This window comes from Sulfuritalea sp., from assembly GCF_031426875.1.
Lineage (GTDB): Bacteria > Pseudomonadota > Gammaproteobacteria > Burkholderiales > Rhodocyclaceae > Sulfuritalea.
In genome coordinates this window covers 1-57,671 of the sequence record NZ_JASJPC010000027.1, presented here as the reverse complement: position 1 = coordinate 57,671, position 57,671 = coordinate 1, and the positions used below count along the sequence as shown (strand labels likewise).

Below are 57,671 nucleotides of genomic sequence, written 5' to 3'. Positions count from 1 at the left end.
CCGTGGGATCAAGCGGCAGCTCGCCGGGCAGGGTCATCAGCAGCGGATGCCAATCAAGCCAGTGCGCCAGGCCATACAGGAACACCACGCCCATGAAGGCCGGCAGCACGATCACTTCGCGCGACAGCCAGGAGGTCCGCCACTTGGTCGCGGTGCGCCAGGCACGCTCGGGATGGCCCAGATGGAAGAAGGAGGCGATGAGGCCGGCAACCAGCAGCACTAGCGCCAGAAGGCTGCCCTGACCGTAGAAGGCATGGGCATCCGGCTGCGGCAGCAACTTGAAGGCAGCATAGGTCTGCGCGGTGAACAGGGCGAGAAACAGCCCCTGGGCGGCGCCGATCAGGGTGGTCAGGAATATGACTGAGAAAGCCGGATGCATTTTGTGTTCGCTTACCAGGTGGTGACGTCGTCGAGCGTCGGCTCGCTCATGGCCGGCTTGGGCAACTGGCGATCGACCTTGAGCGGATTGTCGGCGCGCTCGAGCTCGTCATCGTGGATCTTGATGCGGGTCTTGCGCCGCGGCAGATAGTGATTGGCGGGGTGCGTGCCCCACTCCGGCATCAGCGGATAGCCACCGCTTTCGCGGATCGCGATCGACACCGCCGATTCGGGATCGTGAACATCGCCGAAAAGGCGTGCCGAGGTGGGGCAGGCCATGACGCAGGACGGCTTGCGATCGGCCTCGACCATGGAGGTGTCGTAAATGCGATCGACGCACAGGGTGCATTTCTTCATCACCCGCTGCTGCTCGTCGAGTTCGCGCGCACCGTAGGGGCAGGCCCAGGAGCAATACTTGCAGCCGATGCACTTGTCGTAGTCGACGAGAACGATGCCGTCTTCCTTGCGCTTGTAGGAAGCCCCGGTCGGGCATACCGGCACACAGGGCGGATCCTCGCAATGCAGGCAGGATTTGGGGAAATGCACCGTCTCGGTGTTGGGAAATTCGCCGACCTCGAAGGTCTGCACACGGTTGAAGAAGGTTCCCGTCGGATCGGCGCCGTAAGGATTCTGATCGACCATCGGCCCGGCGCTACCAGCGGTATTCCATTCCTTGCAGGAGGTCACGCAGGCCTGACAGCCGACGCAGACGTTGAGGTCGATGACCAACGCAAGCTGGGTCATAGCGAGCACTCCAGACTGGCCAACTGCGTCATTTCGGCTTGACTCCGAGGAACGCAAGGATGCTGCTGCGCGTCTTCATTCCCGGGTAGGGCTTCATGGTCGCGAACTGCGGCGAGGTTTGTTCGGGTTCGCCGGCCTCGGCCTTGCTGATTTTCACCCGCACGTCGTACCACGCCGCTTGTCCGGTAATCGGGTCGGAGTTCGAAATGCGCGTGGAACCGGCACTGGGCAGTTCTTCAGAAATCAGATGGTTGAGCAGGAAACCCTTCTGCGATTCATTGGCATCGGGCATCAGGTTCCACGCCCCCGCCGCCTTGCCGATCGCATTCCAGGTCCACACGGTACCGGGCTCCACCGCTTCCGAGTGACGCGCCATGCAGCGCACCTTGCCCCACTGCGATTCGACCCAGATCCAGTCGCCGTCGGCGATGCCCTGCTGACGCGCGGTCAAGGTATTGACGTAGAGGTAGTTGTGGGTGTGGATCTGCCGCAACCAGGCATTCTGCGAATCCCAGGAGTGATACATCGCCATTGGCCGTTGCGTCACGGCGGCCAGAGGGTACTTGTGCTTGTCGGTGACCTGCGCTTCGAGCGAATCGTAGTAGAAGGGCAGCGGATCGAAATAGGTTTCGATGCGCTTCTTCAAATGCTCCGGCGGCTTGCGCGTCAGACCCTTGCCCTGTGCGGCAGTGCGGAAGCGCTGCAGGACTTCGGAATACAGGTGGATCAGGATCGGCTCGCCATAACGCGTGATGCGGTTGCGTTGCGACCATTCGAGGTAGCCCTTGTTCCAGTTGCGCATGTACTGGTAGGACTTGGGCAGCTCATAGTGGAACACGCAGTTGTTCTTCTGATACATCTCCCACTGGTTCGGGTTCGGCTCGCCGCGCAGGGACTTCTCGCCGCCCTTGCCGCGCCAACCGGCGAGAAAGCCGATGCCGGAGCCCGGCTCGGTCTCGTAGTTGACGATGAAATCGGGGTAGTCGCGAAACTTCCGCTCACCGGCCGGCGTGACGAAAGCCGGCAGCTTCAGGCGCGTGCCCAGTTCGATCAGCACTTCCTGGAAGGGCTTGCAGTCCCCCGAAACCGGCACCACAGGAATCCGCACGGAGTCGACCGGGCCGTCGAACTCGGAAATCGGCCGGTCGAGCATGGACATCACATCATGGCGTTCCAAGTAAGTCGTGTCCGGCAGGATCAGGTCGGCATAGGCCGTCATCTCGGAGTGGAAGGCGTCGCAGACGACGAGGAAGGGAATCTTGAATTCCCCATTCTCATCCTTGTCATTGAGCATCTGCCTGACCTCGGCAGTGTTCATGGTCGAATTCCACGACATGTTGGCCATGAAAATCAGCAGCGTGTCGATGCGGTAGGGGTCGCCGCGCCAGGCATTGGTGATGGCGTTGTGCATCAGGCCGTGCACCGAGAGCGGATATTCCCAGGAAAAAGCCTTGTCGAGGCGCACCGGACTGCCATCGTCATTGACGAACAGGTCATCGGGATCGGAGGGCCAGCCCAAAGGCATGCCATCAAGCGGACGATTGGGCTGCACGCCGCGCGGATCATTGGGCGTGCGTGCGCAGGGCGGAATCGGGCGCGGGAACGGAGCCTTGTGGCGGAAGCCGCCGGGCCGGTCGATGGTGCCCAGGAGCGACATCAGGATCGCCAGCGCGCGTATGGTCTGGAAGCCGTTGCTGTGCGCCGCCAAGCCGCGCATGGCGTGAAAGGCCACGGGGTTGCCGGTCACCGTGTCGTGTTCGTTGCCCCAGGAGTCGGTCCAGGCGATCGGCAGTTCTATCTTCTGGTCGCGCGCGGTGACGCCCATCTCATGCGCCAACTGACGAATGACCTCGGCCGCAATGCCGGTGATCTGGCTCGCCCATTCCGGCGTGTAGTCCTTGACCCTTTCCTGCAGCAACTGGAAGGCCGGCTTCACCCGCGTGCCATCCCTCAAGGTGAATTCGCCGAGCAGGTAGGGATCGGCGTCTGCTTCGTGCGTCACCACCGCGCGGTTGGTGTTGCGGTCCCACCAGAGCTTGTCCTGCGGCTCGTAGCAGGCTTCCTCGGTGGGCACTTCGGTGCGCACGAAAAAGCCGAACTCGTCGTTGCTCTCGCTGACATTCACCAGTTGCCCGGCGTTGCTGTACTTGACCAGAAAATCCCGGTCGTAGAGTCCGGTGGCAATGATCTCGTGAATGATTGCCAGCAGCAGTGCGCCATCCGTGCCGGGGCGGATCGGCACCCATTCATCGGCAATCGCCGAGTAGCCGGTGCGCACCGGGTTGATCGAAATGAAGCGACCGCCATCGCGCTTGAATTTGGACAGCGCGATTTTCAATGGATTCGAATGGTGATCCTCGGCCGTGCCGATCATCACGAACAGCTTGGCACGATCGAGGTCGGGCCCGCCGAATTCCCAGAACGAGCCGCCTATCGTGTAGATCATGCCGGCTGCCATGTTCACCGAACAGAAGCCGCCGTGCGCGGCGTAGTTGGGCGTGCCGAACTGGCGCGCGAACATGCCGGTCAGCGCCTGCATCTGGTCGCGGCCGGTGAACAGGGCAAACTTCTTGGGATCGGTCGCGCGAATTTTGCCCAGACGCTCGGCCAGGGTGGCGAAGGCCTCGTCCCACTCGATCTCTTCGAAATCGCCGGCACCGCGCTCGGCCCCGGCCTTGCGTTTCAGGGGCTTCAGCAGGCGTGCCGGGGAATACTGCTTCATGATGCCCGAGGAACCTTTGGCGCAGATCACGCCCTTGTTCAGCGGGTGATCCGGATTGCCGTCGATGTAGCGCACCACGCCCTCGCGCAGATGCACCCGGATGCCGCAGCGGCAGGCGCACATGTAGCAGGTCGTGGTCTTGACTTCCTGGAGCGGAGAAATTGTTGCCGTGGCGTCTTGCATTAAGGGAAGTCGTCGCGAGTCCGGGAAAGCTACATTAGAAGGTCTCGATATTCTGACGATAAGGCCGGTTCGGGCACAAGGGGATAATTTCTATTTTTCGATAAGCAACAATGATTGCCCGGGTTCAGCCGCTCGCTGTAGAGTAGCCGGCCCGCGTTGATGCGTGCAGAACCCCGCCCGAAGGCGAAAAGCCATGAATATTCCAGACTTCACCGATAGCGAATTCCAGCTGGTCAACCAGATCCTGTTGGAACGTTACAGCCGCCTGGTTCCGTTGCAGGCGGCCGACGTCGAGCTGCAGCTCGATCCGGCAAGCGAGACGCTGACGACCTGCCCCTCGCTTTACTGGAACGAGCTGGGTGCCGAATTCATCGTCAGCAAGCTGGCGGACCAGCGTTTCCGCTGTCAATTCTTCTATTCGGCCGATGAACAGTTCGGCACCGGTCGCGACTTCTATGACAATCTTGGCGATTGCGTGACCAATCTGCTGCAGATTCAGGCCGACCACCACGCCACGCGTTCGTCGTCCTTGACCGAAACGCTCGGCAACAAGACCCCGCCGCAGGACGAGGACTACCACGGCCCGGTCATCATATGACGCTAGAAAGAGCACGCCAGCTGCTCGGTACTCAGATCAGTTTCGGCGGCGGCTACAACCGCAACGGCGCGCGCCTGATCCTGGCCGAGGTGGCCAGGGAGCACGGCCAGGAGGCCGCAGATGCGCTGATCCGCGAGCTGGGTCTCGAACAACTTTTCGGCTTTACGCCGGGCCAACCCCTATGAAGATCTGCATCCTCTCGGACAGCCACGACCGCGGACCGATGATGGCGGCGGCAGTCGCCACAGCCAAAGCCGAAGGTGCAGAGGCAGTCATCCACTGCGGCGACATCATCGGCGGCAACACCCTGAAGGCATCGCTCAAGCACGGCCTGCCGATCCATGCCGTGCACGGCAACAATCTCGGCGACCCGGTATCCATCGCGCGCATCGCCTGCCATTCGGAAGGCCAGTTGCACTATCACGGACAGGATGCAGCCATCGAACTCGGCGGACGGCGCATCTTCCTGACCCATTACCCCCACATCGGTCATGGCATGGCCTGCACCGGCGACTATGATCTGGTCTGCTGTGGCCACAGCCACGAAACGGAAATTCGCCAACAGGCCAATATCAAGGGCGGCCTGACCTGGTTGGTCAATCCGGGTACGGTAGCGGGTCTCGGGGCACCGACCGCAACCTGGATATTCGGCGACCTGGCGACGCTCAAATTCGAGATTCGTGAACTGGCTCCGGAGTCCGCGACGAAGCAATAGATCGATCCCTGCCGGGGCCGCTGCCGCTGCAACTTGTCGCATTCAGCTTTTCTATTGGAACATTGGAAGATTGCACAGGTCGTAACCGCTGCAGTCGATAAAATTCGCGGCACTCAAGAACATTAATCCCGGGAGCTCGATGTGACGGCTTCAATAGCAACCAACCAGACGATCTTGGTCGTCGGCGGCGGCATCAGCGGCATGACGGCGGCCCTCGAAGCCGCGGAGTGCGGCAAGCAGGTGATCCTGGTCGAAAAGGCTCCCGTTCTGGGCGGCCGCACGGCAAGGCTGTACCGCTACTTTCCAAAGATGTGCCATCCGACCTGCGGGCTGGAAATCAACCTGCGGCGCCTCAAGCAGAACCGCAACGTGCGCCTGATGACCATGACCGAAGTCACCGCCGTCTCCGGCAGCCGTGGCGACTACACGGTGACGCTGAAGGTGGCGCCGCGCTTCGTCAATGAAAACTGCACCGCCTGCGGCAAATGCGGCGAGGCCGTCTCCGCCGAAGTGCCGAACCCGTGGAACTACGGCCTGGACAAGATGAAGGCGGCCTACCTGCCGCACAACATGGCCTATCCGCAACGCTATGTGATCGACCCCTCGATCGTCGGCACGCCCGAGGGCGAGAAGGCCAAGGCGGCCTGCCCGGTCGGTGCCGTCGATCTCGAGATGAAGGAGGAAATCGTCACGCTGCAAGTCGGTGCCGTGATCTGGGCCACCGGCTGGCGCCCATACGACGCCAACAAGATCCAGCCTTATGGCTACGACCGCTTCCCCAACGTGATCACCAGCCTTGAATTCGAGCGCCTGGCCGATCCGCAAGGCCCCACCGGCGGCAAGATACTGCGCCCTGGCGACGGCAAGGAGGCGAAGAACATCGCCTTCATCCAGTGCGCCGGATCGCGCGACGAAAACCACCTGCGTCACTGTTCGCGCATCTGCTGCATGGCGTCGCTCAAGCAGACCCAGTACGTGCGCGAAGCTTATGGCGATGCAGGCAAGTCGACCATCTACTACATCGACATCCGCGCCATCGACCGCTTCGAGGATTTCTACCAGATGGTGCAGAAGGACGCTACCGTCAGTTTCGTCAAGAGCAAGGTGGCGAAGATCGTCGAGAACCAGGAAAACGGCAACCCGATCCTGCACGGCGTCGATACCGAGGGTTACCACCGCTACGCCACCGAGCATGACCTGGTGGTGCTGGCCGTGGGCATGGAACCCGAGATCACCGGTGTGAAACTGCCCGACGACATCATCCTCGATTCCTCGAACTTCATCGAGGGCAGCAAGGACGGCGGCATGTTCGGCGCCGGCTCAGCAGCCAGCCCGCTCGATGTCAATCGTTCGGTGCAAAGCGCGACGGCCGCATCGCTGCACGCGATCCAGATCGTTAACAAAACAGCCAGAGCGGAGGCATAGAAATGGCTGACAACAAATACGCCGCATATATCTGTTCCGGCTGTGGCATCGGCGATGCCATGAAGGTGCCGCAACTCGAGGCCATTGCCAAGAAGGAAGGCAAGATGGCCATCGTCAAGAGTCATCCCTTCCTGTGCAATGCCGAAGGCGTGCAGATGATCAAGGACGACATCGCCAACGAGGCCGTGACGCATGTCTGCATCGGCGCCTGTTCCCGTCGCTCCAAGACCGAGGCCTTCCAGTTCGACGGTGTCGCCATGTCACGCGCCAATCTGCGCGAAGGCGTGCTGTGGGTGGTCACCGCCGGCAAGGACCATGATGAAGTGCGCCAGGAAATGGCCGCCGACTACATCCGCATGGGCTGCGCCGAACTCAAGAAAATGACCCCGCCGGCAGGCAACGCCAAGGAAAGCTCGAGCAAGCGCATCCTGGTCGTCGGCGGCGGCATGTCGGGCATGACCGCGGCTCTGGAAATTGCGGCGACCGGCTACGAGGCGGTGCTGGTCGAAAAGACCGGAGCGCTGGGCGGCATGGCGGCGCAGCTATGGAAGCGCCAGCCCTTCAAGGAACCCTATTCGCAAGCGGAGGAGACCGGCGTGGCCGAAATGGCCGCGGAGATTGCCGGCAACCCGAAGATCAAGCTGCACCTGAACTCGACCATCGCCGAAACTTCAGGCGCGCCCGGTCGGTTCAAGATCCAGATCGCCCAGGAATCGGGAACCGTGTCGGAGGAAATCGTCGGCGCCATCGTGCAGGCGACGGGCTTCACCACCTACGACATGGCCAAGCTGCCTGAACTGGGTGGCGGTCAGCCCAACGTGGTCGACCAGGCCGGGCTCGAAGCCCTGGCCATGGCCGCCAAGGGCGGTGCGATCAAGCGCGCCGACGGCAAGGAAGTGAAATCGGTGGTCTTCGTCCAGTGCGCCGGCCAGCGCGATGCGACCGGCACGCACCTGTCCTACTGCTCCGGCCACTGCTGCGGCACCAGCATCAAGCAGGCGAACTATTTCAAGGACCAGAACCCCGACATCGACACCGTGGTCATGTACCAGGATCTGCGCGTGCCGGGCATGGGCGAGGATTTCTACCGCAGTGCGCAGGAAAAGGGCGTGATCTTCACCAAGGGCAAGGCCAGCAAGGTCACTGGCGGCGACAGCTGCAGCGTGACCTTCAAGGACCTGATCCTCGACGAAGAAAACACCATCGCCGCCGACCTGGTGGTGCTGGCGACCGGCCAGGTGCCGAACGCCGGCGTCGACCTCGAAGCCTGGAACCCCGTGGTGACCGCTGCCGATGGTGGCGACGCGGCGGCCAAGGCCGCGCGCGACGAGATGAAGACGATTTCGATCCTCAATCTCAACTACCGCCAGGGCCCGGACCTGCCGCAGTTCAAGCATGGCTTCGCCGACTCGCACTTCATCTGCTTCCCCTACGAGACACGCCGCACCGGCATTTATGCCGCCGGCCCGGTGCGCAGGCCGATGGACATCCTGCAGGCCACCGACGACGCCACCGGCGCCGCGCTGAAGGCGATCCAGGCCGTCGAGAACGCTTCCCTCGGCCGCGCCGCGCATCCGCGCTCGGGCGACCTGTCCTTCCCCACCGCACGCCTCGAAGGCTGCACCCAGTGCAAGCGCTGCACGGTGGAGTGCCCCTTCGGCGCGATCGATGAGGACGAAAGGCGTTTCCCGGTCTTCAACGAGGAGCGCTGCCGCCGCTGCGGCACCTGCATGGGCGCCTGCCCGGTGCGCGTGATCTCCTTCGAAAACTACTCCTGCGACACCGTCGGCAGCCAGGTCAAGGCGGTCGAGGTGCCCGACGAGGACGAAGAGAAGCCGCGCATCCTGGTGCTGGCCTGCGAGAACGACGCCTACCCTGCGCTCGACATGGCGGGCATGGCGCGGCTGACCCACTCGGCCTTCGTTCGCGTCATTCCGGTGCGCTGCCTCGGTTCGGTGAATACCATCTGGATCACCGACGCACTGAACGCCGGCTATGACGGCGTGATGATGATGGGCTGCAAGAAAGGCGACGACTACCAGTGCCACTTCGTCAAGGGCTCGGAACTCGCGCACTACCGCATGAGCAAGATCGGCGACACGCTGACCCAGCTCGGCCTCGAACCCGAACGGGTGCAGACGCAGGAAGTCGCGATCACCGACAACGCCCGCGTGGTCAAGCTGATCAACGACTACGTCGCCGAACTCGAGAAGCTCGGCCCCTCGCCCATGAAGGGCTTCGGCTGAGCCAGGAAATGGAGACGCGATCAATGACAAACAACGCAACTGCGGCCAATCAAGCCGCGAATTCGGGCGCACTGGAACGCTACCGCAACAACTTCCTCAAGGAAGTCGAAGCCAACGTCGAAGAAGGCCACATGGTCAAGATGTGCATGCAGTGCGGCGTCTGCGCCGGCTCCTGCCCCTTCGGCCCCGACTGGGAACATTCGCCGCAGAAGATCTTCATGATGATCCGCGCCGGCAAGCGCGACGAAGTGCTCGGCTCCGACTCCATGTTCATGTGCACCTCCTGCTACAACTGCATGGTGCGCTGCCCGCGCCAGTTGCCGATCACCCACATCATGCACGGCCTGGCCAACTACGCGCATCGCCTCGGCATCGCGCCCAAAGGCCAGCCGACGCGCGAGTTCGCCACCCTGTTCTGGAACAACGCGATCAAGAAGGGTCGCGTCAATGAACTGACCCTGACCCTGCGCCACTACTTCCGGGGCGGGCTGGTTTCCGGCATCAAGGAAGCGCTGGGCATGCAGAGCATCGGCCTCGGCCTGTTCCTGGCCAAGCGCCTCAATCCCATGGAAATCTTCGGTGGTCACGCGATCAAGGATCTCAAGGGATTCCACGCCATCATCGCCAAGGCCAAGGAAATCGAGGATCGCAAGAAGGGCTTCAGCGCCTGAGGAGGCAAGACAAATGGCAAAGAAAGAATACGCGTTCTATCCCGGCTGCTCCTCGCAGCTCAAGGCCTCGGCCTCGAACTACCTGGTCTCGACCAACGCCATGTGCAAGGCGCTCGACGTCAAGCTGACCGAGATTCCCGACTGGAATTGCTGCGGCGCCTCGGTGGGCTACTGCGAAGGCGGCGAATTGCCGCGCATCGCGATCAATGCACGCAACTTCGCCCAGGCCGAAACCCATCTGCCGGGGCAGGACATCGTCGCCACTTGCGCCGCCTGCTGGCTGGGCGCCCGTGAATCCAAGGAACGCCTCGATGGCTCGGCGCAACTGATGAAAGAGACCAACGAGGCTCTGGCCGCCGCGGGACTGCACTACAGCGGCGGCGCGAATGTGCGCCACATGGTCGAAGTGCTGATCGAAGACTTCGGCTACGAAGGCCTCAAGCAACCGATGAAGAAGTCGCTGGAAGGCATCAAGTTCGCCGGCTATGTCGGCTGCCAGACCAACCGGCCGTTCGGCATAGACGGGGAATCCTTCGAGAACCCGCTGTACCTCGACAAGATGGTCGAGACCTTCGGCGGCGAAGCGCTCAAGACCTACGACCAGAAGGTCACCTGTTGCGGTGGCGCGCTGGCGTTCTCCGAGCCGGAGAAAAGCCAGAAGCAGATTCGCGACATCGTCGAATCGGCCTACGACCACGGCGCCGAAATGATCGTGACGCCCTGCCCGCTGTGCCAGGCCAACGTCGAGGTCTATCAGTCGGAAATCAACAAGAAGCAGGGCACCAAGTTCAACATGCCGGTGCTCTACTACTCGCAGTTGATGACCGTCGCCTATGGCGGCTCGGCCAAGGATGCGGGCCTCAACGGTCAGCTGATCCGCGCAGAAAAGCTGGAAAAGATCGCCGGCAAGTAAGCCACAAAGAGTTGGCGCTGACACCACGGCGACGAATCGCCGTGGTGTCAGCGCCAACTTTCATCTTGAGTCAGTCGAAGCCTTCGTCACCTTCGGATTCGGCTTCCATGGCGCGCTTCTTGGCCGCCTCACGCTCTTCGATCAGGCGTTTTTCCTGGACCTTGGCCAGACGCTCCTGGGCTGCCTCGGCATTCAGCGCGATACTCTCTTCGCCGAACAATACCTGACGCAGGAAGCGGAAGGCGAATTGCAGCAGCGCGACGTCATCGGCGAGCAGGACATCCTTTTCCGCTTGCGGCAGATCGAACAGCTTGGCAAAGGACTCCGCACTGACGAATTCACGGAAGCGGTCGATGTCGTAGCAGGCCATGAAAAACAGCTGGCGGCTGCGCAGGGTCGGCTTGCCGATCGACGGGCCGGAGGACTGCTTCTTCAGTACCAGCTGGCGCCAGCCGCGCGCCAACTCGTCATACTCTTCGAGCCCCTGTTCCTTGCGATAGTCGGCGATGGCGATACGGCGATTGACCTCGTGGCCCTTGCAGTGGTCTTCCTTGACGATGGCGTAGGAGTCGCGGTCGACGTATTCGTCCTGCTTGCGCATCGAGAGCAGTGCTACCGGGTAGTAGCGGCAGGCGGTCGGCCGGTCCTCATAGATGCCACAGCCCTCCGGCTTCATGAATCGACAGGCGGTGCCGCCCTCCACCGGGCGCAACTTGACTCCGGCAATACTGTCCTTGTCCATTTCATAGGGCACCGTGTAGTTCTTGAGGAACTCGGTGGAGCTGATGCCGAGGCGGGTCTTCATCCGCACTACGTCATAGGGCGTCAGGGAAATGTCGATGTTGGAGCAGCAGGCATTCCAGCAGCCGATGCCCTTGTGGCAGGAGAACTGAATGACGTACTTCTCGTCCACCATGGTGGGGAGGACGGGACTTTGCGGAAAGGGAATATTGGGCTGGGACATTTCAGGGATCAGAGGTCAGGGATCAGAAAAAGAACAGGCCGGGAGCCTTGCGGCTTCCGGCCTGTATGTTACAGCCTAGCCGCGCTTAGTGCGGAGCCGCGGCCTTGAACAGCTTCGACTTGTCGACCAGATCGACGTGCTTGCGCTTGAAGCAGGTCCACTTCTTGGAGTGCTTGTCGTAGATCGAATTGACGAAGCAATGCCAGTTCTCTTCATCGACGAAGTTCTTGTCGGTGCGATAGTAGAAGCCCGGGTAGCGGCTCTCTTCGCGGAACTGGATGTGCTTCATGTGGGCTTCGGCCGTCAGGATGCGATGGTAGTTTTCCCAGGCGCGCAGCAACTCATGCAGGTCCTTCGCACGCAGCTTCAGCGAGTCTTCCTTCAGCATCTCGAGCTTCTCTTCGGCAACCGCCAACATCTTGTCGTTGGTGTTGTAGTAGGTGGCGACACCGGCAACGTACTCGTCCATGATTTTCTGCAAGCGCATCTGCAGCATCTTGGGCGTGATGTAGTGCGGGTTGACGTCAATCGCCGTGGTGTAGTCCTTGTGCTCCAGGAAGGTACGCACCGGCCTCCAGATCGTTTCGGCGATCTGTTCGCTGGTCTCGTCGAACTCGAGCTTGTAATCGGGATTGTCGAGCACGTACTTGATCATCGACTTGGCGGCCAGACGGCCTTCGGTATGCGAACCCGAGGAGAACTTGTGGCCGGAGGCGCCCACGCCGTCGCCGGCGGTGAACAGGCCCTTGACCGTGGTCATCGAACGATAGCCCCAGTTCCAGCCCTTGGGCAGGTGCGCAGGAATGCCGTCGTATTCTTCGGTGGTCGGTGCGCCGACGTCGGTCGGGCCGGACACCCAGATGCCGCAGCAGCCGGAGTGACTGCCCAGCAGGTAGGGCTCGGTCGGCATCAGCTCGGAATTCTTCTCGCGCGGATCGATGTTCTCGCCGACCCAGATGCCGCACTGGCCGATACACATGTCGAGGAAGTCTTCCCAGGCTTCGGCTTCCAGATGCTTCACTTCCTTCGGCGTCAGGGTCTCGGCCAGCTTGGCCAGGGCGGTGACGGTGTCCATGTAGATCGGGCCGCGACCTTCCTTCATTTCCTTCAGCATCAGGTGGTTGCGCAGGCAGGATGCGGGAACGGCGGCCTGCCCGTAGGGCGGGTAGTCGTTCAACATTTCCTTGTTCTTGACCATGTAGTCTTCGCCGTAGGCGTTGGTGGCCTTGGCCTTGAACAACAGGAACCAGGCACCGACCGGGCCGTAACCGTCCTTGAAGCGGGCGGGCACGAAGCGGTTTTCCATCATGGTCATCTCGGCGCCGGCTTCGGCAGCCATGGCGTAGGTCGAACCGGCGTTCCACACCGGGTACCAGGCGCGGCCCGAACCCTCGCCCACGGAACGCGGACGGAACAGATTCACGCAACCGCCGGCGGCCAGCATGACGGCCTTGGCCTTGTAGATGTAGATCTTGTTCTCACGCACCGAGAAACCGGCAGCGCCGGCGATACGGGTCGGATCGTTCTTGTCGTTGATCAGATGCACGATGAACACGCGCTCTTCGATGCGGGCGAGGCCGAGTGCCTTCTTGGCGGCTTCGGCGACGATCCACTTGTAGGATTCGCCGTTGATCATGATCTGCCACTTGCCCGAACGCACCGGCTGGCCGCCATCCTTCAGGGCCGGCAGGCCTTCCTTCTGCGCCTCGGCGCCGTCGTGGCGCACGCCTTCGGAGTCGGTCTTCCAGATCGGCAGGCCCCACTCTTCGAACAGATGCACGGAGTCGTCAACGTTGCGGCCCACGTCGTAGGCCAGGTCGTCGCGGGTGATGCCCATCAGGTCGTTGGAGACCATGCGCGCGTAGTCGGCGGGATCCTGCTTGTCGCCGATGTAGGTGTTGATCGCGGACAGGCCCTGCGCCACGGCGCCGGAGCGGTCCATGGCAGCCTTGTCGACCAGCTTGATCTTGAGTTCCTTGCCGGTCTCGGCCTTGAGGGCTTCGGCCCAGCGCATCATTTCATAAGCCGTACCGCAGCAGGCCATGCCGCCGCCGATCAGCAGAATGTCCAGTTCTTCGTGGACGACTTCCGGTGCTTCAAATGTTCCAGCCATTTTTGGTTCCTCGATTTGTCAATTACTTGCGGATCAGTTCGGCGGGGTTGCCGGCGCGGAAGCCACCCATCATGGAGCGGGTGAACACACCGTCAACGGTGAGTTCGGACATCTTGGGCATCGGCTTGCCGCCGTAGCAGTCGATCGAACCTTCTGCCGTGGTGCGGATCGGGAACTTGAAACGCTTCAGGGTGCCGTTACGGAACTTGATGGTCCACATGATGGAATCGGAACCACGCAGCGGTTGCACCGAACCGCCCAGCGGCACGATGTCGGCATAGTGACGGCATTCGATGGCGCCCTGCGGGCAGATCTTGACGCAGGAGTAGCACTCCCAGCACTGCTCCGGCTCTTGGTTGAAGGCTTTCATGGCATGGCCGGTTTCGGAACCGTCCTTGTCCAGCTTCATCAGATTGTGCGGGCAGATGTACATGCAGGCAGTCTTGTCCTGCCCCTTGCAGCCATCGCACTTCTCGGTACGAACAAAGGTTGGCATTTGGTTTCTACTCCTAGGTTACGGTGTTAATGATCAAAAAATGCACGTGGAAAAGCTGGGGTTCTGATTCTTCAGCGGGCCGAGTGTCCGGACAACTTGACCTCGACCTTCTCATGCTCGGCCAGGCTGGCGTAGTAGGCGCGCAGCACCTCCAACACCTCGGGCCGCGAAAATTCGGCGGGTACATCGCCGGCTTCGGAAAGCATCTTGCGCAACTTGGTGCCGGACAGCAGCAGCCGGTCGGCCTCGCCATGCGGGCAGGTGCGCGCCGAAGCCATGCCGCCGCACTTGTAGCACCAGAAAGTCCAGTCGATCTTCAGCGCCTGGGTTTCCAGCGCGTCCTTGGGAATTTCTTCGAAGATGTGATGGGCATCGAAAGGCCCGTAATAGCTGCCGACGCCGGCATGGTCGCGGCCGACGATCAGGTGCGAGCAGCCGTAGTTCTGGCGGAACAGCGCATGCAGCAGCGCCTCGCGCGGGCCGGCATAGCGCATGTCGAGCGGATAGCCGGCCTGCAGCACGGTGTTCTTGACGAAATAGTGCTCGGCCAGGGTGGCGATCGCCTCGGAACGCACGTCGGCGGGAATGTCGCCGGGCTTCAGGTTGCCCAGCAACGAGTGGATCAGCACGCCGTCGCAGGTCTCGATGGCGATCTTGGCCAGGTACTCGTGCGAACGGTGCATCGGGTTGCGCGTCTGGAAAGCCGCAACCTTGCTCCAGCCCATGGCCTCGAACTGCGCCCGGGTTTGCTTCGGCGACAGGAACAGGTCGCCGTACTTCTCGGGGAAATCGCCCTGCGAGAGAACCTTGATCGGGCCGGCGAGGTTGACCTCGCCCTGCTCCATGACCATCTTGACGCCGGGATGCTCGATGTCGGTGGTCTTGTACACCGTGGCGCACTCGTGCGCCTTGTTGATCGAATACTTCTCGGTCACCTTCATGGTAGCGAGAATCGAATCGTCGTCCGGATCGATCAGCGCGATATCGCCCCCGGTGTGGAAGCCTGTCGCTGTGGCCGTGTCGGTCGACAGCGTGATCGGGATCGGCCAGAACAGCCCGTTGGCCATTTTCATGCCGTCGCAAACGCCCTGCCAATCGGTGTGGGTCATGAAGCCTTCGAGCGGCGTAAAGCCACCGATGCCGAGCATGATGATGTCGCCCTTTTCGCGCGAGCTGACTTTTACCTTCGGCAGCGACGAAGCGCGTGCCAGTTCGGAAATCAGCGCCTCGCCTTCCAACAACAAGGGTCGCAGATTGCCGCCGCCGTGCGGATTGACCAACGCCATGCCAAGCCTCCTCGAATAATGGTTATCGTTTGATAGTCGGCAGGTTAACAATTTCCCCTCTGCGCGCCAATGCGATTATTTCTATTTGGCGATAAGGGGATTGTTTATGGGCCTTGCGAGCGAGGCTGCCGGCAGCTCTGGTAACATTTGCCGGGTTCAATACGGCCCAACCAATCCCTCCAAAAATGAAAGCAGTAATACTCGCCGGCGGACTGGGTACGCGTCTGGCTGAAGAGACCGTGCTCCGGCCAAAACCTATGGTCGACATCGGCGGCAAGCCGATTCTCTGGCACATCATGAAGGGCTATGCGCACTTCGGCATTACCGACTTCGTGATTTGCCTCGGCTACAAGGGTTATATGGTGAAGGAATATTTCGCCAACCTGGCATTGCACAATTCGGACGTGACCATCGACCTGGCGCAAAACCGCGTCGATCTGCATCAGAACCAGTCCGAGCCCTGGAACATCACGCTGGTCGATACCGGCGATAGGACGCAGACCGGCGGCCGTCTGCGCCAGGTGCGCCGCTTCGTTCACGACGAAGATTTCTGCATGACCTATGGCGATGGTGTAGCCGATGTCGACATCGGCGCCTTGCTTGCCTTTCACCGCGCTGAGGCCTGCCTGGCCACGGTCACCGCCGTACGTCCGCCAGCGCGCTTCGGCCGCCTCGACCTGGAGGGTCGGCGCGCCCGCGGGTTTCAGGAAAAGCCGCGTGGCGACGGCGACTGGATCAACGGCGGCTTTTTCGTGCTGTCGCCGGCGGCACTCGACCATATCGGCAGCGACGACACGCTATGGGAAAAGGAGCCGATGCAACAACTCGCCGCCACCGGCCAGTTGGCCGCCTTCCGCCATGACGGCTTCTGGCAACCCATGGATACCCTGCGCGACAAGCATCACCTGGAGGATCTCTGGGCCAGCGGCAACGCCCCCTGGAAACTTTGGTCATGAACCCGAGCTTCTGGAAGGGCCGCCGGGTTTTCCTGACCGGCCACACCGGCTTCAAGGGTGCCTGGCTGGCGCTATGGCTGCAGAAAGTCGGCGCTGACGTGACGGCGTTTTCGCTGGCGCCGCCGACCCAGCCCAATCTGTTCGAGTCCGCACAGGTAGCCCAGGGTCTTACGTCCATCATCGGCGACATCCGCGACTACGATGCGCTCGCCACAGCACTGAGCGAAAGCAGGGCCAGCATCGTTTTCCATCTCGCGGCCCAGGCGATCGTGGCCGAGGGCTATCGGTTCGCCCGCGATACGTTTGCCAGCAATCTGACCGGCACCGTCAATCTGCTTGACGCCTTGCGCGACTGCCCGACCGTCGAAGCCGCGGTGATCGTTACCAGCGACAAGTGCTACATGCCCTCGCAGGATGGCAAGCCTCTGCATGAAACCGATCCGCTGGGAGGCAAGGACCCTTACAGCGCCAGCAAGAGCTGTGCGGAAATCGCCACGGCCGCCTGGAGAGAGTCATTCTTCCACACCAGCGCCTCACCGCGCATCGCCACGGCACGCGCCGGAAATGTGATCGGCGGCGGCGACTGGGCGGCGCATCGACTGCTGCCCGACCTGGTGCGCGCATTTGCCGCCGACCAAACACTCATGCTGCGCATGCCCGACGCGATTCGGCCTTGGCAGCATGTGCTTGAAGCGCTGTCAGGCTATCTGGTGCTGGCGCAGCATTTGTGCGATAGCGATGGGGCGCGCTTTGCCCGGAGTTGGAACTTCGGCCCAGCGGATGCGGGCCATCTGACGGTGGGAGAAGTTGCCGCGCGCTGCGCCGATCTCTGGGGAGGGGGCGCCCGCATCGAAGTCGCCGCAGGCAATTTCCAGAAGGAAACCAAATCCCTGCGCCTCGACGCCGCGCTGGCACACCAGGAACTTGGCTGGCGCCCGCACTGGTCGGCAGATGAAGCCCTGCGACGCACGCTGGACTGGTATCTGGCCTGGTATGCACAGCCGGGCGACACTAGCCGCATGCATGCCCTGACGCTGGCGCAGATCGACGACTACACTTCCATTCCATGAGCCTCGACCAACAACGGCAACGGATCCTCGCCCAAGTGCGCGACTATGCCGCGCAAAAGGAGCGGCGCGCGCCTTTCGTCCCTGGCCAGACCGCCGTGCCGCCGGCCGGACGCGTACTCGACGCCGAAGCCTACGTCGCGATGGTCGACGCCGCGCTCGATGGCTGGCTCACCACCGGCCGCTTCAACGATGAATTCGAGCGACTGATTGCAGAGCGAATCGGCGTGAAGCGGGCACTCACAACCAATTCCGGTTCGTCGGCCAACCTGTTGGCGCTTTCAGCCCTTACCTCGCCCTTGCTGGGCGAGCGCGCGCTCAAACCTGGCGACGAAGTGATAACCGCTGCAGCGGGCTTCCCGACCACCATCAACCCGATTCTGCAAAATGCGTTGGTACCGGTATTCGTAGACTCGAAGCTGCCTACCTACAACCCGACACCGGAATCCATCGAAGCCGCCATCGGCCCGCGCACCCGCGCCATCATGCTGGCCCACGCCTTGGGCAATCCCTTTGAAGCCGAAGCGCTACGCGCGCTGGCCGACCGACGCGGCCTGTGGCTAGTCGAGGACTGTTGCGATGCCTTCGGCTCGACACACCATGGCCGCAACGTAGGCACTTTCGGGCATATCGGAACACTCAGCTTCTATCCGGCTCATCACATCACCACCGGCGAGGGCGGTGCCGTATTCACCAGTGATCCACTGTTAGCGCGCGCCATTGAATCTTTTCGCGACTGGGGCCGCGACTGCTATTGCGCGCCGGGCAAGGACAATACCTGCGGCAAGCGTTTCGACTGGCAACTGGGCAAGCTGCCCTGCGGCTACGACCACAAATACACCTATTCACACGCCGGGTACAACCTCAAGATCACCGACATGCAGGCGGCACTTGGTGTCGCCCAGATGGCCCGCCTTGACGAATTCATTGCCGCGCGCAAGCGCTATTTTGCGCATTTGAGTGCACGGCTCGCGGCCTGCGAGGAATTCCTGATACTGCCCGAGGCAACTCCCGACAGCGATCCATCGTGGTTCGGCTTTCTGCTGACCCTGCGCGAAAACGCTCCGTGCAGCCGGGTAGACCTTCTGCGCTACCTCGATCAGCACAAGATCGGCACGCGCCTGCTGTTCGCCGGCAATGTCACGCGCCAGCCCTACATGCAGGGCCACTCCTATCGCGTCGCCGGAACGCTGACCAACGCCGACATCATCACCGAACGCAGCTTCTGGATCGGCGTCTATCCAGGGCTCAGCAGTGAAATGCTCGATTACGCTGCAGACCGGATCAGCGAATTTCTCGGCGTCGGATTTGTATAGTGGCCAGCGTCCCAGTCGCCGACCTTGACCATATCCTGGCGCATGGCAACACGCTCTGGCACGACTTGGCCGGTAAGCGCCTGTTCATCACCGGCGGCACCGGATTCTTCGGCATCTGGCTACTCGAGGCCATCGCCGCAGCCAATGATCAATTAAAAGTTGACGTTGGCGCCACGGTACTGAGCCGGGACCCGGTGGCCTTCCTGGCGCGCACGCCTCATCTGGCGCATCGGACTGAGTTCGACTGGCTGACGGGGCATCCCGCCAGCTTTGACTTCCCACAACGCCAGCACGACTACCTCCTGCACCTTGCCACCGCCACCAGCGCGCACAACGGTCGGACCGATCCGCTCGAGATGCTGGAAACCAAATTTGCGAGCATTCGCCACGTCCTCGACTACGCCCGATATGCCGGCATACGTCGCATGCTGGTGACCAGTTCCGGCGCCGTCTATGGGCGGCAACCGCCTGAACTCGCCCATGTTCCGGAAACCTATGCCGGCGCACCAGACCCAACGGACCCGGCTTCGGCCTATGGCCAGGGCAAGCGACTGGTCGAGCAGCTTTGCGCCATCACACCCGAAACCGACTGCGTCATCGCCCGCTGCTTTTCCTTTGTCGGTCCGCATCTGCCGCTAGATGCCCGCTTTGCCGCGGGCAACTTCCTCCACGATGCGCTGACCGGCGGCCCCATAATCGTCGGTGGTGATGGCGCGCCGCTGCGCAGCTATCTCTACGCCGGCGATCTGGCAGTCTGGTTGCTGAAGCTGCTGGTTGAGGGGCAGGCACGGCGCGCCTATAACGTCGGCAGCGATAAGGCCGTAAGCATCGCGGAACTTGCGCACTCGGTCGCCGCGGCGGCGGGCGGATGCGAGGTAGTTGTAAGGAAGGCTCGCGACGGCGGGCCTGTCCAGCGCTATGTACCTTCGATCACCCTTGCCCGCGAAGAACTGGGACTGGACGTGTGGACGCCGCTACCAGACGCACTGAGCCGCACGCTTGACTGGGCGCGCCGGCATGCAGCCGGTTAAAATCGGCCCATTCCGTCACAAAGACCCACGAACTAGGTGCAGACCATGAACACCGCGCAACAAATTGCCGACTGGCTGGTCAGCCAGGGAATCGAGCAGGTGTTTGCCGTGACTGGGGGCGGTTCGATGTTTCTCAATCATGCCCTGGCCAGCCACCCGGGCCTGCAATGCACCTTCATGCACCACGAACAGGCCTGCGCCATGGCGGCCGAGGGATACGCCCGGATTTCCGGAAAGCCGGCAGTAGTCAACGTCACTACCGGACCCGGCGGCATCAATGCACTGAACGGCGTCTACGGCGCGTTTACCGATTCCGTTCCGATGCTGGTGCTCTCGGGTCAGGTCAAGCGTGAAACCTGCCTGGACTTCGTTGCGGTACCCGGCTTGCGCCAGCTTGGCGACCAGGAAGGACCGGCGATCCACATGGCACGCCACGTCACGAAGTTCGCCGAAATAGCCCGCAGTGCGGAAGAACTCACCTCGCTGGTGCCGCAAGCGCTCGCCACCGCGTGCGGGGGGCGACCGGGGCCGGCGTGGATAGATATTCCACTCGATGTGCAATCGGCGAAAACCCCGCTCAGTTTCATCGAACTCCCCTCTCCCGAAACTCAGGATGAGGATCTCGCGGTGCCATGCGCCCAAATCCTCGATCGACTGGCCAAGGCTCACCGCCCGGTCATTCTCGCCGGCAGCGGCGTTCGCATCGGCGACGCCGCCAAGGCCCTGCTTGCCTTCGCTGAAGCGCATGGCATTCCGGTTGCCACGGCATGGAGCCACGACCTGATCCCCAGCGACCATCACCTGTTTGCAGGCCGTCCGGGCACCATCGGCACGCGTGGCGGAAATTTCTGCCTGCAAGCGGCCGACGTCGTACTGGTCGTCGGCTCGCGACTCAACATCCGTCAGGTCAGCTACAACTGGAAAAGCTTCGCCAAGAATGCGTTCGTCGCTCAGATCGACATCGATCCGGCTGAGTTGGCCAAGCCATTCGTCCGGCCGCAACTGACCGTGCGCGCCGATGCCAGGAATTTCCTTACCGAACTCACTGAGCGGGCCAGTAAGCGGACACTTCCCGACTACTCGCCCTGGGCACGGTGGTGTCGTGCCATCCGAACCCGCTATCCGGTCTTGCAGGCAGCGCAAAAGCAGTCGCCCAAGCTCAATCCCTATTTCGTAGTCGACCACGTCTTTGGCCAGTTGCGCGACACCGACATCATCGTTTGCGGCAATGCCGCCGCCTGCATCGTGCCGTTCCAGACCGAGCGCTTGCGGGCCGGGCAGCGCATGTTCAGCAATTCCGGCGCTGCCTCGATGGGACATGATCTTCCCGCTGCGCTTGGCGCAGCCATGGCAGACCGTACACGACGGGTGATCTGCTTTGCCGGCGACGGCAGCCTGCAGATGAATGTGCAGGAACTGCAGACCCTGAAGACCAGCGGCGCCAATGTAATCGTCCTGGTCCTGGCCAACAATGGCTACTTGTCGATCCGCCAGACGCACGAGAACTTTTTCGGCAGCATAGTCGGCGCAACTCCCGAATCCGGCGTCGATCTCCCCGACTATGCCACACTGGCGGCCGCCTATGGCATCCCCGCGACGCGCCTGTCTTCTCACCAAGATCTGCCGCGCCTGAACGAAAGGTTGGCGCGGAATGGCCCAGCGCTGGTGCACATCGACGTCGACCCGGCACAGAACTTCGAGCCGCGGCTGAAATCCCGGATCGCCACCGACGGAAACTTCCTGACTCCGGAACTGGATGACATGTTTCCATTCCTGCCGGCCGAGGAGCTGGCCGCGGTGCGTGCCGAAGCCGCCGCAATTAGAGCCAGGCAACGATTTGTCGCAACTGCCGAGGGAGCCGGCGATTAGCGTCCACCTGGAAACGGCTGCTGCGGCGATGGACGTGGCGCGGAAAAGCGGCATCACCATTTTTGGTGCGGGCAACTTTGCGCGATCCCTGGTGCGGGCGCTTCAATCAGCCGGGATTCGCGTTGCGGCGATGGTTGTCACCGCGCCGCAAGCCGACCGCTGTGACGGCATTCCGGTGATCGCTCTGGCATCGCTTGACGAGCGCATCAGGCAATTACCCATGTGGATAGGCGTCTTCAACCGGGAAGCCACCTCCGACTATGCCGCACTGGTAGCCATGTGCAACGCCGCCGGGGTGCCCACCTTGCTGGCGCCACCGCAATATTTCGACAGTGTCGCCAAAACCATGGGTTGGCGTTATTGGCTGACCGAACGAAGCAATTACGACCTGCACCGAGCAGCTCTCGATCAGGCGATCGAGGCCATGGCCGACAGCCGGAGCAGGCAGCAGCTTTCCGCAACGATTGCATTTCGCCTTGGCGGCGCGCCCAGCGCGGTTCCGCAGCCCGACACCGAATTCCAGTACTTCCCCGATTTCATGACATCCGGCATGACGAAGCAAGGAACCTACGTCGACGGCGGCGCCTATGACGGGGACACAATCCGCCAAGCAGCCCGTTATCTCGAGCCCGAGCAGGCAGTTGCGTTCGAACCCGACCCGGAAAACTTCGCCAGACTGGCCGCCTCGGTGGCATCGCTGCCGTTTCCGGTGACCTGTTTTCCCAGCGGCCTCTCCGACGTAACACGGTCCCTCCCAGCTTCGATCGGACGCGGGGACGCCAGTTCAATCGGCCATGGCGGCGAAGACCTGATGCAGGTCGTGCGTCTCGACGAGTGCCTGCCGAACGTACCGATCCACTATCTCAAGCTCGATGTCGAGGGGCACGAATTGGCCGTCCTGGCCGGAGCCGAGAAGTGCTTGCGGCGCTACCGTCCGCGCCTGGCGATTGCCGGCTATCACCGCTGGGACGACCTGTGGCGCATTCCGCGCCTCATCCGGCAATTGGAACTCGATTACCGGATCGCTTACCGTATACACGCCCACAATACTTTCGAGAGCGTCTTCTACGCCTACTGAAGCCCATGAAACTGGTCAGCGTCGTTACCGCCTGCTTCAATGAGGAAGACAATGTCGAGGAGCTCCACCGGCGCATCCGTGCCCAGTTCGAGCAAATGCCTCGCTACCGCTACGAGCACATCTTCATCGACAACGCGTCGACTGACGGAACCGTCGCCAGGATCAAGGCCCTCGCGGCGATCGATCCCTGCGTAAAGCTGATCGTCAACTCCCGGAACTTCGGCCATATCCGCTCGCCCATGCATGGCGTGCTGCAAGCCAGGGGCGACGCGATCATCTATTTGGCAGCCGATTTGCAGGATCCGCCGGAACTGATTCAGCAGTTCGTCGGTCGCTGGGAGGAAGGTTACCGGGTCGTGGCCGGCGTCAAACCCACGTCGCAGGAAACGTTTCTCTTCGCGCTTGCGCGCCGGTTGTTCTATCGGACCATTGGCAGCATCTCGGACATCAAGCTGATTCCAAATTTCACGGGATTTGGTCTCTACGACCGAACGGTGATCGACATCATTCGCCAGATCGACGACCCCTACCCTTACTTCCGCGGACTGATAGCAGAACTGGGATTCGAGTATGCCGTAATTCCTTTCGAGCAACCACGGCGGGTTCGCGGGCTTACCAAAAACAACTTCTACACCCTCTACGACATTGCAATGCTCGGGATAACCAGCCATTCGAAGTTGCCGGTACGTCTGGCGGCCATGGCAGGCTTCACGCTGGCAGTTCTCAGCTTGCTCACCTCCATGGTGTATCTGGTACTGAAACTGCTCTATTGGGATTCCTTCGCACTGGGTACCGCGCCGATTCTGATCAGCCTTTTCTTTTTTGCCGCCGTCCAGCTGTTTTTTATTGGCATAATCGGCGAGTACGTGGCGGCCATTCACACGCAGGTAATGAAAAGGCCCTTGGTCACGGAAAAAGAGCGTGTCAATTTCGATGGCCCGGCTTGACCATTCCCGCCTTCAACAAATATCCGGTGCATGACCGGCTCCCCGCATATGAACAAAATCTTTGAAGATCTTTTCGTTCTCGAACTTGCAAACAATCACTGGGGCAGGCTCGAGCGCGGGCTGAAGATCGTCAATGATTTCGCGCAAGTGGCGAAATTCAACAATGTTCGTGCCGCAATCAAATTGCAGTTTCGCGACGTGGACAACTTCGTTCACGTCGATTTCAAGGGCACGCAGGACGTCCGTTATATCAGCAAGACGGAAGCGACACGGATGTCGAAGGCCGACCTTCGTACCCTGATTGTCCGCATCCGCGAACAGGGTTGCATTCCCATGGCAACGCCGTTCGACGAGACATCGGTGGACTTCTGCGAGGAACTCGACCTGCCGATCATAAAAATCGCCAGCTCCGACCTCAACGACTGGTTCCTGATCGAGCGCATCGCCCTCGCCAAGCGTCCGGTGATTGTTTCCACCGGGGGTTCCTCGCTCAAGGATCTCGACGACCTGGTTAAGTTCTTCGCCAATCGCAGCATTCCGCTGGCAATCAATCATTGCGTCTCGATCTATCCGAGCGAGGACGGCGAGCTGGAACTCCACCAGATCGACTACTTGCGCCAGCGCTATCCGAACAATGTCATCGGTTTTTCAACGCACGAGTACCATGACTGGCACTCGTCAATGCTTCTGTCCTACGCCAAGGGCGCCCGCACCTGGGAAAGGCACATCGATATCGAGGAAGATGACGTTCCCGTGTCGCCATACTGTTCCCTGCCGCACCAGATCGACGCCTGGTTCAAGGCCTATCACAAGGCGGTCGAGATGTGCGGTGGCGAGGCAACCACCAAGCGCGTGCCAAAGCCCAAGGAAGTGGCTTACCTCGACGCGCTGGTGCGCGGCGTTTACGCCAAGCGCGACCTGCCAGTCGGCTACGAGATCCACCACCGCAACCTGAACCGCGACTTCTATCTAGCGATTCCCTTGCTCAAGGGTCAGCTTTCCTGCCGGGAGATCCTTAACGGCCAGCAACTCGTCGCCCCGGTTCAGCACAACAAGCCGCTGATGATCGATGACATCGACAGCCCGTACGCCCGCAACGAAACCCTCCGCGATCTGTACTACGAACGCGGACTGTAATGCGACCGCATGGCGTGGTCGCCCCGTCATGAACGAACAGACCCGATTTCTGCTGGTAGGTGCCTACAACACGGCCTTCGGCTACGTGGCGTTTGTGGTGCTTTACCAGTATCTGCATGAATTCCTGCACTATCTGGTGATTGCGACGATTTCTCACGCCATCGCGGTCAGCAACTCTTTCTTCATGCAGCGCCGCCTGGTTTTCCGGGACTCCGGGCCGATCGGACCGGCCTTCCTGCGTTTCAATCTCGCTACGGCGAGTTCCTTGATCCTGGGTCTCGCGGGTATGGCGCTGCTGGTCGATGGTGCCGGTGTTCCCCCTTTGATCAGCCAGGCGGTGGTCACCATGGTTTCCGTGGTCGTCATGTACCTGGCGCATAGAAACTATACCTTTCGCCGTACCGACAAATGACCGCCCGTGGTGCAGCACTCGACCAGCCTTTACCCGTCACGCTGGTACCCGCGCAGCGGAAAATCTCGCGGATCACCCGCCAAGGCCGGAAAGCCATTGCAGGAATCAAGATCCTGACTTGCGGCACCGGTTTGAGTCAAGGGCTCCCCTCCCGGATAGGCCGTTCCAGGCTTGCTCACCACGCCAATCATCCCTGGAACTCAGCGCGACAGCCATGAAGGCGCTGCGACGACCCGGCACTCTTCTGCCCCGCCTGTTCTATTTGCTTCTCTCATTGTGGGTAGCGCTCCTTCTGCTGCGAGGATCGTCATGGATTGCCGACACCGAGCGAGTACCGGACTTCAAGGGGCCCTTCACGCAGGGCGGCCCGCGCCAGCTTGGAGTACTGCCGACGCGGATGAGCCCTGGGGACAAACTGGATATTTCGATGGAATTCCGCATTGACCAGAAACTGCTGGAGCGCATGTCCGACGAGGGTCGACAATATGCCGGGCTGTTTCAGACGGCCAGCGGCGAACAAGGGTTCCGCATAGAGATGGGGCTGTCGCGCACGCAATACAACAACTGGGGCATCTCCATTGCCGGTCAGCACTTCGACCTGGGGCGTATTCCCGCTACCGACCGATGGCACAAGCTGAGGCTGGTTGCAGCGAGTCGCTCCGCTACGCTGACCATCGATGGCATACGGCTCATCCATCTCGACCGTTACCCGGACAAGGTCCGACTCGACGTAATTCGCGCCGGTTATGGCTTTTCGCCCGATCGGCTTTTCCCCGGCCAGATACGGGATTTTTCGATCAGCCTGACGCCGTACGATGCGCTGACCGACAAAGCCCAGAAAGTGGTTGCCACCCTGTTGGCAACGGTGCTCCTGCTCTGGCTGATCGAAGCCGTCCGCATAGGTCTCAGGAATAGCCGAAACCCGTTCGACTCCGTTCCTGTCAGGTGGCTGTCGGCGTTGGCATATCTGGGCTGCTTCTTCTGGCTCAAGAGTCACTACACGACCGAAACTGGTCAAGAGTTGCTGACTGACATTGCACTTGCTGCCGTGTTGATGGCGAGTATCCTGGCAGCACTGGATCTCCCGCCCCGCCGGCGCGTTCGACAAGTCATCGTCAGCATTGCGATAGGCTTGAACTACTGCACATATGCCTTGCTGATGGCCGGCGCAACCTATCTGCGGGGCCGAGCAGAAGGCACGGAGAGCGGCCTCACGTTCGACGAGATTGGCGTGTTGCACCAATCGAACATAGCCGAGGCCCTGGAATTCTTCCTGAGCAGTTTTTCTCTATCCGAAAATGCGGGAATTCTGCTCTTTCCGATTCTGCCGTCGCTCGCACTGTATCTCCTCACCCGCATCCGCTTTCCGCAATGGGGCACCACCAGTTCTGCCCTGGTCGGAGTTTCGGGACTTGTTGCCGGCCCCTTTCTGCTCTCGACGGACAGCGGCATTGCGGCGACGATTTATGGCGGCTGGCAAAGCTATGCCGACGTCGAGCGCAACTTCTCCACCTATCGTCAATTGCGATCGAAATCGTCAACGATTGAAGCAACAAAACCTGAAACGGGCGAAACCTATGTGTTGGTGATCGGCGAATCTGCCAACCGCAACCATTTTTCGGCTTATGGCTACTTTCGACCCACCACACCCTGGCTGGATCAGCAACGCAAGAGTCAAGACGGCATTTTCTTCGAAAATGCTTATGCCAGCTACGTGCATACTGTCCCGGCACTCATGCAGGCCCTTACTGCCGCCAATCAGTACACGCGGGAAAGCAGTCTTTCAAGCCCGACACTGATCGAGGTCTTCCGCGCCGCCGGATTTCACACCATCTGGCTCAGCGAGCAAACCATGAGTTGGGCCGACACGCCATTGCATACCCTGGCTGCCGAAGCATCCCAGATAGTTCAAGTGAGGTCTCCGGGGAAAATCGTGCCAAAGTTTCGCGAAACTCTGCAATCCCTAGACCGGACCAAGAACAATTTGATCATCGTGCACATGATGGGATCGCATGCGGACTACCGCAACCGCTATCCGCTCGACTATGCATCCAGTTTCTCACGTGCGCCAGAAGACCTTGGTGATCACGCCCATGCAAGCGAGTTTCTCGACAGGCTTCTCGACCCCTATGACCTGTCGATCCACTATACCGACCATCAACTGGCCGAAATGGAAGCCGCACTGAGCGCCGCGAAGCTCGGCAAATATGCATTTATCTTTGTCGCGGATCACGGCGAGGATGTTTTCGGCCAGCGCTTCCACAATGCGGCGAACTTCAGTTTTTCGATGACGCACATCCCGCTATTCATGCGATTTTCCACTGACTGGGTCGAGCAAAATCGCATGAAGCACAGCCAGTTGCAACAGCATCGGAGCAGTATTTTCACGCTTGATCTCCTTTACGACACAATGGTCGGCCTGGCAGGGATCCGGACTCAAGCGTCCTCCGCCGGATTCGACCTCAGCCACCCGCGCTACATGTTGAACGAGCAAAGCGCCCTTACCATGCGCCCGCCCCCGGATTCACTCTCCGGGGTTTATGCCAACGTCGGCGAGCGATCGATTCGGGATGACCCGCGATGGATTGCCCAAGGCAACATGCGCTTTCTCAATCGGAAATTTCCGGGGCGGTTTCTTGCCAATTGGGCCGACAGCCTGGCGCGTGCCAGCGAAGCCGACGCTCTTGAATTTGAGGGACTCGAGGTCAATGTGGGCGTACCCTCGATGCACATCGGCCACTACCCTGAAATCGTTCATGCCCGCACGCTGGAGCAGTATCTTGCCTTGCCCGTGGTGCGCAACAAGCAAAGGCTGTGGCTCGACCTCAAGCTTGAATCCGGGCGCTCCGTGAGCGAGTCGCTGGCGGCCATGGAATCGCTCGACGGACTATACAGTTTGAAGGCTCGCGCCATCATCGAATCGCCTGAGCGCGGTCTGGCTGCATTCGCCGCGCGCGGCTGGCACACCAGTTATTACTTCATTCCCGAAAGGTGGCCTGGCTGCCTCAACGACGAGAATTCGCGCCGCCAATGCGCCGCGGACTTGGCGCTTGTCGTAAAAGAGCAGAAGCTTGGCGCCGTAAGCTTCGATACCCGCTACTACTCGTTCATCGACCGCTATGTCGCGCCGCTGCTACCTCCGATGGTGGCCTTTCACACGTTTGGCGCCGATCTGCCATCGATCTTCGCGCCGGATTTCCGCGAGAAGCTTCTGGCGCGCAGCGAAGTGCGGGATCGACGAATCAAGACAATCCTGCTGGAGGGATCGCAAACATTCCATGAGGGAAGGAAAGCCTCCCAGATTCCAGGCGATGACATTGCCATGGCTTTTTGATTCACACTTTTTGCGTCCCACCTCAGATGACCACTGCCCGCGCTCAACCGCATTCAGACAGTCAAGACCCGTCCTTGCATCCACGCATTTTCCTCGGCATGTTGCTTGCCGTCGGCGTGCTGACGGCAGCAAACCTGCTTTTTCACGGCATGCACTTCGGCATGGACCTGTATCGCGGACGCTGGTGCGAGGACGCCTATCTATTCCTTCCCGGCCCGCTGTTTCATGCCGAGGACAGGTTCATGGACTATTTCAACATGCAGCGTTTCATGCCCGTGCAAGGGCAGACCTCGGCATTGCCGCCCAGCCTGATCCTGCTCTATGGCGTCGCCAGCCTGATCACCCGTGCGACGTCGCCGGGCGTTTCGATCGTGATTTTCTCGCTGTTCCAGTTCGGTTTGTTCGCCTATTCAATCGCCAGGCTGATGGGCAATCTGCCCGGTGCAGTGTCTGGTTGGAGCATGACGATACGGATCGCATTCGCCCTGGCCCTGTGCCTGCTTTCATATCCGGTCATCATTGCCATCGATCGCGGCAATTTTGCGCTGACGGTATGCAGCATGATTGCTCTTGGAATCGCGGCTCACCTTCGCGGCGAGCGCTGGCAAGCCGCCGCATGGATCGGAATCGCCGCAGCACTTCGCATCACGCCACTTGTATTCGCCGCCATGTACCTCGGCAAAAAGGACTTCCGCTACCTGCTCACCGCGGTTGTTGTGGCCATGAGTGCCACAGGCATTGCCATCCTCCCAGCCTCCCTGATATTCGAGGGCTATTCGCTGCAGACCTGGCTTGACGGATTCGACGGTCACAGCTTCATGTACACGACCTGGCCCAACGGACTCGGCTGGAGTTCGTCGCTTTACAATCTGGTGAGGTTCATCAGGTACCTGGACGGCATCCCGCTTGACACGATCCTCGAGTCCGCCTACAAGGCGGAGCGACTCTATTCGATGGTCTGTGCCGGTCTGTTGGGCCTGCTGGCATGGAAGCTTCGCCGCGCCGACGCCATAACCGGCTTCACTTTGCTTTCCCTGGCCTTTGTTGCGCTGCCCCATGTCACTGGCGACTACTATCTGGCCACTTTGATCGCACCACTCGTGATGATCGCCGGCCAGAGCCGGATCGACTACCCGTCGCTAACCCTGCTGATCCTGCTGCTGGTTCCAAAGGACTATTTCTATTACTACTTCCACATCCACAAATTCAGCGACATCAAGGTCCACGACTTCGCCGAATATGTTGACCTGCTCATCACCGGATACAAACCGTCGAGCATACAGTCACTCGTCATCAATCCGGTATTGTTGATCTGGCTGGGCGTGCGAATGTACCTCAAGCCTCCGACAGACAGCGCTCAGACATAGCAGGCGCAGCATGAAGTCATCCTCCGACCTTACGTCAGCAGGCCCGCCGTACGAAACCGCCGGGAGCCACGCCGCCATCGGCGCGCAGCATCTCGATGGCGGCCGCCTTGAAGAGGCGGAAGCCAGTTACCGCAAGGCACTGGAGATCGATCCGGACTTTGCCGACGCCCATTTCAAGCTGGGCAATATCGCGACGAAGCGCCGGGCACCGGCAGCCGCGGAAGCTGCCTATCGGCGTGCCGTCAGCGCCGACTTCTGCCACTTCAAGGCCCTGTACAACCTCGGCAACCTGCTCCGGCTGCAAGCGCGCCTCGGGGAGGCGGAGTCCTGCTATCGGCGCGTGATCGAGATCGAACCTGGCTACATCGATGCGCACGTCAATCTCGGCGTCACCCTCCAGGATCTGGGACACCATGCCGAGGCAGAGGCCAGCTACCGTGCTGCCTTGCAACTCGAGCCAAACGACGCCGAGACGCTCAGCAACCTCAGCGTCGTGCTCAAGGATCAGGAACGGCACGGCGAGGCGGAAGAGTGCTGCCGTCGGGCGCTGCAGCTGGCGCCGCGCAATGCGCTGGCCTGGAACAACCTCGGCATCATCCTGAAGGAACAGGGGCTTCTGGCCGAAGCCGAAGCAAGCTATCGCAAGGCGCTGGAACTGGCGCCGAACTATGCCGAAGCACTGAACAATCTGGGTGTCACGCTCAAGGCGCAGGGACGTCTCGCCGAAGCTGAAGAGGCGCTTCGCCGGGCGATCGGGATCAGGCCGACCTACGCCAATGCCTGCAACAATCTCGGTGCCACCCTGTCGCTGCTGGGACGGCATGCCGAAGCGGAAGCGCTATATCGACAGGTATTGGAGTTTGACGCGAAGAACGCGCAGACCTGGAACAGCCTGGGAGGCGCGCTGGCCGGCCAGGGGTGCCCGGATGAGGCGATCGCCGGCTTTCGCCGGGCCCTTGAAATCGATCCGAATCTGCTTGCAGCGCATAGCAATCTGCTATTCACCCTGAACTACGGCGGCAGGCACGACAGTTCCTTCCTGGTCCAGGAAGCGCGCCGGTATGGCCGGGCCATCAGCCGCAGCGTGACGTCCAGATACACGACCTGGGCATCTCCGGCGGCACCCCAGTTCCTTCGCATCGGTCTGGTATCGGCCGATCTCAGAAATCACCCGGTCGGATTCTTTCTCGAAAGTTTGCTGGCGCATATCGACAAGTCACGCATCGAGCTGACCGCCTATCCGACCGGACGCACGGAAGATGCGGTGACGGCGCGCATGCGCAAGCATTTTGCGGCTTGGAAGCCGATCGCCGATCTGAGCGACGAATCCGCAGCGCAACTGATCCACTCCGATGGAATCCACATCCTGATCGACCTTGCCGGACACACCACCGACAACCGGCTGCCCGTGTTCGGCTGGAAACCCGCGCCCGTGCAAGCCACCTGGCTGGGCTACTTTGCCACCACGGGCGTCGCCGAAATCGATTACCTTCTGGCCACCAGCAACGAGATTCCGGACACACATCGCGCCCGATTCACCGAATCGATCTGGTACCTGCCCGACACCAGGCTGTGTTTCAGCGTACCGCAGTCCAGCATTCCCGTTACCGGACTGCCCGCGCTGCGCAATGGCCGGATAAGCTTCGGCTGCTTCCAGAATCTGTCGAAGGTGGGCGACGAGGTGCTCGACACATGGGCGCAAATTCTCGCGGCCCTGCCGGATGCACGACTGCGCTTCCAATGTCCGCAGCTTGCTACGCCAGGCTCGCGGCAACAGCTGGCTGCGCGCCTGCAGCAACGCGGCATAGCTCCGGGGCGAGTGACTATGCTCGGCGCGGTCGACCGGGAATCCTATCTGGCGGCGCATGCCGAGGTGGATGTGATTCTTGACACCTTTCCCTACCCGGGCGGCACGACAACCTGCGAGGCCTTGTGGATGGGCGTGCCGACCCTGACCCTGGCCGGCGAAAGCATGCTGGAACGCCAGGGCGCCAGCTTTCTCACCATCGCCGGGCTGACGGACTGGATAGCATCCAGCCGGACCGAGTACGTCGAAAAAGCACTTGCCGCCGCCAGGGACCTGGAGTCGCTGGCCCATCTGCGCTCGATCCTGCGCCAACAGGTGCTGGCTTCCCCACTGTTCGATGCGCCGCGCTTCGCCCGCAACCTGGAACAGGCGCTGTGGCAGATGTGGCAAGGGAATTTGCCAAACCATCGCGCCGAGAACGGCACTTGAATACGGCGAACCGCCATGACTGGACTCGTCACCCGATCGACGGCCTGACGGTCCTTGCCTTCGCCTACATCGCCTTGCCCAACCTGATCTTCCTGTTCGGCTGGTTGCGCTGGCCGGTCGCGATGGTACTGTGCGCCGCTCTGCTGCACCTGCTGTTTCGGGCGCTGGCGGTACGACCGATTGCCTGGCGCTGGAAATACTCTCGCGCCGCCACGCTTGTGCTTCTCGCTACCGCAGCCGCCTGGGCAGCATTTGGCGGCGGCAGCCACTTCATGTATGCCAACCCCGACTGGGATGTTCGCGATGCCGTACTCGGCGATCTGATATTCGCCGATTGGCCGGTGCACTATCTGTCGGCTGACGGCGCCCGGCTCGTCCTCCGTTCGGCAATCGGCTATTTTCTGCCACCGGCGACGTTTGGCCGCATTTTCGGCACTGAGCATGTCGATATCGCGGTCTACCTCTGGACCGCGACGGGAGTGCTGGTCTTTCTCGCGCTGCTGCCTTTGCCACGGCATGTCGGCTGGCGCCTGGCATTGAGCTTGTGGCTTGCAGTGTTTTTCAGCGGCATGGATTTCGTCGGCCAATTGATCGCCACCGAGTCACTACCGCAATTTCCGCTCAGACTTGAGTGGTGGGTTCCGCTGAGCTACCCGTCGCTGACCAACCAGCTTCTTTGGGCGCCCAATCACAGCCTGCCGCTATGGATAGGCACCCTGCTCGTCTTGCGCCATCTGCACAGCCCGGATTTCCTGCGCATGGCTGCGGCATTGCTGCCGCTGACCCTGATATGGACGCCGTTCGCCGCGCTAGGGCTGGCGCCGTTCTGCCTGCTTGGCGCCGTCAAGGCCGTCCGCCAGTCCGGCTGGCGCTGCATTCCCTATGACTCGGTGGTTTCGGCCGCGATTTTCTCCGCACCCCTGATCATGTTCCTGCTGCTGGATTCCGGGCGGATACATGCCGGCATCGCCACCAATGTAGCCGATGGGGTACCCAGTTACACGCTGCAGGCGGCGTCCCTGCATTCCTATCTATTGTTCATCACCTGCGAATTCCTCTTCCTGGCCCTGGTACTGGCCCCGCATGTTCGACAATCGCGGGATGTCTTCGGCCTTGCGCTGCTGATTCTTGTCAGTCTGCCCCTGCTCCGCTTCGGCCCTTCCAATGATGTGCTGCTGCGACTGTGCGCGCCGCCACTAATCGTTTTGCTGGTGGTCTGCCTGCAGACCCTGCTCGATCCCGGTCGCCAGCAGACCCGATCGACACTGCTGCTAGCCTGGCTGTTCATCGCCATTGGTGCGCATACCGCCTTCAACGAGCTCTGGCGTGCCGCCACCTACGCTCGAGCGCCAGCGGACTACCGGCACACCCTGGCTGAGAAGCAGAACGGGCGGCCTGCGGCGCACTATGCGGCACAGCTCGGCACATCGGCCGCAGGCATATGGCTCAAGCCCCTGGCCAGGCCCGCCAGCGACACCCAACGAAATCCTTAGGCGCGCCGCGTCAGTCAGGCGGTCGGGAACCCGCCTCAGCCGCGGCGCGCGGCTTCCGCCGTCAAGCGCCCTCTGTGGATGCTCAGGTAAATTTCCTCGAGCGCACGAACGAATCGCTTCGTGTCGAACAGGGGCGCGCTGTCGCGATCGGCCAGCAGACGGCGCTTCAGATGCCCCAGACGTTCGGGTTGATGGCAAAGGTCGACACACAACTGAAGGTACTCGGGCATCGAGCGGGTGATGCACTCCGGCAAATGCGCGGCGGTCAGCAGACTCGCTCCTACCCGTCCGGCAAAACTGTGGCCGAGCAGGCTGATCATGGGCACCCCCGCCCAGAGGACGTCCAGGCCGGATGAGTGCGAGTTGTAGGGCCAGGGATCCAGCGCCAGGTCAGCCAGCTGCAGGCGTGCCAGATGATCCGACCGGGACGCCACGCGCCGCGCAAAGACTATCCGCTCGGGCGAAACGCCGCGTGCCGAGGCCTCGGCGAGGAGGTTCGCCGCAGTTCCGTCGGCAGGCTTGCTCAACCAGAGGATGCTGCCCGGAGTGGCCTTGAGGATGCTGCACCAGACATTGAATACCTGCGGATTGAACTTGTAGCAGTTGTTCATCGAACAGAAGACAAACCCGTCCTCCGGCAGTCCCGCCGCGGCGCGTCCGGGCGCCGCCGGTACCCCGGTCGTCGTGTCGAATGGCAGGTAACAGTTCGGCAGTTGCAGTATTCGTTCGCTGTAAGCCGCCGCCTGCGCAAAGGGAGTCACGACAGGATCGCCAAGCACGAAATCGGCAAGCCGCGGATCCGCCATGGTCCCGGCGTAGCCGAGCCAATTGACCTGGGTTGGCGCAGGCCGCAATGCCAGCATGGCGGCGCGATTGCCGCTGGTCCATCCCTGCAGATCGATCAGGACATCGATCCGGTCGCCGGCAATTCTTTCCGCGCCCGACTCGATGCCCAGAGCGGTGATATCGACGAAGTGGTCGAATGCCCTGCTCAATCGCTGCCGTATCTGGCTGCCGTCATCCGCCGACATCGAATAGCCGAAGACTTCAAAACCCGACCTGTCGTGGAGTTCGACAAGCTGCGGAATGACATGGCCGACCGGATGCTCCCGAAAGTCATAGGACAGGTAGCCGATGCGGACTCGCCTGTCGCTGCCTTCGTCGGCGGCGCGATGGACTGTCGGGAAACCATCGCCTCTGCCAAGGTCCGGTGCCACCGTCGCCGCCGCATGGCAGGCCGCGATCCGCCTCAGTTCGAGTTCGGTCACGCCCGGCACGGACAGGGCATGGAAGGGCGCCAGAGCGGGGCGCTCGAACTGCGCGGTCATTTGCCGCAGGCGCAGGATATTCTCGTCCAGCGCTCCCCAGCGGCAGGTGCGCAGGGACAGGATGATCAGCGCGCCGAGATTGAAGCAGCTGGCAGGATCGGCATCGGCGAGCACGGTGAAGCAAGAAAACGCCTCTTCGTTCATGTCGGCATTCAGCAGGGTGCCCGCCAGCAGATTGATCGCCTCGTCGTAATCGCCCGGATGCAGTTCGATCGCCTTCAGCAGGCAAGGCACAGCCTCCTTCCACTGGCTGGTATGGCAGTAGGCGGCGCCCTTGTTTTTCCATACCTCTGCGTCGCCGGGGGCCAGTTCCAGGGCACGATCGAAGGCCTCGATCGCCCTGTCGGAGCGCAACAGGGCCGACAGCACAATGCCGAGGTTGTTGTGCAGTTCGGCATCCTTGTCCGCGACGCCGAGCGCCTGCTCAAGAAGGGGCAGCGCCTCGTCATAGCGCTGCAGTCCGATCAGGGCAAAGGTAAGCGATTTGAGGACGTAAGGATGGCCCGGCAGAATTCGCTGCAGTTCGCGCGCTGACCTCTCGACTTCAGCATGCCGCCCTTGCTCGACCAGCCTGGCAAGGGGCTTGAGCACGTCGGGAAACGCGGTCTTGCGTCGATTCGAAATCGCCGCAAGTTGCCTGTTTCTATTTTTCAACTGACGCGGCCCCTGCCGCTGCGGGCGCATTGGCCGACGTGCCCAGATACCGCAGGAAGACTCCTTCCAGGGTCATCGTCGGGCGAATCTCGAGCACCGTGTGCCGGGCCTCGCGCAAGGCGTCGAGCACAGACCACAACTGATCGCGACGCACGTCGATCCGCCAGCGGCCCTGAGTTTCGGCGACAGATCCCGGCAGGGCAAGGCTGCCGGAAGAACGGACCGTCAGCGTCTGCTCATCCTGCAGGAGATCGGCGGGGGATTGCACCGTCATCAACCGTCCCTGGTGGATCAGGCCGAAACGGTCGGCCAGGCGCTCAATGTCGTGCAACACATGCGAAGTCAGAAAGATGGTGCCGCCGGAATTGCGGAATTCGCCGAGGATATCGACGACTTCCTTGCGCCCGACCGGATCGAGCCCGGAAAGCGGCTCATCCAGAATCAGCAACCGCGGCTTGATTGCCATGGCATGTGCCACGGCAACCCGTTGCACCATGCCCTTGGAAAAGCTCCTGATGCGCTTGTTTGCCACGCCGGCCAGCGAAAAGCGCTCCAACCAGCCCATGCAGTGAGCCTTGACGGCGGGCAAACTGACGCCGTGCAACGACATGCCCATCAGCAGGAATTCGAGCGGGGTGAGGTAGTCGTAGAGACTGGGGTTTTCCGGCACATAGCCCAATCCCAGGCGTGCCCGGTGATCATGAACATCCAGGCCGAACATTTTCGCCTGGCCGGCGCTTGGCTTCAGCACTCCGGTGAGCAATTTGATCGTCGTGCTCTTCCCCGCACCGTTGGCGCCGATGAAGCCGAACACTTCGCCTTGCGGAATTTCGAGCGAAAGGCCTTTTACTGCCTCGAAGGCCGGACTTGACCAAGTGCGCGGATAGGTCTTGCTCAAGCCGACGATGGAAATGGCGCTGCTCATTTTTTCAGGCTTTCCAGACCCACGGCGAGTCCCTTCTGATTCAGTCCATAGCCAATACCCAAGGGGTCGACAGGAATCTTCACCACGAATCCGTTCCGCCGCAAATCTTCGAGCGACTCCGGCGACTTGCCGTGGCGCAACTGGTACTCATTGGCGGCTTTGCGCAGCATCGCCAGATCGCGCAAACGCTGACTGCGCTTGTGAAGATAGGCGGCGAAATCCTTGCGCTTGGTCTGCGCCGCCATGGCATCGACAATCCGCGCGGCCATTTCCAGGTCCTGGCTGCGGGCGATCCATCGCGAAGCCAGGTCCTCCATCAACAATCTTTCGTCCGGATCGGGAAGGCGCAGAGCCGCTCGCCGTAACCATTCCGCCGCCCCCAACCCGTCGCCGAGAAAATGCACCAAGTAGAACCCATAGTAGAAGGGCGGCTGGTAGTCGTAGGGCCGGGCGTCCGTGGCCCGCCGCAGAATCGACTGGGTGGCTTCCATCTGGCCTTCCCAGGGCAGTATCGCCGCCGCGGTGTAGTAGTTGTCTTCGTGTGCGGGATTGAGCCATGAGGCATCCTCCTGCACCTTGGCCAGGACCCGGTAGTCCTCTGGCTTCATGCGGCTGGTCTCGGTCACCAGGGCGCGCACTGCAGCCCAGCTGGCGGCCAGATAGCGGTCGCCACCGGCCAGAACGACCTGCACGAACAGGGGCAGCGCCACCTCGATTTCCGCACCCGCGTTAACTCGCTTGATTTGCCCGAAACGGCTCTGTGCGAGGCTGAAAATCATCAGGCCCGTCAGAAGAAAAACCACCGGCAGGACGTGAAGGCGCCGCACCTGATGTCTCAAAAAAATTCGCGCCGACGAAAAATCATGACTGCCAGCGACATCAGAACGATCACATAACCCGTTGCCAGCAGTAGGCCGTTCGCGATCGCGCCTTCCCCCAGGGGCAGGCCGTACATCGGCCAGACTCGCCAGTCCAGGCGCGAAAGATCGGGAATCACCCAGCGAATGAAATCCATCAATGGCCCAAAGCGCGCCATGATCAGCGCATCGCCATCGGCTCCGCGCTCCAGGTAGTCGAGTACCGCACCCAGGCTCTTGCCGGCCACCGCAAACATCGCGCCGAGTGCCACCGGCAGCATCTGCACGGTGGACAGCGTCGAAATCAAGACAGCGAACGCGGCGACCACCACCGCATCGAGCCAGAAACCGCCTATCGTCGCCCAGTAGGCCCAGCCCAGATCGACCGAGCGCGCCTGCTCATACTCGCCGCCCGACAGCAAGGCCGAAACCCAGAGCAGCGTCCCGAGCAAGGCGGCGGCGACCGCCAACAGGCTGACGACACCGGCAAATCTGCCGACGACGTAGGCATCGCGCGAAACCGGATAGGAAAGGGCATACAACACCGTGCGGCGCTCCACCTCACGCCCCACCAGTTCCTGCACCCAGAACACGGCGAACAGCACGAGGCTGAAGCGCATGCCGGAAAAGCCGACATCGAGCGTGACGGTTTTCGGCTGGCGCGGGGAAAACGACGCTGCCAGGAAGGCAACGCCGACCAGCAGCGCCCCAAGGACCAGGATGAGCAGCACCGCCCGGCTGCGAAAGCCGGATCGAAGGGCGGACAGGCAGAATGACAGCATGAATGAAAGAAGCGCGCCGTAGCGCGCCCCTCTTAAGCTGGACTAGTACAGATCAGCTTGCGTCGCGCTTGGCAACCGATGCGGCATCCGTAATTTCCGTAGTCGAGCAACCGGTGGTTGCGCAGGTTCCGACAGCAGCGATGCCGCCGCCAGCCGTACCGCCGCCAAAATAGTTCTTGCCCTTCGACGAACCGGCGACCACACCCAGTGCCGTGCCGTTCTCCGAGTAGTTGCTGACCACGTTGGCCGAGCACTTGACGGTAAACGCCGTCTTGACAAACATGTTGGCAGTCGTGGTGACGCTGTAATTGCCGCCGGCGCCACCGGTACATGCGGCGGTGGCATTGGCCTGCGAGCTAATTGCGGAAGCTGCTATCGCAGCCAGAATCAAAGCTTTTTTCATAATAATAATCTCCTGGGTTATCCGAGTCCGAGTCTTACTGAATCGAGTTGGCAACAGCGGCGGTCAGCAGATTCTTGGCATCCGACTGAGCGGCCTTGTCCTCACCCTTCTTGGTGTACTCGCTGAACTGCGGAATCGCGATAGCCGCCAGAATTCCGATGATGGCGACAACAATCATCAACTCGATGAGCGTAAAGCCCTTCTGCAAGGTTTTCATTCAGTTCTCCTGATTAAGCAACGACACGTGTCGCTGCGAAAGCTTAAAGCAAGACCCAAGCCACCCCACGGAGACCAACCAGCACGCGATACAAGCAGCAGGGGAGGAAGTCTTGCCCATCCGATTCCCGCTTGGCAGCGGCAAAGTGACAAAAAACGGCACATGGCTGACGCAACTCGGCAGTGCCAACGGATTAATGAACAATTTCGGGAAGCTTGCGAGGACTATTTCCACATCGGATCCCGATCGCCATCGGGCTTATGCCACGGCTAAAGATCTGATTCGGCGATTGCCCGCGTGAGGAGGTTTCTGGCATCCGATTGCGCCGCCTTGTCCTCGCTTTTCTTCGTGTAGTCGCTGAACCGTGGCAGTGCAATGGCCGCAAGGATTCCGATGATCGCCACAACGATCATCAGTTCGATCAGCGTGAATCCGCCGTTCCCCCTCGGCAAGCTCATATAAGAATCCCGTTCAGTGCATCAAACAAGCTGTTTACTCATCAAGCAATTTTCAATCCATCGGCCGATGCCAATGCCCTGCCGCGCCTCAGCACAGCCGAAGTATCTGCGGCAATCCGGCTGCTGTCCAATACCCCGGATTCTGGTGCTCGTGTTCCGGGTTCAGGTAATGGATCAACTCGGGCAATTCCCGTCCCTGCCTGGCGCATTCCAGGATTAGTCGACGATTGATCGCGGGGGATGAAAACGGACTGTTGCATAACCATTCAAGACGCTCCAGCGCGCCGCTCTGAAAACGCGACGAATGACTTCGGCTCAACTCGAATTGCTCGCTCGCAGCCGCGACGAACCACTCCGATTCCCTGCCCTCGGGCGACAGCCGCTCATAGCGTTCGCACGGCGGATAGAAAGGCTGATCGATCTCCACCCCGGTTGCGCTGACCAGCTTTTTGAGAATGCCCACGGCGATGTCGCGCTGGCCCATATCCGTTGCCACTCGAGCCAATGTCGCGAGGCCTGCGGGTGTCTCGGTTTTCCGGCAATAACCGCTCAGCAGTTGAAATGCAGTGTTCAATGCCGCATAGCGGCGAGCGCAGTCCAAGCCTGCGCTCCGGTATGCCGCATAGGCGACGAATGCCTCGCCAAACGGGCAATCGCAGATGTCGTCGATCGAGAATTCAAACGCGCGGGCGTATGGCTGCGACAATGCTGCCTGAAGTGCCGCCGCACGCTCCTCGTTGCTCAATGCGAACGCCACGGGAGCCTCGGCCAGGAAGCCGGATTCCATCAGTATCGCCGCCCGATCCGCCTTGGCGGCGAAAAGATTCAGTTCGTAGGAATCGATCTGCTCGTCACTTGCCATCGGTACAAGACAGCTCGCATCACCCAGCAACCGGTAGGTGCGATAGCCAAGTACCTCGAGAATCCAGCGTGTGGCATTGGATTGACCGCTCCCGTGCTTGACTTCATACATCACTAGCGGCGAGTGGCTGGAGAAAAAGCCTCGCCCGCCAGCGACAATTCGCTCCTCCTGACCTTCGGCATCGATCTTGATGAAATCGATCGACGGCCATTGGCATTCCCTCTCCTGAATGTCGAGCGTCGACACGCGAACACGTTCGCCATTCCCTTCAAGCGGGCGGCCAGCGCCCAGTGAATTCAGCTCACTTGAAGATCCATCCTGCAGCCAACCCTCCTTTTCTGCATCGGCAAGCGCACAGACCAGAATCTGCAGATTATCCAGTTTGTTCCGGTGGCGACTAGCCTCGAGATGCCCCCTGGCGTCGGAGCCAGGCTCGAACGCAAACACGCGACCGCCATTGCCAACGGCGCGGGCAATCGGAAGGCTGTAAACACCGACATTGGCCCCAATATCAATCACGTTCATCCCGGGTCGCAACCAGCGCGCAACAAAATCGACCTCCTTTTCGAACCACTTTTCCTGTTCCAGCAACACATAGGTCGTGATGGATCGCAGGGTATCCGGAACCGAGATCGAAATTCCATCCGCCATATTTACGACTATCGCGGTATCGGTATTGTTGCGAGCCTTACCTTCCTGCCTTGCATTCTGGCTGTCGCAGGATTGGTTCGATTTGGATTCCGCCTTCAAGGCACTCGCGTTTGAGCCCTCACCACGGGGCTTTTCGGCAATCATGTTCAGGCTGACAGCGACGCCGTTCACGTCCATTGCACTCATGTCATCGAACAAACCGAAACTCTCGACGCGCCGTATCGCAACGTATCCCGAATCGCCGAGAAACTGCGCAAGAAACTCCTGATTCAAGCCGACGACGTGATAATCATGCTCGTCGACATGCCCGCCGAAAATCATCCGCATGACGAAAAAGCGCTGCTCAACCGTCAGTTCGCTCTTTGCCAGGAGCAAACCCGCCAGAACATCGAGGTCAGGAACGCTGATCATCACTCGTCCGCCAGGCTCAAGGACGCGATGCCATTCCTTGAGCGTTTCCATCAATTCGTACTCGTAGTCGAAATGTTCGACAACGTGGGATGCGTATATCTCCGAAAATGTCCCATTGCTAAAGCGCGACAAGTCGTTCGCATTACCGACGTGATCGACGCAGGAAGCAGGGGTCACATTCAATATTTCCCAGCCTTCGGCTCTTGCCGTCCCGCCGATATGCAGCCGCCGGGGAGTGCCTAGCTCAACGCGCGCTTCGAGAGCCTCGGGCTGCCCTGTCTGAACGTCTGGCATCGAAACATCCTGGCCGCCATACGCTGCTACTTCATCTCCAGACCGGAGGCTGTACTCGGATTGACCAGGCAACTTCAGAAGCTCGGCGGCGTGCGCAGTGGGTGCATTTTTGAATGCAAAAGCCGTGATCTCTAAAAATCCATATCGGGTAAAAACATGAGAAAAACCGGCCGCATGCAGGACGTCCAGCAGGGACTTTTCGGTGAACCCGGTCTTGTGCGCGAAAAAGTCGTTGCCACTGCGTTCAATTTCTCGACCATAGCCATAGATGACATCGCGAACCGTGATCGGGCCAGCGTTGGACTGATACAGGGTGTCAGTGATATCCAGACCCTGTTCCACCACCACGCGCATGAGCACTACAATATCCGGAATCCGAACAAACACGAAGCCGTCATCCTTGAGTACATGCTGAAATCCGGCCAACACCCGGGCGACATCATGCTGGTAGTAGTGTTCCAGATTATGCGAACAATAGACTGAATCGAAGGAGGCCGCCGGCAGGCGGTCAAGTTCCCGCGCATCGCAAAGCACGTCCGGATTGCATCCTGGGTCAATATCCAGCAGGACGTTGTCCCAGCCGGCGTATTCTGGCGGCAGGGGAATCTCCCGCGAGTTTCCACCGACGTTCAAGACTCTTCGTGCTGTCATATAAGCCGTAGTGAGTTCAACGTCAAACTGCAGTTTTTATTGCAAGCATGGCGAGTAGATTGCGTACGATTTGGATCTGCTGGAGCTTTCCACATCTTGGTCGATATCGGCACAGCGGGAAACGACTGGATCGCAAACGGCCGTGCAACACTTTTGGAAAGCTCCGGAATCCGTCAAAGACCAATTACCACCCTGTTGGAGCAGAGCACTGCGCAGTCAGCTTGCCACCAGCACCGCCTCATCCACCGCATCAATCTGTCCCGCATCGAGAAACTGCTCGGCATATCGCCGATAAACTCCCTGCTTGACAAAAACATCGAACAGATCGGGGTCGATATGGCCGCCCTTCTTGAAGTTGGCCATGATGCCCATCGCCTGCGACAGCTTCATACCGTGCTTGTAAGGCCGGTCGCGGGCGGTCAGAGCCTCGAAGATATCGGCGATGCCCATCATTCTGGCCTGGACCGACATCTGCTCGCGGGTCAGTCCCTTGGGGTAGCCTTTGCCGTCCATGCGTTCGTGATGGCCGCCAGCGTACTCGGGTACGCGGGTCAGGTGTTTCGGCCACGGCAGTTGTTCAAGCATTTTGATGGTGGCGACGATGTGGTGGTTGATGACGTCGCGCTCCTTCAGCGTCAGCGTGCCGGCACGGATGGTCAGGTTGACGACTTCGTCGGCGGTGAGGAACTCGGTTTCGACGGCATCGACATTACGCCACTTATGGCCGCTGCCGATGTCGCGCACGCGCTGCAGGTCCTCGTCCTTCATGGCCTCGCCACCGACATTGGCCTTGCGCAGGAACTCCCGGTCCGCGTCAAGGGCGCGGACTTCGTCCTGATAGGCGTGCCAGATACGGTCTTCCGCCGCGGGATTCACGTTTTCGCGAAGGGCCAGCTGCTTGCGCAGCGCATCCAGTTCCGCATCGCGCTTGAGCACTTCGAAGCGGGTGTCGATCAGTTGGATGCGATCGAAGAGGGTTTGCAGCTTGGTTGCCTTGTCCACCACGTGAACCGGCGTCGTCACCTTGCCGCAATCGTGCAGCAGGCCGGCGATCTTGAGCTCGTAGCGATCGCGCTCGTCCATCTTGAATGAAGCCAGGGGGCCTTCCTGCGTTGCGTCGGCCGCCTCGGCCAGCATCATGGTCAGGGCCGGCACGCGCTGGCAATGGCCGCCGGTATAAGGCGACTTCTCGTCGATCGCGAGGTTGATCAGTCTGATGAAGGCCTCGAACAGTTCTTCGAGCTGGGTGATCAGCAGGCGGTTGGTCAGGGCGATGGCGGCCTGGGAGGCGAGCGACTCGGCCAGGCTCTGGTCGGCGGATGAAAAAGTCGTAACCTCGTGTGTATGCGGATCGAGCGCGTTGATCAGTTGCAGCACGCCGATGATCTCGCCCTCATGATTCTTCATCGGCACCGTGAGGAAAGACTGTGATCGATAGCCGGTGCGCGCGTCGAAGCTACGTGTGCCGGAAAAATCGAAACCCGCCTCGGTATACGCATCGACGATGTTGACGGTCTTGTCGTGGATGGCGGCATAGGCAGCCACCATCGAATCATTCGACTCACCCCTGTCGTTGATCAGCGGCAAATTCGGGAAGTTGATGGCATTGCCGGTGGTGCCGCCCATCGCGATGTGCAGCGAGTCGGTACGCAGAATTTCGAAGCGCAGCGCGCGACCGTCTTCGGTTACGCGATAAAGCGTGCCACCATCGGCATGGGTGATTGTCTTGGCGGCAATCAGGATCGACTCAAGCAGCCGATTGATGTCGCGCTCCTTGGAGAGCGCGGCACCGATTGCATTCAGCTGTTCGAGACGACGAAACAGATCGGCGGAACTATCCATGCCCGTTCCTTACTTGATGCAGACGGCCCGCACCTGCTTGAGATCGGTCACGCCCTGCAGCGCCTTTTCCAGACCGTCCATCTTCAGGGTCAGCATGCCGTCCGCCAGCGCCTGGGCGAACAACTGCACTACGCGGGCGTGTTCCTGTATCAGCTTCTTCAGCGGCTCGGTGCCGATCATCAACTCATGCAAACCGACACGGCCCTTGTAACCGCTGCCGCCGCAGGTGTCACAACCCTTGGCCCGGGTGAAGACGAGATGGCCATCCTTGCCGTAGTCCTTGATCAGGCGCTCTTCCGTCGCGGCGTAGGCTGCCTTCATGTCTTTCTGGAAAATCTCGGTGTTTTCCAGTTCGCTGCAATACTCCTTCATGAACAGCCGGACTTCCTCGGCGTCGGGCGTGTAGCTCTCCTTGCATTTGCACAGACGCTTGGCCAGACGCTGGGCCAGAATGCCCAGCAGGGCATCGGAGAAGTTGAAGGGGTCCATGCCCATGTCGAGCAGGCGAATGATGGATTCCGGTGCGCTGTTGGTGTGCAGGGTGGCGAACACCAAGTGGCCGGTCAGCGAGGCCTCGATGCCGATGCCGGTGGTTTCGGCATCGCGCATTTCGCCCACCATGATGATGTCCGGATCGGCGCGCAAGAAGGCCTTCATCACCATCGGAAAGTCCATCACCTTCTTGTTGACCTGAACCTGGCGCAGGCCTTTCTGGGTAATTTCCACCGGATCTTCGGCGGTCCATATCTTGGTATCGACGGTGTTCAGATAACCCAGCACCGAGTGCAGCGTGGTGGTCTTGCCGGAACCGGTCGGACCGCAGACGAAGAACAATCCGTAAGGTTTGGAGATGGTTGCCTTGAGCTTGGTCAGGTTGGTCGGCAGCACGCCCAGCTTGTCCAGCGGAATCGGCTCGCCGCCGGCGAGGATACGCATGACGACGTCTTCGACACCGCCCGAAGTAGGAATCGTCGCCACCCGCAGTTCGATATCCAGCGGCCCGTACTTCTTGAACTTGATCTTGCCGTCCTGCGGCTTGCGACGCTCTGCGATATCGAGGTCGCACATGATTTTGAGGCGCGCCACCATCGCATTGCGATAGCTGGCCGGTACTTCGATGTACTTCGCCAGCGAACCATCGCGGCGGAAGCGGATCAGCACCTTGTCCTTGCCCAGGCCCGGCTCGATGTGAATATCCGAAGCGCCCTGCTGATAGGCATCGATGATGACCTTGTTGACCAGCTTGACCAGTTCATTGTCGGCCGCCGCGGAGATATCGTCGGCGGATCCACCGTCACCTTCACCCTCATCCTGATCGAGGGTCGACAGCAAGTCGCCCACCGAGCTGTCGTCGGTAAAACCGGGGACACCGGAGGCACCGAACAATTGATCCAAGGTCTGCCCGAATTCGTGGTTGGTGGTGACCCGATAGACGACCTTGGCCCGCGGGAACACGTTGTTGACGATACGCGAGCCCTTGACCTGCTCGGGGTCCATGCAGACCACCATGACGCCTTCCGGCCCCTCTTCCACCGGGGCCCATTTGGCCTGCTCCAGAAAGTCCCGTTTCAGGTTCTTTAGCAGGTCGACGGGCTTGATGCGGTCGGCCCGGAACGGCTCGTAGGGCACATTGAAGAACTTGCCCAGGGCAACACCCAGCGCCTGGTGCTTGACCTGGAACTCGTTGACCAGCACTTCCTCGATGTCGAGATTCTTGCGCCGCGCGGTGCGCTGCGCAAGCTCCAGTTCCTGCGCCGAAATGACGGCGTCGGAGACCAGGAAGTCATATTTGGTCTTGACCGCCTGGGCCGGCTTGCTGCGCTGATTGAAGGCAATCGCCAGGGTCTCGCACAGCCCCTTGACGCCTTCCTGGGCGACTGCGGCGAATGGCGTGCCCGCCTTGTTGTTGATGATCTGGACCACGCCCAGCAGTTCGCCGCTCTGCGCATCCACTACCGGCGCCACCAGCATCTGCTTGGTGCGATAGCCGGTGCGCTTATCGACTTCCTGCAGGAAACGCAGCGAGGGATTGATCGCCTTGAGCTCCGTATCGTCATAGACGTCGCGGATATTCACGGTCTTCTTGGCCAGTGCGACATGACCGGCGATACTCTGGTCGGCGATCGGCAGGCGCAGATCCTTGAAGGAATTCAGGCCGGTCTTCACCTTGGAAACGATGGACGCCTTGTCGTCGCCTACGGTATAGATCGTGAGCCGATCGGCATTGAACAGACTGCAGATTTCGCCGGACAGCTCCAGCATGATTTCATCGATGTTGGATGTCGCATGAATCCTGTTGGTAACGACCTGGAGATTCTTGAAAAATGCAAGGCGGGAGTCCACATCGGACCCGGCGGCCTCAGGAGATGCGGCAGGAACGGCACTCATCGGACTGACTCCATGGCACCAGCGTAGGCCCTCATGCCGCCATCGAGGAGCACAGCATTAAAGCCACGCTGGGAAAGCAAAAACGCAGCGGCGGAACTGCGACGTCCGGTCTGGCAATACACAATATATTCCTTCGCCATATCGAGCGCCGCCGACGCCTGACGAATGTCGTCCAGGGGTATGTTGATCGCACCGGGATAACCGTCGCTCCTGTATTCGGCAGGAAAGCGCACGTCGATCCAGGTCGCGCCTGCGGCAACCCGCCTTGTGGCCTCGTCGCCGGCAACCTTCTGCAGCAGCGGCGCGCGCAGCAATTCATTGAAGTCCTGCTTGGCCAGACGCAGCAACATCCCATCCGTTTCCATTATTACCGTCGCATTGCGCACGGTATCGGCCACCAGGGCCTCCTCGCCGAAGGCATTGCCTTCCTTGAGCTCTGCCAGTTGCATGCGGGAACCGGCGACCAGCCGAGAAACCTTGCAGCGTCCGCTTTCGATCAGATAGTAGTAGTCGCCGGGATCGCCCTGTTTGATTATCGTCTCGCCGCGCTTGGCCGGAACGCGCACGAACTTGGCCAACAGGGCCTGAATGTGGGCGGGAGGCAGTGACGCAAACGCACCGATCGTAAGATTGTCCACCGCGAACATGCCGGACATCATGCGCCAGTCGGTGCTATCGCTTCCACCCTGGGCATTCGCCGTCGGCACAGCCAACTGGGTCCAGGTCAGGACGATATCCAGGGTATCTTCCTCGAGGGCCAGCAACAGGACGTCGGTTATGGCCTTGCTCATAGCCGGCACCCTGCCGCCGCGCGCCAAGGGCGCAGCCGCCAGATCGAGGCCGCCGACCAGAACCCGCGACGTGCCATCCGGCAGCGTCACCAGCAGTTGCCCCCGCACCAGATAGACAACCTGCCGATCCAGGTCGGTGGCGCGAAATGGATCGCTGCCGCGCGCTGCCATGAACGTGCGGCAACGCGGCAACAACTCGCGCAAACCGTCACTGCCAAGCGACATCAACGGTTGCAAGCGGGCCAGCAGCTCAATATTCACCGTATCGGTCATGTTCAGATTTCGAAAATCTGGTTGTTCTGCAGCATGCCGGGGCGGAATTCACCAATGCAGTCTTCGATCTCCTGCATGGTCAGCTCGATTTGTCCCGGCTTCAGATGGGTGATGAAAACCTCGGCGTCGCGCTGCAGATGGGTCAGTTCTTCCAGCAGCATGCTCGGACACAAATGCAAGGATGCGACGGCCAGACGCTTCTCGCTGTCCGAAAAGGCGCACTCGATGATCAGGTAGCGCAGATTGCGAATCAGGTTGACCTGCTGCCACAGATCGGGGCAAGGCCCGGTATCGCCGGTAAATACCAGACTGCCGTGCCCGGAATCAAGGTGATAGCCGACGGCCGGCACCGTGTGATTCGCCGGCAGGGGCATTATCTTGCGGCCATCGAGGTCCACCGCCTCCCCGACGCGTATCGTGGCGAAGCGCAGAAACGGCTTCTCCGGCGTCGGAATCACGCTGAAGTCAGGCCAGATCGCCCAGTTGAACACATGTGCGCGGATGATTTCCAGAGTCGCCTCGGTCGCATGCACCGTCACCGGGCGATTGCGCATGTCGCCCACCGTATCGACCATGAACGGCAGGCAGGCAAGATGATCCAGATGCGAGTGGGTAATGAACACATGATCGATCTGGGCGAGTTCGGCGATCGCCAGATCGCCTACCCCCGTTCCGGCATCGATCAGGATATCGTTATCGACCAGAAGCGAGGTCGTGCGCAGATGGCGCCCGCCGATTCCACCACTACATCCGAGGATTCGTACCTTCATGAGCCCTACTTGGTTTCGAAAATGGTGACGCCATCCCAGTTCTCTCCGGGCGGCTCCTTGCGCAGGTGTTCAACGCGCTTGACGTACAGATCATAAAGGTAACGAGGCTTGATGCGCTGCAGATTCATCAGCGTCAGTTCCGCCTGATCCCAGTCCTGGGTCCGATAGGCGCGCAAGGCTTGGTTCCACAGCTTGATTTCCTCAAGATCCTCGCGCGCGACCTTGCCTTCCTCGCCGACCGGCTCGTAGATACCCACCGGATCTTCCTTGCCCTTGACCCGCACCCGGTCCAGTTCGCGGAAAACGAATTCCTTCTTCAGCAGTTCGCGCGTGCTTTCGCCGACAATGAAGCCAACTCCGTACTGTTTGGTGATGCCCTCCAAACGCGACCCGAGATTGACGGCATCGCCCATCACCGTATAGGACTGGCGCACCGGCGAACCCATATCGCCGACGGTCATCGGCCCGGTGTTTACGCCGACGCCGATCTTGAGTTCAGGCCAGCCGCGCGCCACCAGATCCTTGTTCAGTTCGTGTAGCGCGACATGCATTTCCAGGCCGGTAAGCACGGCATTTCTCGCGTGTTCGGGATCATCCACCGGCGCCCCCCAGAAGGCCATGATGGCGTCACCGATATACTTGTCGAGCGTGCCGCGGTGCTTGCGCACCACCAGGGTCATGGCGCCCAGATACTGATTCATCAAGGTTGCGAGTTCGTTCGGTTCCAGGCCTTCGGATATGGTCGTGAATCCGCGTATATCGGAAAACAGCACGGTGAGTTCGGCCTTGCGCCCGGCCATGCTGTAGTTCTCCGGATCGCGGCTCATCTCCTCGACCAGTTCCGGCGGCACATACTGCCCGAACAAACCGGTCAACTGGCGCTTGGTTCGGGACTCGACAAAATAGCCCCAGGACATGTTCATCGCGTAAAGCAGCACAATCGCGATCATGCCGTTGGCCAGCGGCAGCACCACGTGGGAGACGTGCCAGAAGCTGAAATTCACGCTGAGCAGCAGCAGCAGCACAATGACGCCGACCACCGTGGCACGCAATGGCGACAGCATGGGCAGCAGGAAAACCATCACCGCGCCCGCGATCAGCACCAGAAGCACGTCTGCGCCGAGAATGTAGGGGGGCTTGTGCTTGATCGCCCCATCGAGCATGCCCGCGATCAGATTGGCGTGTATCTCGACCCCCGGATAGGCCGCCCCAACCGGCGTGGCGCGCAAGTCCATGAGTCCCGGGGCGGTGGTGCCGACCACCGCAATCCGCCCGGCCAACTGTTCTTTGGGAACCTTGTCGTTGAGTACATCGGTAATCGAGATATAGGGGAAGCTTCCCTGGTAGCCGCGATAGGGAATCAAGGTCGCCGCATTTTCGTCCACTGGAATGCTCATTGCGCCGCCATTGGCGCCTTTGAGTTCCAGCCACTCCATGGCCGCATAAGAGCCGGGTGCGTTTTCGGGGTAGCCCGGAGTAATAGACGGATTACCCAGCAGGTTGCGCACCATTGCCAGCGAGAGAGACTCGTAGTACTTTCCGTCGTATTCCACCAGCAGGGGAACCCGGCGCGACGTCCCGTCGATATCCACCAGCGGATTGAAATGCCCGGCGCCGGCCGCGGCCTTCTGAAACTCCGGCAGGTTGCCCCCGAAACTTATCCACTGGGTAAAACCTATGCGGCGGCCACTGAATGTACCGGCGGGGAACACCGGTGCCGGAGCGGCACCGGAACTGACGCCGCCTTCCTTGCTGGAAAAGTAGTAACCAAGGACGACAGGTCGATTTTTCAGCGAAGCCGCGAAGCGCGCATCGTGGTCAAGCTGCGGGCGCAACTCGCGCAGCGAAGATTGAAAGCCCGCCACATCCCTGAGTTCCTTTTTCGCCAGGGACTCGAGCGACTTGAGGCCGGAGCTTTCGTCGGGCTCGGCAAAGACCACGTCGAAGCCCACCAGCCGAATCCCGTACTGGTCGAACAGCTTGTTCATCAAGGTCGCCAGCTTGTCGCGGCCCCATGGCCAGCGTCCCTGTTCGGCCAGCGATTTCTCGTCGATATCGAGTATCACCACGCGTTGATCCACGCCTTGCGGCATGGTCAGGCGCACCTTCACGTCGTAAATCAGCGAATCCATGTGATTGATGAACGGAATCTGGTAAACCCGCGCCGAATGGCCGAGCAGGACCAGAAGTATCAAAAGTCCGAGCGCGTAACGGGGCAGATACTGTTTCAAGATATCTCCATGGCTTGTCGGTCTTTTGCTTCAGTTCTTCAGGAAGAATTCCATTTTTATGCCCGCCAGTTCGATCACGTCATGGTCCGCAAGTTGATGTGCCTGGGTGCCGAGCGCCGTGCCGTTGACCACCGGGAAGCTGGTGCCTTCGACATGGGTAATGAAATAGCCATGCGGCCGACGCGCAATGACGGCTACCTGGACACCCGGCTTGCCCAGTGTGGTGAGTGTCTTGACCAGTTCCATTTCCTTGCCGGCATTGCCTCCCGACAGGAGCTGGATCACCCCCAGCGGCACCGCCGGGGCTGCTGCCGGCTGCGCTGCCGCAGGTTGCGCTGGCATGCCGGGCGAAGTCGAAGTGTGTTCGGCAGGGGTAGGAGTAACAACCGGAGCCGCTGGCGCGACGCCAGGCTGCTCCGCGGCGGCTTTCTGTGCGGCGCCGGGACGCAGAATCATGGTCTTTTCGAAATCCGCGGCCGCCGTCTGCTGGGGAATCTCACTGACATACTTCAGCCGGTACTTGCCCAGTTCGATGGTGTCGCCGTTTTGCAGGAAGTGCTTCTTGACCGATTGACCGTTGACGAAGGTGCCGTTGGTGCTGCCCAGATCCTCAAGAAAGGAATCATTGAGTATGGTGATTACTACCGCGTGTTCGCCTGAAATTGCCAGATTGTCGATCTGGATGTCATTGTGCGGCTTGCGACCGATCGTGGTGCGCTCCTTGGTCAAGGGAATTTCCTTGAGCATTGTGGTTTCCATGCTGAGTATGAGCTTAGCCATTGTTTTCGTCCTTCGAGGTCACTGAGCGCTGCATCACTTGAACCAGGCCAGGAAACGGGACCACCATCCGCGTGCGGCCGGATATTCTCCCTTCACCTTGACCAGGATTACCGAAACATTATCGCGGCCGCCGTTATCGTTGGCCATCTGGATCAACTGCATCGCGCATAACTCCAGATTCGCCGAAAGGGCGCCGAGAGTCATGGCAATTTCGTCATCTTCAACCATGTCGTTGAGGCCGTCCGAACACAGCAGATAAACGTCGCCGGGAATCACCGCGTGATCGTGGATCTCGGCCGCCACTTCGGGATCGATGCCCACGGCACGGGTAACCAGATTCTTGTTCTGCGAATGGCGAGCCTGCTCCGGAGTGATCAGGCCGGCGTCGAGTTGCTCCTGCAGTAGCGAGTGATCGCGCGTGATCTGCTGAAAATCCTCGCCGCGCAAACGGTACATGCGTGAGTCGCCGATGTGGCCGACCGTCACCCGGTTGTCGTGAAACACCGCGACCACCAGCGTCGTTCCCATGCCGGCATATTGCGGCTGTGTTTGGGAGGACTGATAGATCGCGCTATTCACCAGGCCCATCAGCGTTTCCAGGGTGACTTCGGCCCACGATCTGCCACCCACCACGCTGCTTGGTTCGCGTTCGAGGAAGGCTTTCGGAAGTTCCGCACCAAGCATGGTCGTCGCCATGCCACTGGCGACTTCTCCGGCGTTGTACCCACCCATCCCGTCCGCAAGCACGGCAAACCCGCACTCCATGTTGGCCATGACCGCGTCTTCATTGTTGGAACGCACCATGCCCGGATTGCTGCTGGTGACAATTTCCAGAACCGTACTCATATCCATGGATCGGCCCTCAGATGCTGATATCAACGCCCGAATCATCGGCGACGGCAGCGCCGCCGGTCATTGTCATGCAGGTGCGGATGTCTCGTGCGAATTCGGCACCCGTCTGATAGCGCGCATCGGCGTCCTTGGTCAGCGCCTTGTCGATGATCGCAGTCAGGCAGTCCGGCAGCGCGGGATTGACGGCGCGAATATCCGGGTGCGGCTCGTTCGCAATACGGAACATCAGTTGCGCCATCGAATCGCCTTCGAAGGGCAGCTTGCCGCAAGACATCTGGTACAACATTACCCCCAGAGAGAACAGGTCGGAACGGCCGTCGATCTTCTTGCCCGCAAGTTGCTCGGGCGACATGAAGCTCGGCGTGCCGAGCACCATGCCGGTCTTGGTCTTCGACGAATCGGTAATGCGCGCAATGCCGAAATCGGTCACCTTGACCTGGTCGGACTCCGGCTCGTACATGATGTTCGCCGGCTTGATGTCGCGATGCACGACATTGAATTCGTGTGCGTAGGACAGCGCATCGGCAACCCGCGCGACGATGCTCATGACGCGCGGCAGCGGCAGTAGATTGCCCGGCTTGGCGTAAGCCACCAGATCCTTGCCCTTGAGAAATTCCATCGCGATGTAAGCCAGATCGTGTTCCTCGCCGGCATCGAACATGGTGACGATGTTGGCATGGTTGAGACGTCCGGCGGTCTCGGCCTCGCGGAAGAACCGTTCCTTGACCTCGACCAGCTCGTCGGCCTCGAATTCCTGCGACAGAGCCATGGTTTTGATCGCCACCACGCGATTGATCTTCGGATCGCGACCGAGATAAACCACGCCCATCGCCCCCTTGCCGAGTTCCTTCTCGATTTCGTAACGGCCCAGCATCGGCTTTTCCACATTGCCCGCGGTATCGATCAGGCTGGCATTGCTGCGCCCGCCACTGCCGCCACCGAGAATCACGGTTTCCGACAGCTGCTTGGCGCGATTCACACGGGACTCGATATCGCGGAACTTCGGATTGAAATCGAAGATGTAGCGGAATACCGCCTCGGCCTTGTTGAACTGGCGCTTGCGCTCGAAATCCAGCGCGAGGTTGTACATGTTTTCCATCAACTGCTCGTCCATCGGGCACTTGCGGAACTTGTCGAAGGCCATGTCGAGCTGGCCCTGGCCCTGGAAAGCCAGGCCCAGCATGCGGTTCGATTCCGCCGAATCCGCATCCGACTTTTCCTTGCCGCGTTCGGTAACGACAAAACGCTTGACGGTCAGCAGTAAATGGCCGACCAGCAACAGGGCTGCCGGAATCATCAACTTCAACCACATCAACTGCGTCGACATCAGCACGAAGTGGATGACGATCAAGGTCACCAGGAGAGCCACGGTGATCCCCGCCGCCAAGCCGGCCTTGATCCGCGGCAGCAAGGCAATGAGATAGGCCGCGATCAGCAGGAACACCAGTTTTTCGACCCAGAAGCCCCAGGTCGGGGCGACGAAGAAATGTTCGGAAAGCAGGCTGGAAACCGCATGCGCCTGCATCAGCACGGCCGGCATCGATGGGCTGATCGGAGTCACGAAGACGCTGCCGACCGACGACGAGGTCGGCCCGATCAGAACGATCTTGTCGCGATATTTTTCATAGGGAATCTTGCCGCTCTTGACGTCGAAAAAGGAATCGATCTGAAACGCCGGATTGCCGTCCTCCCTATCCTTGTAGTAGAAAGTCAGCATCCGCGTATCGATGTCCGTGCCGATATTGAGCTTGCCCAGTTTGACCGAACTGCCGGCAACGACCCGAATGTCCGCCGGCGTCAGGTTGTGACTCTTGGCGGCCACCAACAGGGACAGCGAAGGGTAGGCCTGATCGAAGTAAGTCAGCACCAGCGGCTCGGTACGAATCGCGCCGTCGACATCCGCGGTCACATTGAGGTGGCCGATGGCCGTCACCACCTTGCCCAGCGGCTCGATCACGCCGGCGTCGACGCCCAGCGTCGGATAGGGCGGAGCCTCATCCGCAGCGGACAGCTTGACCGCATTTTTCTTGACGTAATCGGGCAGGTCCTTGTCCGGCCGTCCGCGCGGCTCCCCCAGCACGAACAGCATCGGCAGCGCCACATTGCCCGCCTTGGCGAAGGCATCCGCCAGCCGGCGGTCGGTATTCAGCTTCTTGTCCGCCTCGATCAGTATCGATTCGATCTGCGGGCACGAGGACGGCACGATGACCGGTTCCGGAGCCGGGGCTGCGGGCTCGCCAGCCACAGGCGCTGCTGTGGGCGCCGGCGTTGCGGCGACTGCCACGACCGAGGGCAGTGTGACGCCGCAGGTCTCGATCAGCTTGTTGATATAGGCCAGGCCCTGGTCGCGCTGCGGCTCCGAGTAGAACACCGTGGTGGCGATCACCTTGGCCTTGGCGGCAGCCAGCTTGTCCACCATGTCGGCCATGATCTCGCGCGACCATGGCCAACGGCCGATGTTGTCGAGGCTGGGCTTGTCGATCGCGATCACGGCGATCTTGTCCGAAGGAACACGCGAGGTAGCCGCCACGCCCATGTCATAGGCCTTGCGTTCCAGGCTCTGCAGCAGGTCTCCATTACCCAGAATCAGCACGACAATGCTGACCGCTACGCCGAAGAACCAGTCACTCTTCCAGAAGCTAGCCTTCTTCATCAGTCGCTACCCTGTGTGAGAGCCCTCATTAAAACAGGACAATAAGCGCAATTCTTACAGTCCTGCATCAAGTCCGTCAATCAATTTAATGACGTTCGGCGTTGGGTAGCCGAGCAATGTCGCGATTCTATGCGCAAAAAAGCCGTCCCGGTTTGCGCCGGGGCGGCTTTCGCGAAGTCCTTGCGCCGTATCACCAGCGCCAACTTTCGGAATGAGGCTTAAAGCAGTGCCTTGAGCAGCTTGGCCATTTCGGACGGGTTGCGCGTCACGGTGAAGCCGCACTCTTCCATGATCGCCAGCTTGGCGTCGGCCGTGTCGGCGCCGCCGGAAATCAGCGCGCCGGCATGGCCCATGCGCTTGCCGGCCGGCGCGGTGACGCCTGCGATGAAGCCGACGATCGGCTTCTTCATGTTGGCCTTGCACCAAACCGCCGCTTCGGCTTCGTCCGGACCGCCGATCTCGCCGATCATGATCACCGCATCGGTGTCAGGGTCATCGTTGAAGGCACGCATGATGTCGATGTGCTTGAGGCCGTTGATCGGATCGCCGCCGATGCCGACAGCGGACGACTGGCCGAGGCCGATTTCGGTGAGCTGGGCGACGGCTTCATAGGTCAGCGTGCCGGAGCGCGAGACCACGCCGATGCGGCCCTTGCGGTGGATGTGGCCGGGCATGATGCCGATCTTGATCTCGTCGGGCGTGATCAGGCCGGGGCAGTTGGGACCTAGCAGCAGGGTCTTCTTGCCACCCTTGGCTTCCTTGGCCTTCATCTTGTTGCGCACGATCAGCATGTCGCGCACCGGGATGCCTTCGGTGATGCAGATCGCCAGATCGAGGTCGGCCTCGCAGGCTTCCCAGATCGCGTCGGCGGCGCCCGCCGGCGGCACGTAGATCACGGAAACGGTGGCGCCGGTGGCGGCCCTGGCGTCCTTGACCGAGGCGTAGATCGGCACGTCGAAGATCTTCTCGCCGGCCTTCTTCGGATTCACGCCGGCGACGAAGCAGTTCTTGCCGTTGGCGTACTCGATGCATTTCTCGGTATGGAACTGGCCGGTCTTGCCGGTGATGCCCTGGGTGATGACTTTGGTATCTTTATTAATCAGGATGGACATAGCGCTTCCTTATTTGACGGCGGCGACGATCTTGCTCGCGGCATCGGCCATGGTGTCGGCGGAAATGATCGGTAGGCCGGACTCCCTGAGGATCTGCTTGCCGAGATCTTCGTTGGTGCCCTTCATGCGCACCACCAGCGGCACGCTGAGGTGGGTTTCCTTGGCCGCGGCGACGACGCCGGCGGCGATCGTGTCGCACTTCATGATGCCACCAAAAATATTCACCAAGATGCCTTTGACTTTTGGGTTCTTCAGCATGATCTTGAAGGCTTCGGTGACTTTCTCGGTGGTGGCGCCACCGCCAACGTCAAGGAAGTTGGCCGGCTCGGCGCCGAACAGCTTGATCGTGTCCATAGTCGCCATGGCCAGACCGGCGCCATTCACCAGGCAACCGATGTTGCCGTCGAGTGAGATATAGGCCAGATCGAATTTCGAGGCCTCGATTTCGTCGGCGTCCTCCTCATCCAGATCGCGGTAGGCGACGATCTCGGGGTGGCGGTAAAGCGCGTTGGCATCGAAATTGAACTTGGCATCGAGCGCCTTGATGCCGCCGTTGCCTTCGAGAATCAGAGGATTGATTTCGGCCAGGCTGGCATCGGTTTCCATGTAGCAGGTGTAGAGCTTCTTGAAGGTATCCACGGCCTGTGCCATGGAGCCTTCCGGCACGCCGATGCCCTTGCCCAGTTCGAGAGCCTGTGCATCGGTCAAGCCGGTCGCCGGGTCGATGAAGACCTTGATGATCTTCTCCGGTGTCTTGTGCGCAACTTCCTCGATGTCCATGCCGCCCTCGGAAGACGCCATCATGGCGACCTTCTGCGTGGCGCGGTCGGTCAGCGCGGCGACGTAGTATTCCTTCTTGATGTCGGCGCCTTCCTCGATCAGCAGGCGGCGTACTTTCTGGCCCTCGGGGCCGGTCTGGTGCGTCTTGAGCTGCATGCCGAGAATGGCCTTGGCGTAGATTCTGACTTCGTCCGGATTCTTGGCGACTTTCACACCACCGCCCTTGCCGCGTCCACCGGCATGGATTTGGGCCTTGACCACCCAAACCCGGCCACCGAGAGTTTCCGCTGCCTTGACCGCCTCGTCGACGGAAAAGCAGGGAATGCCGCGCGGGGTCGTCACGCCGAATTTCTTCAGGATTTCCTTGCCCTGATATTCGTGGATCTTCATGCGTCTTCCTTGATATATATGGTGCGTTGATCGGGAGCCGGCATTTGAATTGGGTTCGGGTGCCGGTCTTGTTGCCGCGGAATCAGCGCGTACCATACCGACGGTCTGATTCCGAAGTGGTCGTGCGCCGCCGCAAAAACAGGACTGTGGCGCGATTGTTGCGGCGCGAAATACTAACATAAGCGTACTTAATGGAAGCTTACAAGCGCCGCTCCCGCCTGCATACGGCCGCGCCGGGAGCCTGCATAATGGTTTTCCGTTCGAGCGCCCAAGGCTCACGCCCCGCCACCTGCAGGAGATTCCGATGAACCGCCCCCGCTTTCTGCTGGCCCTGGATCAGGGCACTTCCAGTTCGCGCAGCATCGTGTTCGACACCCGGGGCCGCATCGTATCCGTCGCGCAAAGAGAGTTCCGCCAGATATTTCCCCAGCCCGGCTGGGTCGAACACGACCCGCAGGAAATCTGGACCAGCCAGCTGATCACCGCGCGGGAAGCGCTGGCCAAGGCCGGCATCGGCGCCGCCGAGGTGGCCGCCATCGGCATCACCAACCAGCGCGAGACCACCCTAGCAGCCTGTCGGACTTCACCAATGTTATGCTATAATCATAGGCATTGAATC

The 57,671-nt window shown here is 60.6% G+C and carries 44 protein-coding genes and 2 pseudogenes (1 of these 46 running past the window's edge); 21 read left to right on the top strand and 25 right to left on the bottom strand.

The features are described from left to right. The 3 genes in view from RMO95_RS12690 to RMO95_RS12680 are tightly spaced (at most 28 nt apart) and all read right to left on the bottom strand, a layout consistent with a single transcriptional unit that may run on beyond the window. Positions 1 to 379: the 5' portion of a dimethyl sulfoxide reductase anchor subunit family protein gene (locus RMO95_RS12690; protein WP_310451001.1), read on the bottom strand. Its footprint begins 599 nt before the window's first position; the window shows 379 of its 978 coding nt (coding positions 1-379); it begins with the start codon at positions 377 to 379; the stop codon falls past the left edge of the window. 11 nt (positions 380 to 390) lie between these two features. Next, positions 391 to 1,122 carry a 4Fe-4S dicluster domain-containing protein gene (locus RMO95_RS12685; RefSeq protein WP_310451000.1) on the bottom strand — a complete coding sequence of 244 codons (732 nt, stop codon included), beginning with the start codon at positions 1,120 to 1,122 and terminating at the stop codon, positions 391 to 393. A gap of 28 nt (positions 1,123 to 1,150) precedes the next feature. Continuing rightward, the gene (locus RMO95_RS12680) at positions 1,151 to 4,027 is read right to left on the bottom strand and encodes a molybdopterin oxidoreductase family protein (protein ID WP_310450999.1); all 2,877 of its coding nucleotides are present in this window, start codon (positions 4,025 to 4,027) and stop codon (positions 1,151 to 1,153) included. Positions 4,028 to 4,220: 193 nt separating this feature from the next. Here RMO95_RS12680 and RMO95_RS12675 point away from each other — a divergent pair, with 193 nt between their 5' ends. The 7 genes from RMO95_RS12675 to RMO95_RS12645 all read left to right on the top strand — a co-directional run bounded on the left by RMO95_RS12675 (position 4,221) and on the right by RMO95_RS12645 (position 10,595). Further along, positions 4,221 to 4,625 (top strand): hypothetical protein, encoded by a 405-nt coding sequence (locus tag RMO95_RS12675; RefSeq protein ID WP_310450998.1) that lies wholly within the window; start codon positions 4,221 to 4,223, stop codon positions 4,623 to 4,625. Next, a complete protein-coding gene (locus tag RMO95_RS12670) occupies positions 4,622 to 4,810 on the top strand; it encodes a hypothetical protein (protein ID WP_310450997.1) in 189 nt (62 codons plus the stop codon). Before RMO95_RS12675 ends, RMO95_RS12670 begins: the two co-directional genes overlap by 4 nt. Next, on the top strand, positions 4,807 to 5,340 hold the full coding sequence (locus RMO95_RS12665; RefSeq protein WP_310450996.1) for a metallophosphoesterase family protein: 534 nt from the start codon (positions 4,807 to 4,809) through the stop codon (positions 5,338 to 5,340). The genes RMO95_RS12670 and RMO95_RS12665 overlap by 4 nt, the downstream gene beginning before the upstream one ends. Before the next feature lie 141 nt (positions 5,341 to 5,481). Then, positions 5,482 to 6,765 carry a CoB--CoM heterodisulfide reductase iron-sulfur subunit A family protein gene (locus tag RMO95_RS12660; RefSeq protein WP_310450995.1) on the top strand — a complete coding sequence of 428 codons (1,284 nt, stop codon included), beginning with the start codon at positions 5,482 to 5,484 and terminating at the stop codon, positions 6,763 to 6,765. 2 nt (positions 6,766 to 6,767) lie between these two features. Continuing rightward, positions 6,768 to 9,011, top strand: a complete 2,244-nt coding sequence (locus tag RMO95_RS12655) for a hydrogenase iron-sulfur subunit (protein WP_310450994.1) — start codon at positions 6,768 to 6,770, stop codon at positions 9,009 to 9,011. A gap of 23 nt (positions 9,012 to 9,034) precedes the next feature. Further along, positions 9,035 to 9,682, top strand: coding sequence for a 4Fe-4S dicluster domain-containing protein (locus RMO95_RS12650; RefSeq protein ID WP_310450993.1), 648 nt, complete (start codon positions 9,035 to 9,037; stop codon positions 9,680 to 9,682). A 13-nt stretch (positions 9,683 to 9,695) separates the two neighbouring features. Then, entirely contained in the window at positions 9,696 to 10,595 is a 900-nt protein-coding gene (locus tag RMO95_RS12645) for a CoB--CoM heterodisulfide reductase iron-sulfur subunit B family protein (RefSeq protein WP_310450992.1), read from the top strand. Positions 10,596 to 10,665: 70 nt separating this feature from the next. Here RMO95_RS12645 and RMO95_RS12640 read toward each other — a convergent pair whose 3' ends face one another. The 4 genes from RMO95_RS12640 to sat form a co-directional block, all read right to left on the bottom strand. After that, positions 10,666 to 11,559, bottom strand: coding sequence for a YkgJ family cysteine cluster protein (locus RMO95_RS12640; protein ID WP_310450991.1), 894 nt, complete (start codon positions 11,557 to 11,559; stop codon positions 10,666 to 10,668). A gap of 85 nt (positions 11,560 to 11,644) precedes the next feature. After that, positions 11,645 to 13,672 carry an adenylyl-sulfate reductase subunit alpha gene (gene aprA / locus RMO95_RS12635; protein ID WP_310450990.1) on the bottom strand — a complete coding sequence of 676 codons (2,028 nt, stop codon included), beginning with the start codon at positions 13,670 to 13,672 and terminating at the stop codon, positions 11,645 to 11,647. Positions 13,673 to 13,694: 22 nt separating this feature from the next. Next, positions 13,695 to 14,168 carry an adenylyl-sulfate reductase subunit beta gene (aprB, locus tag RMO95_RS12630; RefSeq protein WP_310450989.1) on the bottom strand — a complete coding sequence of 158 codons (474 nt, stop codon included), beginning with the start codon at positions 14,166 to 14,168 and terminating at the stop codon, positions 13,695 to 13,697. 71 nt (positions 14,169 to 14,239) lie between these two features. Then, the gene (gene sat / locus RMO95_RS12625) at positions 14,240 to 15,454 is read right to left on the bottom strand and encodes a sulfate adenylyltransferase (protein WP_310450988.1); all 1,215 of its coding nucleotides are present in this window, start codon (positions 15,452 to 15,454) and stop codon (positions 14,240 to 14,242) included. A 185-nt stretch (positions 15,455 to 15,639) separates the two neighbouring features. Between sat and rfbF the strand changes: the two genes are divergently transcribed. From rfbF to RMO95_RS12560, 13 genes are all read left to right on the top strand, one after another. Beyond that, positions 15,640 to 16,410: a glucose-1-phosphate cytidylyltransferase gene (rfbF, locus tag RMO95_RS12620; protein ID WP_310450987.1), complete on the top strand. Its 771-nt coding sequence runs from the start codon at positions 15,640 to 15,642 to the stop codon at positions 16,408 to 16,410. Next, positions 16,407 to 17,480 (top strand): CDP-glucose 4,6-dehydratase, encoded by a 1,074-nt coding sequence (gene rfbG / locus RMO95_RS12615; RefSeq protein ID WP_310450986.1) that lies wholly within the window; start codon positions 16,407 to 16,409, stop codon positions 17,478 to 17,480. The genes rfbF and rfbG overlap by 4 nt, the downstream gene beginning before the upstream one ends. Next, the gene (rfbH, locus tag RMO95_RS12610; protein ID WP_310450985.1) at positions 17,477 to 18,793 is read left to right on the top strand and encodes a lipopolysaccharide biosynthesis protein RfbH; all 1,317 of its coding nucleotides are present in this window, start codon (positions 17,477 to 17,479) and stop codon (positions 18,791 to 18,793) included. Before rfbG ends, rfbH begins: the two co-directional genes overlap by 4 nt. Continuing rightward, positions 18,793 to 19,824, top strand: a complete 1,032-nt coding sequence (locus tag RMO95_RS12605) for an NAD(P)-dependent oxidoreductase (protein WP_310450984.1) — start codon at positions 18,793 to 18,795, stop codon at positions 19,822 to 19,824. The genes rfbH and RMO95_RS12605 overlap by 1 nt, the downstream gene beginning before the upstream one ends. Positions 19,825 to 19,869: 45 nt before the next feature. Then, the gene (locus RMO95_RS12600; RefSeq protein ID WP_310450983.1) at positions 19,870 to 21,693 is read left to right on the top strand and encodes a thiamine pyrophosphate-binding protein; all 1,824 of its coding nucleotides are present in this window, start codon (positions 19,870 to 19,872) and stop codon (positions 21,691 to 21,693) included. Continuing rightward, complete coding sequence (locus RMO95_RS12595; protein WP_310450982.1) at positions 21,662 to 22,771, top strand: FkbM family methyltransferase; 1,110 nt, start codon at positions 21,662 to 21,664, stop codon at positions 22,769 to 22,771. Before RMO95_RS12600 ends, RMO95_RS12595 begins: the two co-directional genes overlap by 32 nt. 5 nt (positions 22,772 to 22,776) lie before the next feature. Then, complete coding sequence (locus tag RMO95_RS12590) at positions 22,777 to 23,718, top strand: glycosyltransferase family 2 protein (RefSeq protein WP_310450981.1); 942 nt, start codon at positions 22,777 to 22,779, stop codon at positions 23,716 to 23,718. Positions 23,719 to 23,766: 48 nt separating this feature from the next. Further along, complete coding sequence (locus RMO95_RS12585; RefSeq protein WP_310450980.1) at positions 23,767 to 24,855, top strand: N-acetylneuraminate synthase family protein; 1,089 nt, start codon at positions 23,767 to 23,769, stop codon at positions 24,853 to 24,855. A 28-nt stretch (positions 24,856 to 24,883) separates the two neighbouring features. Then, entirely contained in the window at positions 24,884 to 25,267 is a 384-nt protein-coding gene (locus RMO95_RS12580; protein ID WP_310450979.1) for a GtrA family protein, read from the top strand. A gap of 214 nt (positions 25,268 to 25,481) precedes the next feature. Next, a complete protein-coding gene (locus RMO95_RS12575; RefSeq protein WP_310450978.1) occupies positions 25,482 to 28,601 on the top strand; it encodes a sulfatase-like hydrolase/transferase in 3,120 nt (1,039 codons plus the stop codon). 74 nt (positions 28,602 to 28,675) lie between these two features. Continuing rightward, positions 28,676 to 29,968, top strand: a complete 1,293-nt coding sequence (locus tag RMO95_RS12570; protein WP_310450977.1) for a glycosyltransferase family 87 protein — start codon at positions 28,676 to 28,678, stop codon at positions 29,966 to 29,968. A 10-nt stretch (positions 29,969 to 29,978) separates the two neighbouring features. Then, complete coding sequence (locus RMO95_RS12565) at positions 29,979 to 32,204, top strand: tetratricopeptide repeat protein (protein WP_310450976.1); 2,226 nt, start codon at positions 29,979 to 29,981, stop codon at positions 32,202 to 32,204. Beyond that, complete coding sequence (locus RMO95_RS12560) at positions 32,201 to 33,697, top strand: hypothetical protein (protein WP_310450975.1); 1,497 nt, start codon at positions 32,201 to 32,203, stop codon at positions 33,695 to 33,697. Before RMO95_RS12565 ends, RMO95_RS12560 begins: the two co-directional genes overlap by 4 nt. Positions 33,698 to 33,732: 35 nt before the next feature. Here RMO95_RS12560 and RMO95_RS12555 read toward each other — a convergent pair whose 3' ends face one another. The 18 genes and pseudogenes from RMO95_RS12555 to sucC form a co-directional block, all read right to left on the bottom strand. Continuing rightward, positions 33,733 to 35,679, bottom strand: a complete 1,947-nt coding sequence (locus tag RMO95_RS12555) for a tetratricopeptide repeat protein (protein WP_310450974.1) — start codon at positions 35,677 to 35,679, stop codon at positions 33,733 to 33,735. Then, positions 35,669 to 36,604 (bottom strand): ABC transporter ATP-binding protein, encoded by a 936-nt coding sequence (locus RMO95_RS12550; RefSeq protein ID WP_310450973.1) that lies wholly within the window; start codon positions 36,602 to 36,604, stop codon positions 35,669 to 35,671. The genes RMO95_RS12555 and RMO95_RS12550 overlap by 11 nt, the downstream gene beginning before the upstream one ends. After that, complete coding sequence (locus RMO95_RS12545) at positions 36,601 to 37,314, bottom strand: hypothetical protein (protein ID WP_310450972.1); 714 nt, start codon at positions 37,312 to 37,314, stop codon at positions 36,601 to 36,603. Before RMO95_RS12545 ends, RMO95_RS12550 begins: the two co-directional genes overlap by 4 nt. A 125-nt stretch (positions 37,315 to 37,439) precedes the next feature. Then, complete coding sequence (locus RMO95_RS12540) at positions 37,440 to 38,243, bottom strand: ABC transporter permease subunit (protein WP_409574960.1); 804 nt, start codon at positions 38,241 to 38,243, stop codon at positions 37,440 to 37,442. Between the two features lie 52 nt (positions 38,244 to 38,295). Then, positions 38,296 to 38,646 carry a hypothetical protein gene (locus RMO95_RS12535; protein ID WP_310450970.1) on the bottom strand — a complete coding sequence of 117 codons (351 nt, stop codon included), beginning with the start codon at positions 38,644 to 38,646 and terminating at the stop codon, positions 38,296 to 38,298. Between the two features lie 120 nt (positions 38,647 to 38,766). Next, positions 38,767 to 38,863: pseudogene (locus tag RMO95_RS12530) on the bottom strand (prepilin-type N-terminal cleavage/methylation domain-containing protein); the annotation flags it as partial. 364 nt (positions 38,864 to 39,227) lie between these two features. Then, positions 39,228 to 39,321, bottom strand: a pseudogene (locus RMO95_RS12525) (prepilin-type N-terminal cleavage/methylation domain-containing protein); the annotation flags it as partial. An 88-nt stretch (positions 39,322 to 39,409) separates the two neighbouring features. Then, entirely contained in the window at positions 39,410 to 42,172 is a 2,763-nt protein-coding gene (locus tag RMO95_RS12520; protein WP_310450969.1) for an FkbM family methyltransferase, read from the bottom strand. A 234-nt stretch (positions 42,173 to 42,406) separates the two neighbouring features. Further along, on the bottom strand, positions 42,407 to 44,032 hold the full coding sequence (locus RMO95_RS12515) for an HD domain-containing phosphohydrolase (RefSeq protein ID WP_310450968.1): 1,626 nt from the start codon (positions 44,030 to 44,032) through the stop codon (positions 42,407 to 42,409). A gap of 9 nt (positions 44,033 to 44,041) precedes the next feature. After that, positions 44,042 to 46,420, bottom strand: coding sequence for an ATPase, T2SS/T4P/T4SS family (locus tag RMO95_RS12510; protein ID WP_310450967.1), 2,379 nt, complete (start codon positions 46,418 to 46,420; stop codon positions 44,042 to 44,044). After that, positions 46,417 to 47,484 (bottom strand): cyclic nucleotide-binding domain-containing protein, encoded by a 1,068-nt coding sequence (locus RMO95_RS12505; RefSeq protein ID WP_310450966.1) that lies wholly within the window; start codon positions 47,482 to 47,484, stop codon positions 46,417 to 46,419. Before RMO95_RS12505 ends, RMO95_RS12510 begins: the two co-directional genes overlap by 4 nt. A 2-nt stretch (positions 47,485 to 47,486) precedes the next feature. Beyond that, the gene (locus RMO95_RS12500; protein ID WP_310450965.1) at positions 47,487 to 48,254 is read right to left on the bottom strand and encodes a 3',5'-cyclic-nucleotide phosphodiesterase; all 768 of its coding nucleotides are present in this window, start codon (positions 48,252 to 48,254) and stop codon (positions 47,487 to 47,489) included. A gap of 5 nt (positions 48,255 to 48,259) precedes the next feature. After that, positions 48,260 to 50,485 carry an adenylate/guanylate cyclase domain-containing protein gene (locus tag RMO95_RS12495; protein WP_310450964.1) on the bottom strand — a complete coding sequence of 742 codons (2,226 nt, stop codon included), beginning with the start codon at positions 50,483 to 50,485 and terminating at the stop codon, positions 48,260 to 48,262. Positions 50,486 to 50,515: 30 nt separating this feature from the next. Then, positions 50,516 to 51,265: an FHA domain-containing protein gene (locus RMO95_RS12490; RefSeq protein WP_310450963.1), complete on the bottom strand. Its 750-nt coding sequence runs from the start codon at positions 51,263 to 51,265 to the stop codon at positions 50,516 to 50,518. Positions 51,266 to 51,298: 33 nt separating this feature from the next. Then, positions 51,299 to 52,117, bottom strand: a complete 819-nt coding sequence (locus RMO95_RS12485; protein WP_310450962.1) for a Stp1/IreP family PP2C-type Ser/Thr phosphatase — start codon at positions 52,115 to 52,117, stop codon at positions 51,299 to 51,301. Between the two features lie 10 nt (positions 52,118 to 52,127). Then, on the bottom strand, positions 52,128 to 54,770 hold the full coding sequence (locus RMO95_RS12480) for a serine/threonine-protein kinase (RefSeq protein WP_310450961.1): 2,643 nt from the start codon (positions 54,768 to 54,770) through the stop codon (positions 52,128 to 52,130). Between the two features lie 218 nt (positions 54,771 to 54,988). Then, positions 54,989 to 55,882: a succinate--CoA ligase subunit alpha gene (gene sucD, locus RMO95_RS12475; RefSeq protein ID WP_310450960.1), complete on the bottom strand. Its 894-nt coding sequence runs from the start codon at positions 55,880 to 55,882 to the stop codon at positions 54,989 to 54,991. Positions 55,883 to 55,891: 9 nt separating this feature from the next. Then, positions 55,892 to 57,052: an ADP-forming succinate--CoA ligase subunit beta gene (gene sucC / locus RMO95_RS12470; RefSeq protein ID WP_310450959.1), complete on the bottom strand. Its 1,161-nt coding sequence runs from the start codon at positions 57,050 to 57,052 to the stop codon at positions 55,892 to 55,894. Between the two features lie 304 nt (positions 57,053 to 57,356). Between sucC and RMO95_RS12465 the strand changes: the two genes are divergently transcribed. Next, positions 57,357 to 57,668 (top strand): FGGY family carbohydrate kinase, encoded by a 312-nt coding sequence (locus RMO95_RS12465; RefSeq protein ID WP_310450958.1) that lies wholly within the window; start codon positions 57,357 to 57,359, stop codon positions 57,666 to 57,668. Positions 57,669 to 57,671 lie beyond the last annotated feature (3 nt).

What these genes read in the sequence shown, in the direction of transcription:
- RMO95_RS12590 (WP_310450981.1), top strand. Translation starts at nt 22,777, where the DNA reads ATGAAACTGGTCAGCGTCGTTACCGCCTGCTTCAATGAGGAAGACAAT.
- RMO95_RS12640 (WP_310450991.1), bottom strand. Translation starts at nt 11,559, where the DNA reads ATGTCCCAGCCCAATATTCCCTTTCCGCAAAGTCCCGTCCTCCCCACC.
- RMO95_RS12515 (WP_310450968.1), bottom strand. Translation starts at nt 44,032, where the DNA reads ATGGATAGTTCCGCCGATCTGTTTCGTCGTCTCGAACAGCTGAATGCA.
- rfbG (WP_310450986.1), top strand. Translation starts at nt 16,407, where the DNA reads ATGAACCCGAGCTTCTGGAAGGGCCGCCGGGTTTTCCTGACCGGCCAC.
- sucD (WP_310450960.1), bottom strand. Translation starts at nt 55,882, where the DNA reads ATGTCCATCCTGATTAATAAAGATACCAAAGTCATCACCCAGGGCATC.
- RMO95_RS12540 (WP_409574960.1), bottom strand. Translation starts at nt 38,243, where the DNA reads ATGCTGTCATTCTGCCTGTCCGCCCTTCGATCCGGCTTTCGCAGCCGG.
- RMO95_RS12575 (WP_310450978.1), top strand. Translation starts at nt 25,482, where the DNA reads ATGAAGGCGCTGCGACGACCCGGCACTCTTCTGCCCCGCCTGTTCTAT.
- RMO95_RS12580 (WP_310450979.1), top strand. Translation starts at nt 24,884, where the DNA reads ATGAACGAACAGACCCGATTTCTGCTGGTAGGTGCCTACAACACGGCC.
- RMO95_RS12670 (WP_310450997.1), top strand. Translation starts at nt 4,622, where the DNA reads ATGACGCTAGAAAGAGCACGCCAGCTGCTCGGTACTCAGATCAGTTTC.
- RMO95_RS12675 (WP_310450998.1), top strand. Translation starts at nt 4,221, where the DNA reads ATGAATATTCCAGACTTCACCGATAGCGAATTCCAGCTGGTCAACCAG.
- RMO95_RS12645 (WP_310450992.1), top strand. Translation starts at nt 9,696, where the DNA reads ATGGCAAAGAAAGAATACGCGTTCTATCCCGGCTGCTCCTCGCAGCTC.
- RMO95_RS12480 (WP_310450961.1), bottom strand. Translation starts at nt 54,770, where the DNA reads ATGAAGAAGGCTAGCTTCTGGAAGAGTGACTGGTTCTTCGGCGTAGCG.
- RMO95_RS12585 (WP_310450980.1), top strand. Translation starts at nt 23,767, where the DNA reads ATGAACAAAATCTTTGAAGATCTTTTCGTTCTCGAACTTGCAAACAAT.
- RMO95_RS12655 (WP_310450994.1), top strand. Translation starts at nt 6,768, where the DNA reads ATGGCTGACAACAAATACGCCGCATATATCTGTTCCGGCTGTGGCATC.
- RMO95_RS12465 (WP_310450958.1), top strand. Translation starts at nt 57,357, where the DNA reads ATGAACCGCCCCCGCTTTCTGCTGGCCCTGGATCAGGGCACTTCCAGT.
- RMO95_RS12685 (WP_310451000.1), bottom strand. Translation starts at nt 1,122, where the DNA reads ATGACCCAGCTTGCGTTGGTCATCGACCTCAACGTCTGCGTCGGCTGT.
- RMO95_RS12600 (WP_310450983.1), top strand. Translation starts at nt 19,870, where the DNA reads ATGAACACCGCGCAACAAATTGCCGACTGGCTGGTCAGCCAGGGAATC.
- RMO95_RS12490 (WP_310450963.1), bottom strand. Translation starts at nt 51,265, where the DNA reads ATGGCTAAGCTCATACTCAGCATGGAAACCACAATGCTCAAGGAAATT.
- sat (WP_310450988.1), bottom strand. Translation starts at nt 15,454, where the DNA reads ATGGCGTTGGTCAATCCGCACGGCGGCGGCAATCTGCGACCCTTGTTG.
- rfbH (WP_310450985.1), top strand. Translation starts at nt 17,477, where the DNA reads ATGAGCCTCGACCAACAACGGCAACGGATCCTCGCCCAAGTGCGCGAC.
- RMO95_RS12550 (WP_310450973.1), bottom strand. Translation starts at nt 36,604, where the DNA reads ATGAGCAGCGCCATTTCCATCGTCGGCTTGAGCAAGACCTATCCGCGC.
- RMO95_RS12665 (WP_310450996.1), top strand. Translation starts at nt 4,807, where the DNA reads ATGAAGATCTGCATCCTCTCGGACAGCCACGACCGCGGACCGATGATG.
- RMO95_RS12510 (WP_310450967.1), bottom strand. Translation starts at nt 46,420, where the DNA reads ATGAGTGCCGTTCCTGCCGCATCTCCTGAGGCCGCCGGGTCCGATGTG.
- aprB (WP_310450989.1), bottom strand. Translation starts at nt 14,168, where the DNA reads ATGCCAACCTTTGTTCGTACCGAGAAGTGCGATGGCTGCAAGGGGCAG.
- sucC (WP_310450959.1), bottom strand. Translation starts at nt 57,052, where the DNA reads ATGAAGATCCACGAATATCAGGGCAAGGAAATCCTGAAGAAATTCGGC.
- RMO95_RS12505 (WP_310450966.1), bottom strand. Translation starts at nt 47,484, where the DNA reads ATGACCGATACGGTGAATATTGAGCTGCTGGCCCGCTTGCAACCGTTG.
- RMO95_RS12485 (WP_310450962.1), bottom strand. Translation starts at nt 52,117, where the DNA reads ATGGATATGAGTACGGTTCTGGAAATTGTCACCAGCAGCAATCCGGGC.
- rfbF (WP_310450987.1), top strand. Translation starts at nt 15,640, where the DNA reads ATGAAAGCAGTAATACTCGCCGGCGGACTGGGTACGCGTCTGGCTGAA.
- RMO95_RS12500 (WP_310450965.1), bottom strand. Translation starts at nt 48,254, where the DNA reads ATGAAGGTACGAATCCTCGGATGTAGTGGTGGAATCGGCGGGCGCCAT.
- RMO95_RS12650 (WP_310450993.1), top strand. Translation starts at nt 9,035, where the DNA reads ATGACAAACAACGCAACTGCGGCCAATCAAGCCGCGAATTCGGGCGCA.
- RMO95_RS12565 (WP_310450976.1), top strand. Translation starts at nt 29,979, where the DNA reads ATGAAGTCATCCTCCGACCTTACGTCAGCAGGCCCGCCGTACGAAACC.
- aprA (WP_310450990.1), bottom strand. Translation starts at nt 13,672, where the DNA reads ATGGCTGGAACATTTGAAGCACCGGAAGTCGTCCACGAAGAACTGGAC.
- RMO95_RS12680 (WP_310450999.1), bottom strand. Translation starts at nt 4,027, where the DNA reads ATGCAAGACGCCACGGCAACAATTTCTCCGCTCCAGGAAGTCAAGACC.
- RMO95_RS12535 (WP_310450970.1), bottom strand. Translation starts at nt 38,646, where the DNA reads ATGAAAAAAGCTTTGATTCTGGCTGCGATAGCAGCTTCCGCAATTAGC.